Raw genomic sequence first — 57,355 nt, 5'->3', positions numbered from 1 at the left:
GTGCTTTCTCCAAGCGGTTCGCCTCCGAGGCGCTGAAGACCGCCGGCGGCGAAGGCGCCACCAACGGCGTCGTCCTCCACGTCGGTCGCACGAGCGGTCGGGAGTACGCCACCCCGGTCACGCCGTTCCCGACCCCCGACGGCTTCGTCATCAATCTTCCCTACACCTCGAAGGTCGACTGGGCCCAGAACGTCCTGGCCGCCAACTCGGCCACGATCGTCTACGACGGTGTCGACCACCGCGTCACCGACCCGCGGATCGTCCCCTACGCCGAGGTCGCACCCATGCTCCCCAAGGGGGCCGGCCTCTTCCGTGCCGTCTTCGACGTCCAGGAGTTCCTCCGCGTCACCAACGCGGACTGACGTCACCGTCGGGTTGGCGGGACTCGAACCCGCGATCGCCTGGACCCAACCCAGGAGGGATAGCCGCTTCCCCACAACCCGTGCGTGCGTTCACGGGCGCGGTCGCTGCTGCATGACATCAACCGTAGACATGCCCGGACCCCGGGCGCACACCATTTATCGGCGCACACCCGGGGTCCGGAGAGCGGGGACCTACGTCAGTTGCTGACCGGGAACGCGAGCAGCGAGCCCGGGTGGGTGAGGTCGGTGGTCGGGGCGTCACCCTCGCCGCGGACGAGGCCCGCGGTGTCGGTGATCGCGTAGATCGTCTTGCCGTCAGGGCTGACGATCGTGTCGCGGAACCGGTCCTGGTCGGTGTGGAGCGGCTCGACCGCGACCACGTCGGTCTCGATCGAGTTGAGTGCCAGGCGGTAGATCGTGCCGTCCTTGAGGCTGGTCATGATCACCGAGTTCTCCCAGCCCGGCATCGCCCGGCCGACGGCCGGCTTGTAGTAGGTCAGGCTGGACGGGGCGATGGTCGGGTAGCAGATGTAGTAGAGACCGGACTCGTCGCACGGGGCGCCGGTGAAGTCGTGGTCCCAGGTGACCGAGGTGCCGAAGGTGTCCAGCGGCTCGTGGGAGCGCGCCGTGAACTCCGACTCCTTCGACGTCGGGACGTCCTCGTGGATCTCGAAGTCGGAGTGCGTCAGCTCCGCGCACGGCGTCGGGGAGGAGGCGCTCCAGTCGCCGTAGACGTAGGCGGAGTCGTCGTCCTGGTAGCCGGCGACGTTCGGCCAGCCGTAGTTGCCGCCGGGGCGGAGCAGGTTGAGCTCGTCGTCGGTCTTCGGGCCGTGCTCGGCCTCGAGGAGCTGGCCGGAGGGGGTGAAGGCGAAGCCCTGCGGGTTGCGGTGTCCGTAGGTCCAGATGTGGCTGCGTACGCCGTCGATCGTCGGGTTGTCGGTCGGGATGGAGCCGTCGCGGTTCAGCCGCAGCGTCTTGCCCTGGTAGGCGAACCAGTCCTTCGCCGCGACCTCGGCCGCGGTCGGGAGGGTCTGGGCCTGGTTCTGGCGGCAGGCCAGGGAGTACTGGTTGGTGCCCTGGTCGCCGATCGCGTAGTAGAGCTTCCCGTCGGGTCCGATCAGCAGCCGGCCACCCTGGTGGTCGATGCTGCCCGGCAGCCCGGCGATGATCGTGGTCGGGTTGACCAGCTTCTTCCTGGCGTCGTCGTAGCTGTAGCGCACGATCTTGGTGCGGCGGGTCTCGCCCGTGGACTCCTCGGCCTTGCCGGAGTCATAGCTGAACGAGACGTACGCAGAACCTCTGCCCTTGTGGACGACCGACGGCTCCACGGCAAGTCCCAGCACCCCGTCCTGGCCGCTGGAGACGGCCTGGGCCGAGAGGTCCAGAAGCGTGCTCTTCGCGCCGGTCGCGGGGTCCACGCTGAGGACGGACTTGCCGCTCTTCTCGGTGAGCCACAGCCTGTCGTGGGCTCCCCAGGCGAGCGAGTAGGGGTTGGCGAGACCGTCGGCGACCACGTTCGGTGCGCCCAGTGCGGGCTCGGGCCCGCTCGCGGCCGCCGGGATCGCCGGGACGGTGGTGGCGGTCAGCGCTGCCAGAGCAGCGGATCCGGCGGCGAGACCCAGGCTTCGTTTGATGCTCATGAGACTTACTTCTCCTCCAGAGAAATGAGGGGGATCGAAGGAAAATGCAGCAGCGTCCTCCCCGAGATGTGGCCGGTGCCACGAGGACGCTGGCCGGAACTATGGCGGAAGCGAGTTGATCTGGCAACGACCCCGTTCCGGCGAAGAGCGGTAGGTTGCCGAGCGTGGGATATGAGCTGAGAGACCGGTTGGTCGTCGGGATCGCGTCGAGCGCGCTCTTCGACCTGACCGAGTCGGATGCGTACTTCCGCGAGCACGGCGAGGAGGCCTACCGCCGCTACCAGGACGAACGCATCGATGAGCCGCTTCGGCCCGGTGTCGCGTTTCCGTTCATCAAGCGACTGCTGAGCCTCAACGACCTGGCCGCCGACGCCGACGACGGTCTCGTCGAGGTGATCGTGGTCTCCCGCAACGACCCCAACACCGGGCTGCGGGTGATGCGCTCGATCGAGCACCACGACCTGCCGATGACCCGCGCGATCTTCACCCAGGGGCGCTCTCCCCACCGTTACATCGGCGCGCTCGACATGTCGCTGTTCCTCAGCGGCAACCAGTCGGATGTGATCGCCGCGATCCAGGAGGGCTTCCCGGCCGGTCAGGTGCTGCCGTCGGCCGCGACGTACGACGAGACCGACCGTTCCGTCGTCGTCGCCTTCGACTTCGACGGTGTGCTCGCCGACGACCGCTCCGAGCGGGTCTACCGCGAGGAGGGGATGGAGAGGTACCGGGCCCACGAGACGAGCCGCAAGGCCGAGCCGCTCGAGCCCGGACCGCTGCAGCCACTGCTGCGTGATCTCAACCGGATCCAGCAGATCGAGGAGCAGCGCCGCCTGGAGGATCCGGACTACGAGCCGCGGCTGCGGATCGCGCTGGTCACCGCCCGCGGCGCCCCGGCTCACGAGCGGGCGATCCGGTCGCTGCAGTCCTGGGACGTCTACGTCAACGAGGCCTTCTTCCTGGGTGGGGTGGAGAAAGTGCGTGTGCTCGAGGTGCTGCGCCCGCTGATCTTCTTCGACGACCAGACGACCCACCTGGACCCCGCGGTCGGGTCGATCGCCGGGGTGCACATCCCCTACGGCGTCGCCAACACGGACGATGTTTCTGCTGGTCAATAGCATCTTCACAGTTCAGACACAGGTCGTGCTCAACTGGGGGACGGGCCTGTGCCTGTGTCATTCTGGACGGCGTTGTACAGATTCTGTTCATCTAGAAGTGCGAGGAGTTCACTCGATGGCTTCGGCTATGTGTGCCATGTGCACCGAAGACGAGGAGATCCGGGTTCTCTCGCGTGCGGCGGGGGGCCGCCGGCAACTGATGTGCTGCAGGTGTGGGTTCGCGTGGGAAGGCGGGGGCTCCGGCTCCACCCGGGGTGCCGGCTTGGCCGGCATGTTCGGCGCCGCCACGGTGGGGATTCTCGTCCTCGTCGCGTGCAGCGTCCGACCGACGGCTGCGACCTGAGCCACCGGCGTACGTTTCACGCCGCTGTCGCCTGAGGTTCACCACGTGCAGGCGTGCAGGTATTGCGGACTGGCTTGGGTAGAGGGCTGAAACCTGTCTCGGGATCCCCTACCAAGCTCCGAGGAGTACCACCCATGTCCGCAACTCGACGCTCCCTGCTCACCGGAGGAGCCGCGGCCGGGGTCGGCCTGGCCGTCGCCGGTGCCGTTCCCGCTCTGGCCGAGGTGAAGCCCGCCAAGCCCGGCACCCTCGGTCGCAAGCGCGCCCGCGAGCCGTTCCCGCCGCTCGTGGACGACCCCAAGGGGATCCTCGCGCTGGCCGAGGGGTTCGCGTACGCCATCGTCACCTCGGCCGGGGAGACCACCCTGACGACGGGGGAGAAGACACCGTCCAACCACGACGGGATGATGGTGCTCGGAGGCAGGCGCGGGCGCTACACGCTGATCCAGAACCACGAGATCGAGCCCGGCGAGGGGATCCCGGTGCCCCTGGTCGAGGGGACGGTCTATGACCCGGGCGCACCGTCGGGTGGCTGCACCGTGATCACCACCGACGCGGGCGGCGCCAACTTCGGTGAGTTCGTCGCGATCTCCGGCACCTCCACCAACTGCGCCGGCGGCCCGACGCCGTGGGGGACCTGGCTGACGTGCGAGGAGACGGTCAACGACGCCGGCGAGGAGTGGGAGGGCGAGGACGGGACCAAGGGCGTCTACGAGAAGGACCACGGCTACGTCTTCGAGGTCTGGGCCGACGGCTCCGCCGACCCGCGCCCGATCAAGGCGTTCGGCCGCTACGACCACGAGGCGCTCGCGATCGACAAGACCCTGACCCGGGTCTACCTGTCCGAGGACGCCGACGAGCCGAACGGGCTCTTCTACCGCTGGACCGCTCCGGCGGGCGTGAAGCTCGGCCCGGGCGTACTCACCGAGCTGGCTGACGACGCCGGCACGCTCGCCGCGATGCAGATCATCCTCCCCGACGGCTCGGTGCTGCCGGACGTTGCCTACCTGACCTCCGCGCAGATGGGCCAGCCCTTCCCAGTGAAGTGGAAGACCGTCCCCGAGCGCGACGCCCAGCAGACTCCGTGCCGCGAGCAGTTCGCCGACGGCGAGGTCACCCGGGGCCGCAAGTTCGAGGGTGTGTGGGGCACCGACGAGGGTGTCTACGTGGTCAACTCCTACGCGTGGGAGGACGGCGACATGCCGGCCGATGCGTCGCCGCACGACGGCATGGTCTGGTTCTACGACTACAAGGCCGAGACGATCCAGCTGGTGACGTACTTCCCTCACCAGACCCAGTCCGAGGACGACGCCCCGGCCCCTCGATTCAGTGACCTCACCTTCGACGGCCCCGACAACGTCACCGTCACGCCGTGGGGCTCGCTGGTCCTCGCCGAGGACGGCAGCGGCGCCTCGCACGTGCTCGGCGCGTTCCCGGGCGGTCCGGCCTACGCCATCGCCCGCAACGACCTCAACGACTCCGAGTTCTGCGGCCCCTGCTTCTCGCCCGACGGCAAGGTCCTCTTCGTCAACATGCAGGACCCTGGCTACACCCTGGCCATCACCGGCCCGTGGGAGCGCTACCTCGGCTGAGGCGGATCAGGAAGAAGTACGCGGCGGCCGGCTCGAGCCGCCCGCCGCGTGCTTCGGGCAGCCGGAGCCGCCCTCGACTCAGCTCAGTGTGTGCTCGATCCCTCTCGAGAGGGCCGCGACGTGCTCCAGCCGCCGTCGATGTTCAGGTGAAGAGGATGGAGCGAAGGCGAGGCCGAGATACGCGCTCAGGTTCGCCTTGTCGCCGGGTCACCGTTCGAGGAGTTCGGTGGCCCGCACGGCGCCGATGAGGAGCGCGACGTCACGACCGAGCCAATGTGCGGCGGCAAGGTCCGAGTCGTACTCTTCGGCGGCCAAGACACTGTTGCCCTCTTCGCTTTGGTAGAGGGAATCGCTCACCTTTGAGGAGTCGAAGTACCAGGACAGCACGACGCCGATGTCTTGGGCGTCCTTGAACTCGCCGTAGGCGGAACGATCAAGCCAGGCGGCGAGCTTGGCCGCCGCGTACCCGGACGGGGAAGGCAGACGGATGGGTTCGGTGAGCCCCAAGTCGAGCGGCACCGCGGCGTCGTAGATCTCATCGAAAGCCCACACGCTGACGGCTTCCTTGCGAGGTGGTGGGGTGACGACGCCGGCAGGTTGCTCGACCCCGCCGAATGCGAGGAGGTCAACGTCGATACCTGCGATGCGGTACCGGATCTGGTTGCTGCCGGTCGGTGCGAAAGCGCTGGTGAGATCCCTGTACGAGTCCCAGGAGGCCAAGGCAACCGCGAGATCGATGTCATGGGTGGGTCTTGTGTTGGTCTCATGCCCGAGCGAGACGTGCCATAGATCGCGGGCGTGGGCGCCGACGAGCATGACGTCGTCAGGACGGAGGTTCGTAGCGGCACTCAGGGCTGCATCGACGACGGCTCTTAGCGGGTCGAGCGTTCCAGCCGGTACGCGGGCGAGATCAAGCTGCATGGTCACGCAGATCACGGGCGATGGCGCCTAGGCGCGGATCTCCGGTCGCCAGAAGGTCGGCGTAGACAAGTGGCCATGGACTGAGTCGAGGCGACCCCGCTGGGTGTTCGTCTTCACCGTCAGGATCGCGCCAGAACTTCCTTCGTACGAAGACGTTCATGGTGCCGTCGGTGCGCCAGCGGTTCAAGATCGGCAGGCTTGGTCCGTCGGGCTGCGCGAGCTCGTCGACGTAGAGGGTCAGCGTCGCAGGACGGATCGAGTCGCGTACGGCGCTCTCGCCGCTGATGTGGATCGACGTGCCGCGGAGCTTCTCGACGTCGATGTCTCCATGGAAGTCGGCAAGTCGAAGCCGAGGTGCGAGCCCGCCGGGGAACGCTGCTGCCCAGTGGTCGAGGAGGTCGCCGTTCCGGGTCCCGGATACCGGCAGATCGTAGCCCGACGCGCGGAGCAGCCGCAGCGTGTCGTTCACCAGTCCCACCGATACGCCTGAGGCTTGGGCGATCTCGCGTTGGGAGGCGCGCCAGAGCGCCGGCCAGGCGAGTAGTGCGAAGACAACCTGAGAACGGCTGGTGCTGAACAGGTTGGTGCCCGTGGTCGTCGGCGACTGTGGTGCGGGACCCCTCGGTCTGCGTCCGCGGACATCCACCAAGACATCGCCGAACTCGATATGGGCATTGCCTGCCCCATCTGCGTACTGGATGCCGGCACGACCAAGGGCGTCCGCGGTCTTGGGTGGGACGTGGTGAGCCCAGACGAGCAGCGGTAGGCCGCCGGCGAGGACCAGCGCGCCTCGAGCGTCGGCCAGCCGGACTCTCCGGGCGCCCATGAATGCGTACGATGTGGTCGTTCTGCCGCGGCTCAGTGTGGCCCTGCAGAAGACGTAACCGTTGTGGTCCGCGGGCGACTCCAGCTCGAGGGCCAGGCCGAGCTCGCTCAGGCGTTTCACCGCAGTGTCAGGGTCGAGGGTCATCGTTACGTCCGTTCAGTATTTCTCCTTGTTCAGGATAGTTGAACGACAAGAAATACTGAACACCATAGCCTGGTTGGGTAACGCCGTTTTCGGTGGTGGCGGTGAGGTCGTGAGCCCTGTGAGGCCGTGAGCGGAAGTTGACGGGCTCGCACGCGAGGATCGGCGGCCGTTGAAACCTGGGCTGGCGATCGTGGTCGGTATCTCGCTGACTGCCGCACCTGAGGAGCCCGCCATGAGCCGCCGCCACTGGATCGACGACTGGCGTCCGGAGGACGCCACCTTCTGGGAGGAGACCGGGGCGAAGACCGCCCGCCGCAACCTGATCTGGTCGATCTTCTCCGAGCACCTCGGATTCTCGGTCTGGCTGATCTGGTCGGTGTCCTCGGCCTTTTTGGTCGCCCAGGGATTCGACTTCACCCCGGGCCAGCTCTTCTTCCTGATCGCAATCCCGAACCTGGTCGGCTCGCTGCTGCGGGTGCCCTACACCCTTGCGGTGCCGAAGTTCGGCGGGCGCAACTGGACGATGATCTCGGCCGGCCTGCTGCTGGTGCCGACCCTCGGCTTCGCGTACGCCGTCACCCAGCCGTCCACGCCCTACTGGGTCTTCTGCGTGATCGCTGCCACCGCGGGCCTCGGCGGCGGAAACTTCGCCTCCTCGATGGCGAACATCAACTTCTTCTACCCCTCCGCCAAGAAGGGCGCGGCGCTCGGGCTCAACGCAGCCGGCGGCAACGTCGGCGTCGCGCTCATCCAGTTCCTGCTGCCGGTGATCGTCGGCGGTGCCGGAATCTTCGGGCTGGTGAAGGCCTCCGAGGGTGGCATCCACCTCGAGCGGGCCGCCCTCGTCTACGCCGGCCTGGCCATCCTGGGTGTGATCGCGGCGTACTTCTTCATGGACAACATCACTGACGCCAAGTCCTCCCCGAAGGAGCAGCTCTCGGTCGTGAAGTCGAAGCAGACCTGGATCATGGCGTTCCTCTACATCGGCACCTTCGGGTCCTTCATCGGCTACTCCGCCGCGATGCCGCTGCTGATCAAGCTCAACTTCTGGGTGCCCGAGCCCGCGCCGCTGGGCACCGGTATCTACTTCGCCTACTTCGCCTTCCTCGGTGCGCTGATCGGCTCCGCGACCCGGCCGCTGGGTGGCTGGCTGGCCGACCGCTGGGGCGGCGCGAAGGTCACGCTCGGTGCGTTCATCGGGATGGTCGTGTTCACCCTCGCGGTGCTGTGGACCCTGATGCAGCTCACCCCGAACCCGGACGCCACTCCCGCGATCGCGTTCGACAACCAGTCGTGGTTCCCGGCCTTCCTGGGCTTCTTCATGCTGGTCTTTGCCGCCACCGGCATCGGCAACGGGTCGACCTACAAGATGATCCCGTCGATCTTCCGCCGCGAGGCCGAGCTGGCCACCACGCCCGGCACCGCCGAGCGCGAGGCCGCGCTGGTCGGCGCCACCAAGAAGTCGTCGGCCGCGGTCGGGATCATCGGCGCGGTCGGCGCGATCGGCGGGTTCCTCATCCCGATCGCCTTCAACAGTCCCTGGGTCTCCAACCCCCTCGACGCCACCAAGTCGGCGTTCATCGTCTTCACGGTCTTCTATGCCGTCTGCGCGTTGGTCACCTTCACCGTCTATCTGCGCCCGCAGCGTGCGCGGGTCGGTGAGCTGGCCGAGGTGCGCATCTGAGCCGCCCCCCGCCGCTGTAACAGCGTGTTACAGCGGGCGCAGCTGTCCTCAGGCCAGGCCGATCGCCGCCTCCGCGGCGGCCAGGACCGGGGCGGTCACCTCTCGGCACCTGGCTGCTCCGGCGGCGTACACCTCGGTCACGTACGTCCGGTCGGCGGCGAGCTCGCGGTAGCGCTTCTGGATCGGCTCGAGCTCGGCGACGACCGCGTCGGTGACCGCGGCCTTCAGGTCGCCATAGGTCGACAACCCCGCAGCTGACCCGCCGCAGGCCTCGAGGATGTCGATCAGGTTGGTGACCCCCGGCCGCTCCTCGTCCCGGGAGACGTCCCCGGCCGAGTCGGTGACCGCACGGGCCACCTTGCGGCGTACGACATCGGGCTCGTCGAGCAGGAAGATCGAGCCGGGATGCGCGTCCCCGGCCGACTTCGACATCTTGCGAGTGGGATCGGCCAGGTCCATGACGCGGGCCCCGGCCTCCGGATGCACCGCCTGAGGGACCGAGAAGACCCGGCCGTACGTCGTGTTGAACCGCACCGCGATGTCGCGGGCGAGCTCGACGTGCTGGCGCTGGTCGTCACCGACCGGCACCTCGGTCGCGCCGTAGAGCAGGATGTCGGCCGCCATCAGCACCGGATAGGTGAACAGCGAGGCGCGCACCGATGCTCCGACTCGGCGCGACTTCTCCTTGAACTGGATCATCCGTCCCAGCTCACCGGTGTGCGCGACGCACTCCAGCAGATAGCTGAGCGACCGGTGTGCCGGGACGTGGGACTGGATGAACAACGCGGCCGGTTCGAGCCCTGATGCCATCAGGAGGAGGGCCATCTCCTCCGTCCGCGTACGCAGCACCGACGGTTCGTGCGGCAGCGTCAGTGCGTGCAGGTCGGAGAGCCCGTAGAAGGCGTCCGAGTCGGCCGAGGCCGCCATCGGCCGCAGCGCGCCGAGATGGTTGCCGAGCGTGAGCCGGCCGGAGGGAGTGATGAGGGAGAGTCGCCTGGTCATGGTGGACCTTTCGGGTGGTGAGGCCCACGGGTCAGCGACGATCACAATCAGAAAGGCCGCCCGCGGGCGGCCTGATGTGAGTGCTCAACAATCGGGTGGACCGCCTAGGAGGCGGACCACCACTGAGCTGAACGAATGCTGAACACCCCTCCAGTGTCGCACATCCCACGGATACCGTGTGGCCCATGACGACTTCGCCGACCACATGGCCGAACACCTGCCAGGGCCACTCGACGGTCGTCTTCGATGACAGCCTGGCCGACTACGACTTCGGCCCGACCCACCCGATGGCGCCGATCCGGGTCGACCTGACGATGCGACTGGCCGACGAGCTCGGCATCCTCGACCGTCTGAAGGTCGTCGAGGCGCCGATGGGCACTCCGGAGCAGCTGCTCACCATCCACGACGAGAGCTACATCGAGGCGGTGATCAAGGCGGGCCGCAGCGGTGACGCGGATATCGCTCACGGTCTCGGCACGGAGGACGACCCGGTCTTCCCGCACATCCACGACGCCAGCGCCCACATCGTCGGCGCGAGCATCGAGGCCTGTCGTCAGGTCTACTCCGGAGAGAGCCTGCACAGTGCCAACCTCATGGGTGGCCTGCACCATGCGATGCGCGGCCGCGCCGCCGGATTCTGCATCTACAACGACGTCGCCGCCGGCATCCAGTGGCTCCTCGACCAAGGCGTGAAGAAGGTCGCCTACGTAGACGTGGACGTGCACCACGGCGACGGCGTCGAGCGGGCCTTCTGGAACGACCCGCGCGTCCTGACGATCTCCCTCCACGAGACCGGCCAGCTGCTCTTCCCCGGCACCGGCTTCGCCGAGGAGGTCGGCGGGCCGGGCGCCGAGGGCAGCGCCGTCAACGTCGCGCTCCCGCCCGGCACCGCTGACCACGGCTGGCTGCGGGCTTTCCACGCCGTCGTGCCCGACCTGATCCGCGAGTTCCAGCCGGAGATCCTGGTGACCCAGCAGGGCTGCGACTCGCACACCGACGACCCCCTCGCCGACCTGGCCCTCAGCGTGGACGGGCAGCGTGCGACGTACGTCGCCCTTCACGACCTCGCCCACGAGGTGTCTGCTGGCAAGTGGGTCGCGTTCGGCGGCGGCGGTTATGCGGTGGTCGACGTCGTGCCCCGCGCGTGGACGCATCTTCTTGCGCTAGTGTCTGGTAATCCCTTGGAGCCGACGCTCGACGTGCCAGGTGGCTGGCGCGAGCACGTGCGGACGCGCCTCGGGAGGGTCGCACCGTTGCGCATGACGGACGGGCGTGAGCCGGCCTACCGCGACTGGGGGAGCGGATACGACCCCGGCACGTGGCTGGACCGGCAGGTCCACGCGACTCGCACAGCGGTGTTCCCGCTGCACGGGCTCGACCCGATGCCTTAGTCCCCCGTTTCTAGACGGCCTAGAAACGGTCGGCTCGTCGCGCCCAAAAGCAACTCGACACGCCGGTAGTATGTGAGATTGATAGGGGTGTCCTCTTCCCCACGAGTCACATCAGGCTCTATTCTCACTTTGGGATCGCGTTTTTGGACCAGAGGTGGGGAAGCCTCTGGCGTCGCGGTCACTCGAGAGAGAACGGTGGAAGCAGATGGTTACTCCTTCTGGAGACATCTCTGACAGCAAGTTCCTGACCGTTGCCGAGGTTGCGTCGATGATGCGCGTCTCCAAGATGACGGTCTACCGGTTGGTTCACTCGGGCGAGCTGCCTGCGGTGCGCGTCGGTCGCTCCTTCCGGGTTCGGGAGGACGACGCGAACGAGTACCTCAAGAGCTCGTTCTACAACGCGGGCTAGTTGTCGGACCCCGCGCCCAGGCATGATGGGCGCGGGGGCAACACCCCGTCCCATCAGGTCACCGATTCTCTCTGGGCGCCCTGGCTTCGTTAGTCTTACCCCCTAGGTCTGTTTGCCGCTCGCTGCGGCGAGTGGCCGCGTCGGCACCGGGCCGGCAATCTCTGCAACGATCGTGAAGGGTTCCCCGTGGGTTCTGTCATCAAGAAGCGTCGCAAGCGCATGGCGAAGAAGAAGCACCGCAAGCTGCTCAAGAAGACTCGCGTCCAGCGCCGCAAGCTCGGCAAGTGACGTACGTGGCGTAGGTGGCGGAACGCACCGGACCCGGCCGGGTCCTTCTGGTCACCGGGGTCTCGCGTGACCTCGGTCGCCGCTTTGCGCGCGCTGCCGCCCGCCACCCCAACGTCGAGCGAGTGATCGGCGTCGATGTCGCCCCGCCTCGCGGGGACATCGGCAAGGTCGGATTCGTCCGCGCCGACATCCGCAACCCGGTGATCGCCAAGGTGATCGCCAAGGAGGAGGTCGACACCGTCGTCCACCTCAGCGTCATCGCGACCCCCGGCACCACCGGGGGTCGTTCGACGATGAAGGAGCTCAACGTCATCGGGACGATGCAGCTCCTCGCGGCCTGCCAGACCGCGCCGTCCCTGCGCCAGGTCGTGGTCAAGTCGACGACGCAGGTCTACGGTGCGAGCAGCCGCGACCCGGCGATGTTCACCGAGTCGATGGAGCCGCGGCGCACCCCGTCCTCCGGCTATGCCCGCGACGTGGCCGACATCGAGTCCTACGTACGCGGCTTCGCCCGTCGACGCCCGGACGTGGCCGTCACGGTGCTGCGTTGTGCCAACCTCCTCGGGCCGAACGTGCACAGCCCGATCGCGTCCCACTTCCGGCGCGCCGTCGTGCCCAACGTGCTCGGCTACGACCCGCGCCTGCAGTTCCTGCACGAGCAGGATCTCTACGGCGTCCTCGAGCATGCCGTACGCACCGGAGTCCCAGGGACGTTCAACGTCGCCGGCGACGGCGTGCTGACCCATTCTCAGGTCGCCAGGCGGCTGCAACGGATGACCGTGCCGATCCCTGAGCCGGTCTTCGGCATGACGAGGTTCGGTGGTGGTGAGTACCCCGCCGAGCTGAGAGCGCTGCTGACCTATGGCCGAGGCGTCGACACGACGAGGATGCGCTCCCTGTTGGGCTTCGAACCGCGGTTCACCACCGCGGACACGGTCCGGGACTTCGCCGACAGCGTGAGGCCGACCGTCAGTCGTACCGACCGTGCCCTCGCTTCGTTGGAGAGCCGACTGACAGGAGTGCCTCGGTGACCGAGTCCGCCGCCCAAGGTTTCACCGGCACCACGACACGCGATCGCCACCCGCTGCGGGCGATCCCGGCGTCCGACTGGGCCGCGGCCCTGGAGAGCGCCGCCAAAGAGGTCTTCGGCCCCGAGTGGGAAGCGCAGCTCGCTCGGTTCATCGTGTTCCTGCGGCGCCGGATCTCGGGCCAGTACTCGGTCGACGAATACGGGTTCGACCGTGAGCTCACTCAACGCTTCATGCTTGCCGTGCTGCGCCCGATCAAGGAGAAGTGGTTCCGGGTCGAGGTGCGCGGGATCGAGAACATCCCGACCGACGGTGGCGCGCTGATCGTCTCCAACCACTCGGGCACGATCCCGATGGATGGCCTGATGACGATGGTCTCGATCAATGACGAGCTCGGCCGTGACCTGCGCCCGCTCGGAGCCGATCTGGTCTTCCGGATGCCGATCATCGGCAACATCGCCCGCAAGGCGGGGGCGACCCTGGCCTGCAGCGAGGACGCCGAGCGCATGCTGCGCGGCGGCGAGCTCGTCGGCGTATGGCCCGAGGGCTTCAAGGGCATCGGCAAGCCTTACAGCGAGCGCTACAAGCTACAGCGCTTCGGGCGTGGCGGGTTCGTCTCCTCCGCGCTGCGCACCGGCGTCCCGATCGTGCCGCTCTCCGTCGTCGGTGCCGAGGAGATCTACCCGCTGGTCGGCAACATCCCGGCCCTAGCCAAGGTCCTCGGCGTCCCCTACCTGCCGATCACGCCCTTCTTCCCGCTTCTCGGGCCGCTCGGTCTCATCCCGCTCCCGTCGAAGTGGCTCATCGAGTTCGGCGAGCCGATCCGCACCGATGCCTACGACGCGGCAGAGGCCGACGACCCGATGCTGGTCTTCAACGTCACCGACCAAGCGCGCGAGACTATCCAGCAGACCCTCTACCGCCTCCTGGGCGAGCGGGCTTCCGTCTTCGGCTGACCCAACTCGCCGAAACGTCAGAAACTGACCTCTCGGCGGGCGGTTGGTCAGGGGAGGAGCAGACCGGTGGCGCCGGCGAGAACGTCGCCCACCAGTCCGGTGACGCCGGTGACCAGGCCGGTGACGGGGCCCGTCACGGTGCCGGTGTCGGGCTGAGGCGTCGGGTCCTCGATGGGACCGTCCTCGGAGGGGTTCGGGGTCGGCAGGATGCTGCCGGCGTCGTCGGGGGCCTCGGAGGGTTGCTCCGGGTCCTTCTTCTCACCCTTAGGGTCGGTCACCGATCCGGGACCGATCTTGTCGGGGTCGATGGAGGGAAGGTCGAGGGCGTTCTTGTCCTGGGTGAGCGGCGGCAGCGCCTCGGCCTCGACGACGGTGTCGGCCGGAAGCAGGCCGTCGATGTCGGAGGTGAGACTGGAGACCAGCGTCGCCGGGAGCTCGGTGATGCCGCCACCACAGGTGGGGCAGAGCTGCGCTGCGGCCTGGTCGATCAGCACGAGCGTCTGGGCGGCGTCGGAGACCGCGGGCTCTGCCCGCTCCGGAACGTTCGGACCCAGGGCGGCAAGCTTCTCGACGCCATCGGCTGCGAACGTACGCAGCTGGGCGAGCGATTCGTTGTCCTGGGACTGCTCGAAGTCGCTGATCAGCAGGTCGGAGCCGCGGGCGGCCTGGCGCGAGAAAGTCTCGAGCGTCGAGGTCACCTGCTCGGTGTCGGTCATCGGTGCGTCGGCGACCAACGACTCGGCCTCACGAAGGCGGGTGCCGGCGTCCTCGAGGATCCGGATGCCACGGGCCTGGGTGCTGACGGTGAAGCCGGCCGAGACGTTCTCAACGGCGCGCTTCACCGGGTAGAGCGAGTCGCCCGGAAGGGCGGTCTGGGACGCGGCTGCGGCGCCTGCGGTGCCACCGACGATCGCCATCGCGGCGAAGGCGACGGCCAGCTTGCGCTGGCGGCGGGGCCTCACCGGGCTGACGGTGAGCTTGCGCTCGACGGTCTTCTCGGTCCGCGGCGCCGGCACGAGCTCGGTGTCGGCGGCCTCCATCAGGCGCTCTCGCAGCGAGACGGAGAAGTCGCGACTGGGCACAGTCGAGTCGCTGAGAGTCGAGAGCGACGAAGCGAAGACTGCCAGATCGCGAAGCTCATCGGCAGACTGCGAGGCACGCCGATCCGTCGCGGCACAGGCCGCGACCATTCGGTCGAACTCGTCGGCACGCTTTCGCGCCGGGAATGCCGGGCTCATCGAAGGGTTCCTACTCGGTATCGGCAGTGAGGGATTCGTCGAAACAGCTGCGCGCAAGGTGCAGCCATGTCAGACAACGAGTCGCCCCGGCCGCGGGTTACGGCAACCGGTCGAGCATTCAAGGTGGTGCGGAACACAGTCATCAGCGGATCCCGTCAGGCATCTGCTTGGCGAGGTTGCGGATCCCGCGCAGCTGGAGCTGTTTCACGGCTCCGTCGCTGCGTCCGAGGATAGCGGCTGTCTCGGCGATGGACAGCCCCTGGAGGAAACGCATGATGATGCAGTCGCGTTGTTCGTCGGGAAGCTTGGAGAGGGCGCCGAGCAGCATCTCGTTGGTGACGCCCGCCATCACGATCTTCTCCGGGCCATCGGCCGAGGAGTCGTGCAGACCCATGTCCTCGGTGGTCATCTCCAGGCGCGTACGCCCCGCCTTGAAGTGGTCGGTGGCCAGGTTGCGGGCGATGGTCATCAGCCAGGCGCCGAAGTCCTTGCCCTGCCAGCGGAAGCCGGTCATCGAGCGCAGCGCCCGGAAGAACGTCTCCGAGGTGAGGTCCTCGGCGACCTGGGTCGAGCGGGTCCGGTAGAAGAGGAACCGGTAGACCGCGCCGTGGTAGTGGTCGTAGAGGAGGCCGAAGGCATCCTTGTCGCCCTTGCGAGCCAGCTCGACCAGCGCGATCAGGCGGGTGCGGTCGGCCTCGCTCTCCTCCGAGGACGTGGCGAGCTCGGTGTCGTCGTCGGGCTCGTTGTCGGATTGGGGCTTGATCTCCTGCGTGCCACCTGAGCCGTGCGGCTCGGGCTCGGAGAACGGGCCCGTGGCACCGGCGACCCCGGCGTAGGCCGGTTCATAGCCCTCGTTCATCAAGAGCTCGACCGCAGCGCGCAGCGCATCCAAGCGACGACGGACGTCATTGGTGCGGCGCGACATGTGGGTCCCTCCCGAAGACTCCCCCTGAGCGAGAGCCACCTTACGGGTTAGCGGCTCCGGATGTCAGGTCCAGAGCCGAACTTCTGTCGGCGTGTGGTGGCAATTTCGTTAACGACCGGGTGGATCACTGCCGTTTGCCCCTCAGAGCGATCGCCACCGCGATCGCCCCGGTGGCCGCGCCGCCCAGCGCAGCCGTCATCACGCCGGCCCGAGCGGCCTTGCGACCGGTGCGGTAATCGCGGATCGGCCAGCCCTTCGCGCGCGCGTGGGCGCGCAGGCGCGTGTCCGGGTTGATCGCACACGGATGCCCGACCAAGGAGAGCATGGGCAGGTCGTTGTAGGAGTCCGAGTAGGCCGCACAGCGCGACAGGTCGAGGCTCTCCCGGGCGGCGATCGCCTTGACGGCCTCGGCCTTGGCCGGCCCGTGGAGCATCTCGCCGACGAGCGCGCCGGTGTAGACGCCGTCCTCGGTGGCTGCCACCGTCCCGAGCGCGCCGGTCAGCCCGAGCCGGCGGGCGATGACCCGAGCCGCCTCGACAGGTGCCGCGGTCACCAGCCACACGCGCTGGCCCTGGTCGATGTGGGTCTGCGCGAGAGCCCTGGTGCCGGGCCAGATCCGGTGGGCCATGCCCTCGTCGAAGATCTCCTCCATCAGGCTCTCGACCTCGTCGGCGCGGTGGCCGCGGATGAACGACAGGGCAGAGGAGCGCGCCGACTCCATGTGAGCGGGATCCTCGACCCCGGCCACGCGGAAGTACGCCTGCTTGTACGCAGCCGAGGCGATGTCCCGCGTACGGAAGAACTTGCGCCGATGCATGCCACGGGCCAGATGGAAGATGGTCGCGCCCTGCATGATCGTGTTGTCCACGTCGAAGAACGCTGCCGCCGACGGGTCTCCACCCGTCGGATAGAGCCAGGCCTCGATCTCCGCGGCTGCGGCCGAGGCCTCGCCGGCGAGAGCCGAGCGGCGTTTGAGGTCTTTTCGCCGCAGCTCGGCGCGGCGGCGGTCGCTGGCGCTGCTCATTTCGCCAACAGTAATGGTCATGGCACCTCAATGGGGGTCAGGTGCCAAGATGGTCGGGTGGAACCGCGTGTGACCTTCTACTCCCGTCAGGGCTGCCATCTGTGCGACGAGGCTCGGCTCGTGGTCGAGCGGGTGGTCGGCGACGGCTACACCGAGGTCGACATCGACACCGACGAGGAGCTGCGCGAGCGCTTCACGAACGAGGTCCCGGTGACGTACGTCGATGGGAGGCAGCACGACTTCTGGCGTGTCTCCGAGGAGCGGCTGAGGTCAGCGCTGGCGCGCTCACCAGAATAACTGTCGATCGGCCCATTACCCCGAACAACCCCCCTCTGCCAACTCCCCAAGCACGTGTGCTAGCCAACGGCCTGCGAGTTTGTTCTCGCGGTCACAAACTCCGTATGGTGGCGGAGCCGCACGGCGATCCCGGGCTAAAAAGCCCCCGCCTGTGGCGCCGGCATTGAAAGAGCAGAGCGTGACGGCACGGAGCACGAACACGGGCGAGGGCAGCGGTGCTCACGACCCCCACCGGGACATCCCCGAGGCGACTGTCGCCCGGCTCCCGGTCTACCTCCGGGCCCTGACCTCGCTCGCCGAGCGCAGCATCGCCTCCTGCTCCTCCGAGGAGCTCGCGACGGCCGCCGGCGTCAACTCCGCCAAGCTGCGCAAGGACCTCTCCTACCTGGGCTCCTACGGCACTCGTGGGGTCGGCTACGACGTCGACTACCTGAGCTACCAGATCGCCCGCGAGATCGGCGTGACCCACGACTGGCCGGTCATCATCGTCGGTATCGGAAACCTCGGCCAGGCGCTGGCCAACTTCTCCGGCTTCAGCAGCCGTGGCTTCCGCACCGTCGCGCTCTTGGACGCGGCCACGCAGATGCAGGGCCAGGAGGTCGCCGGGCTCGAGGTCCGTCCGTTCGCAGACCTGGCCCGGATCGTCGCGGCCGAGCAGGTCTCGATCGGGGTCATCTCGGTGCCGGCGACCGCCGCCCAGGACGTCGCCGACGCGATCGTCGCGGCCGGCATCACCAGCATCCTCAACTTCGCGCCCGCCGTGCTGAGCGTGCCGCCGGGTGTCGACGTACGCAAGGTCGACCTCTCCATCGAGCTGCAGATCCTCGCCTATCACGAGTCGCGCAAGGCTGCGGAGTCTGCCGAGGCAGCCGCGACGGTGGACAATGGTTCCGGGGAAGGGATCACGGCATGAGCGTTCTTGTAGTCGGAATCTCGCACAACTCTGCGCCGGTCTCGATGCTCGAGGCGGCCTCGGTGGACACCGAAGGGCTGCAGAAGCTCCTCACTGACGTGGCTGGTTGTGAACACGTCAGCGAGGCAGCGGTGATCGCGACCTGCAACCGTCTCGAGATCTACACCGAGGTCGAGCGGTTCCACGGCTCCGTCGAGGAGCTCTCGCGGCGCATCATCGAGGGCGCCGGCCAGACGCTCGAGACGATGCTGCCGCACCTCTACGTCCACTACGACGACGGTGCCGTCTCCCACCTGTTCAAGGTGGCCGCCGGGCTCGACTCGATGGCCGTGGGCGAGGGGCAGATCCTCGGCCAGGCACGTGCCGCCCTGCAGCTCGGCCAGGAGATGGGCACCGTCGGACCGGCGCTCAACAGCCTGTTCCAGCAGGCGTTGCGGGTCGGCAAGCGCTCGCGTGCGGAGACCGACATCGATCGGGCCGCACCGTCACTGGTCACCGCATCGCTGGGCCGTGCCGCACGAGCCGTGGGCGACGTACGCGGAAAGCGGGTCGCCGTCGTCGGAGCCGGTGCGATGGCCGGGCTGGCCACCGCGACGGTGTCGCGGATGGAGGCGGCCGACGTGGTCGTGGTCAACCGCACCACGGCCAACGCCGAGCGCCTCGCCAGCGAGTACGCCGCGCGCTCGGCCTCCCTCGAGGAGCTGGCCGACGAGATCGCGGCCGCCGACATCGTCATCACCTGTGCGGGCGCCAACGGGCTGCTCGTGCCGGCCGACATGGTCGGTGACCGCAGCAGCCACCCAGTCGCGCTGATCGACCTGGCGCTGCCCCACGACATCGACCCCGGCGCGGGCTCGCTCCCGGGCGTGACCCTGATCGACCTGGCCGCCCTCGCCGACGAGCTGCACGCCTCGCCCGCCGGCAAGGAGGTGCTCGCGGTCCGCGACATCGTCACCCAGGAGGTCGCGGCCTTCCTGAGCGCTCGGCGCCAGTCGGCGGTCACGCCGACGGTGGTCGCCCTGCGAAGCATGGCCACCGGCGTCGTCGACACCGAGATGGAACGTCTCGACAACAAGCTGCCCGACCTCGACGAGGCGACTCGTGCCGAGGTCCTCCGGACCGTACGCCGCGTGGCCGACAAGCTCCTCCACGAGCCGACCGTCCGGGTCAAGGAGCTCGCCAACGAGTCCGGCGTGGTGTCCTACGCCGCGGCGCTCGCCGAGCTCTTCGCGCTCGACCCCGAGGCCGTCTCCGCGGTGACCCGGGCCGACGTCCCAGGAGACCCCTCATGAGAACCCTTCGTCTCGGCACCCGCCGTTCCCGGCTCGCCGTCACCCAGTCGACCCTCGTCGCGGAGATGCTCCGCGCCCAGGGCCACACCGTCGAGCTGGTCGAGATCGTCTCCGACGGCGACCGCACCCAGGCGGCGAACACCCCGCTGACGAGCGCGAGCTCGACCGGCGTCTTCGTCAGCGCGCTGCGCGACGCGCTCCACGCCAAGGAGATCGACCTCGCGGTCCACTCGCTCAAGGATCTGCCGACCTACCCCGAAGAGGGCATCGAGCTGGTCGCGGTCCCGTCGCGCGAGGACCCGCGCGACGTGATCGTCGCCCGCGACGGCCTGACCCTCGGTGAGCTCCCGCCGGGCTCGCGGGTCGGCACCGGTTCGCCCCGGCGGGTCGCCCAGATCAAGGCCCTCGGCCTCGGCCTGGAGCTGGCCGGCATCCGCGGCAACGTGGACACCCGCATCGGCAAGGTCCGCTCGGGCGAGTTCGACGCGGTCGTCCTCGCGCGCGCCGGCCTGGCCCGTATCGGCCGGCTCGACGAGGTCACCGAGGTCCTCGACCCGATCCAGGTGCTGCCCGCTCCCGGTCAGGGGGCTCTGGCGATCGAGTGCCGTGCAGGTGACGCCGACGCCGACGTACGCAAGATTCTGACCTCACTCGACGACTCGCCCACCCGAGCGGCCGTCGAGGCGGAACGCGCGGTGCTCGCCACCCTCGAAGGTGGCTGTGCTGCGCCCATCGGGACCCTCGCCGACGTGGTTGAGGGTGAGGAAGGACCAGAGCTGTGGGTGCGGGCAGTCGCGCTCTCACTCGACGGCTCGCTCTCGGTTCGACTCTCCGCATCCGGTCCGGTCGACGACGCCGCAGGCGTCGGGCGCCGGCTCGCCGAGGAGATGCTCGCCGAGGGTGCAGCAGACCTGACCGACGATCCCGCGGACCCAGGCCAGGCTGTCATGGACACGGGCGGTTCCCCCCAGACCGCTCCCGAGCAGGACAAGGTGCGCAACGCATGACCCGAGCAAAGACCACCGAGCAGACGGCCGAGCACAGCTCGACCACCCCACTGGGCTGGGTGTCCTTCGTCGGCAGCGGTCCCGGTGACCCTGAGCTGCTGACGGTACGGGCGATCGACCTGTTGAAGCAGGCCGATGTCGTCGTGACCGAGGCCCCCGAGCACGCATCACTGGTGCGCGGCGTACTCGGCATCCCCGAGCCGGTCGAGCCGGCCGAGGGTGAGGAGAGCCCAGAACCGGTCGGACCCGAGTTCATCGACGGCGGGTTCGGCGTGGACGGCCAGCCCCTGGCCAACGCCGCCCGTGCCAAGGCCGTCGTCAAGCAGGCCAAGCTGGGCAAGCGCGTCGTGCGCCTGATGACCGGCGACCCCTTCCTCTACGCCTCGGGCCCCGAGGAGGCGCAGTCCTGCGCCAAGGCGGGCATCGGCTTCGAGATCGTCCCTGGCGTCTCGTCGGTGTCGGCGGTCCCCGCCTACGCCGGCATCCCGCTGACGACCAAGGACCACCACGAGGTCGCCGTCGTGACCTGCAACGAGAAGATCGACTGGAGCCAGTACGCGGACAACCGCACGCTCGTGCTCCTCTCCGGTGTCGGCATGATCGGCGACATCGCCAAGGAGCTCGTCGCGTCGGGCCGCTCGGCCAAGACGCCAGTCGCGATCACCCGCGTCGGCACCACGACCGAGCAGTCGACGATAGAGTCGACCCTGGAGAACATCGCCGTCGACGCTCGTGCCGCACGGATGGCGCCGCCGGCGATCGTGGTGATCGGCAAGGTGGTCAATCTGCGTGAGACGCTCTCGTGGTTCGAGACGAAGCCGCTCTTCGGGTGGCGCGTCCTCGTGCCGCGCACCAAGGAGCAGGCGCCGGCGCTGTCGCTGAAGCTGAAGGGCTATGGCGCCGTGCCCGAGGAGGTCCCGACGATCTCCGTGGAGCCGCCGCGCAACCCGCAGCAGATGGACAAGGCCGTACGCGGTCTGGTCGAGGGCCGCTACAACTGGATCGCCTTCACCTCGATCAACGCGGTGCGCGCAGTGCGCGAGAAGTTCGACGAGTACGGCCTGGACTGCCGTGCCTTCTCCGGTCTCAAGATCGCCGCGGTCGGCGAGAAGACCGGGCAGGCGCTCGAGGCCTGGGGTCTGCGCCCCGACCTGGTGCCGAACACCGACAACCAGTCGGCCGCCGGTCTGCTCGAGGTGTGGCCGGAGTACGACGCGGACCTCGACCCGATCAACCGGGTCTTCCTCCCGCGTGCCGACATCGCCACCGAGAACCTCATCGCCGGCCTGGTCGACCTCGGCTGGGAGTGCGACGACGTGACCGCCTACCGCACGGTCCGGGCGGCCCCGCCGCCCGCGCCGACCCGCGACGCGATCAAGACGGGCAAGTTCGACGCGGTGGTCTTCACCTCCTCGTCCACGGTCCGCAACCTGGTCGGCATCGCGGGCAAGCCGCACACCTCCACGGTGATCGCGGCGATCGGTCCGGCCACCGCCAAGACCGCCGAGGAGCACGGCCTGCGGGTCGACGTGATGTCGCCCGAGCCGTCGATCGAGGCGCTCACCGAGGCGCTCGCCGACTTCGGCGCAGCGCGTCGCGCCGCGCTGGTCGAGCAGGGCCTCCCGGTCACCAAGCCGTCCGACCGGCGTCCCGCCTCGCGCCGTCGTTCGCGCACGAGCTGACACCACGCTGGTCGATCAGCACCCGTTGGTCGAGCCCGCGAGCGCCAGCGAGCGGTGTCGAGACCAACACAGTCCCTAAGCGCGTAGGGGAATGTGTTGGTCTCGACACGCCTTCGCCTAGCGGCTCCGGCGGCTCGACCAGCGGTGGGCTCGACCAGCGGCGTACTCTGGAGATCTGATGAACATCGAGAAGCCCGTGATCCGTCCCCGTCGGCTGCGCCGCACGCCGATCATGCGCCGGATGGTCGCTGAGACGGCCGTACGCCCGGCCAACCTGATCCTGCCCGCGTTCGTGCGCGAGGGGATCGACGAGCCCGTCCCGATCTCGACCATGCCCGGGGTCGTCCAGCACAGCCGGGAGTCGCTGCGGAAGGCCGCGGCCGAGGCCGCCTCCGCCGGTATCGGCGGAATCATGCTCTTCGGTGTCCCGGAGACGAAGGACGCCGTGGGCTCGGGCGCGCTGGACCCGGACGGCATCCTCAACGTGGCGATCGCCGACGTGGTCTCCGAGGTCGGCGACGCGCTCACGGTGATGAGCGACCTGTGCCTGGACGAGTTCACCGACCACGGCCACTGTGGCGTGCTGGCCGAGGACGGCTCCGTCGACAACGACGCCACCCTGGAGCTCTACGCCCAGATGGCGATCGCCCACGCCGAGGCCGGCGTCCACATGGTCGGGCCGTCCGGGATGATGGACGGTCAGGTCGCGGTGACCCGTGCTGCTCTCGACGGCGCCGGCTACACCGACGTCTCGATCCTCGCCTACTCGGCGAAGTACGCCTCGGCCTTCTACGGCCCGTTCCGAGAGGCGGTCGACTCCGCGCTCAAGGGCGACCGGCGCACCTATCAGCAGGATCCGGCCAATGCGCTCGAGGGCGTCCGCGAGGCGCTCCTTGACGTGGCCGAGGGCGCCGATATCGTGATGGTCAAGCCCGGACTTCCGTATCTCGACGTGCTCCAGCGAGTGCGTGAGTCTGTCGATGTTCCCGTGGCGGCGTACAACATCTCGGGGGAGTACGCGATGTTGGAGGCTGCTGCTGCGAACGGCTGGATCGACCGCGAACCGGCGATCCTGGAGACACTCACCGCCTTCAAGAGGGCGGGCGCGGACGCCATCCTGACCTACTGGGCCACCGAGGCAGCCGGCTGGTTGCGAGGCTGATTTCTTCGCCCGATCAGCCCGAGCAGCTCTGTGACGTGGAACACCTCCTGAGAGTAGACTCGAGATCGTGACCAATCGAGAGTTGGGCAGCCCGAAGCGCACCGGACGGCCGCGCAACAGCGGGCGTGATTCGGCGAATCCCCGGGAAGAGATCCTCAAAGAGGCGTCCCGGCTTTTCACTGCCCAAGGGGTCGCGGCGACGACGATCAGCCAGATCGCGGAGAGCGTAGGGCTGCGGCAGTCCTCGATGTACTACTACTACAAGTCCAAGGAGGGGATCCTCTCCGCCTTGATGGAGAAGAACCGCGAGTCGCTCACGCTCGCGGAGAAGCTTCTCGAGGAGGACGGCCCGGTCGCGCCCAGGCTCTACGCGTTCCTCTACACCGATGTCCGCCAGCTGTGCACCGCCCCGCTCGACTTCTACGAGCTGGAGATCGCCGCCCTGGCGCAGCCCGCTGTCTTCGAGGGTTTCGAGGAGGACGGCGACAAGCTGTGCGCCGCGGCGGCCCGGCTCCTCGAGCTCGGCGTCGACAGTGGTGAGCTGCGCCGGACCGACCCCGCAGCGACCGCGCTGATGCTGCTCTCGCTCAACGAGGGCGCCCAGCACCGGCTGTGGCACGGCCGCCGTGAGGACGAGAAGCCGACGACCAGCAGCCACGCCATCGCGGAGTCGGTCGCCGACTACCACCTCAACTCTCTGCTGACCGACGTGTCCGCCCTGGCCGCGGTCCGCGAGGCCGGCCGCGACTTCGTCACCGAGTACGCGGGCGACGAACCAGCCGCCTGATCGGCCGTCCGACCCGCTGCTCGATGGGGCTGTCTCGCGCCGCCGAGCAGCTGTAACACGTCGTTCGTAGGACTACTCGCCTTTTATAACGACCGGATAGTCCTACGAACAGCGTGTTACACGTCGGCTGAGCGGCCCCGGACATGCGAAGGGCCCCGCCAGATGGCGGGGCCCTTCGTGGTTCAGGATCAGTTCGGCTTGATGCCGACGAGGCTGCCGAGGATCTGGGTGATCACGGTGAGGAGGCCGCCGATGACGCCACCGACGGCGCCGAGGGCCTCGGGGACGGTCTTTCCGGCGAGCTGGCTGACGCAGGTCTGGATCGGCCCGCCGAGCTTCCCGAGAAGACCCGGGTACTTCTTGGCGAAGGCGTCGGTGCAGATCTTGAGCAGCTCGTCGGTGGAAGCGGTGAGGTCCTCGACCGGCTTGGTCACCGGCGCCAGGGGCTTCGCGGGGTCGACGGTGCCGCCGTCACCGCCGGTGCCGCCTCCGGTGCCGCCGCCGCTACCGCCGCCCGGTGTCTGACCGGCCGGTGTCTCCGTGGAGGGGCTGGAAGGACCCTGTGAGGAGCCGCCGCGCGGCCCGGCCTGCTGCTTGCCGCGGGCCCGGAACTCGCGGTCCTTCTGCTTCGAAGGCTTGGGAGCATCCATCCGCGGGATCGCGTAGTCGACCGGGACCGTGCTGTTCGGGATCGAGGTGAAGTCGCCGGAACGGTAGGCCTCGGCGACACCGAGCACCGTCGTGACGTACGACTGGCTGTGGTTGTAGCGGAAGACCGCTGCCCGCGCGCCCTGGTCGGTGGAGAGATCGTCGTTGCCGGAGCAGAGGTAGACGGCAGAGGCGAGCGCGGAGTCGTTGATGTCCTGGGGGTTGCGCTTGCCGTCGCCGTCGGCATCCACGCCGACCATCGCCCAGGTGGAGGGGATGAACTGCATCGGGCCGACCGCACGGTCGTAGGTGGTGTCGCCGTCGTACTGCCCACCGTCGGTGTCGGTGATCTGGGAGACGTTGCCCTTGCCGTTGAGTGGCACCCCGAAGATGCCGGGGGTGGAGACACCCTCGGCGGTGAGACGGTTGTCGTTGGCGCGCCCGTGGTTGGACTCGACCCGCCCGATCGCGGCGATCAACGGCCAGTCGATCTTGCAGGCCGGGTCCGCGGCGTTGATGACCGTGGCTGCGCGCTGATACGCGGCGAGCGCGGCCGAGGGGATGCCGGCTGTGCTCGCCGTCCCGGGCAGCGACTTGTCGCCCTTGTTGGTCGAGGCGGACACGCTGGCCGGCGCCTCGATCGCCTCGGACGGAACCGAGGTGCCGTCAGGCAGGCTGAAGGCGTCGTCATAGCTGGCCGGACCAGAAGCTGTGGCACTCGACTGCGTCAGACCGGTGACGTTGACCGTCCAGGCCGCGCTCAGCAGCGCGAGCGGAACGAGCGCGGTCGCCTTCTGAAGGCGGCTGTAGCGCGTAGCGGACATCGAATCTCCCTTTCAATCCCCGGACCTGAAAGGCCCGGGTCTTGCTCCCCATTCGCAACGTTCTAAACGAACCGTCTCACGTCAAAGTTACGCACGTCACGTTTTAGTGGAACATTGCGTTCCAGTTAACGAGACGCTGATGAGACGCGGGGGCATGCGGTTCATGACGTTGAACCGTGGCGTCCGCTCCAAGCCGCGCCTCCATACCGGCCAGGGTAAGCGGAAATCCACAGTTACGGAACGACCGACCCATTGCGGAGATCGAGGGTCTTCGTGGTGGCAGGGTGACGGCTGCCGCTCCGACTCGGGTCCCGGATCGTGCTTCCTCGGTCTTCTCGTGTCTGGAGTCTTGTATGGCTTATGTGTCGTCGCGCCTTGTCGCCGGTATGGGTGTGGCGCTCGCCGCAGCCTCCCTCTCGTTCGTGCCGCAGCCTGCCGGGGCAGCCCCGCCGACTGCTGTTCGACCGATCAGCGCGAACGTTGACGCCGCGCCGCTCGCACCGGCCGTATCGAGTACGTCTTTCCCGGAGTGTTCGACCGTGTGCCCGCACAACGGAACGCGGGTCGGCGTCGAGGGCACCTTCGAGGTGGAAGCGGCCAAGGGCGACACCGACGTCGACGCGTACCGCTGGTCGATCATCGGTCCCGCGGAGGGAGAGCCATCGGGACTGAGCGAGCCGATCCTCACGAAGGCGGGGCGGGCGCGGTCCTTCTCGTTCACGTCGCAGAAGACAGGCCTCCGCAAGGTGCAGGTGCAGGCGCGCGACAAGGCGGGCGTGTGGGGCTCCACCGCGTCCTACAGCTTCTACGTCCCTGCGAACGAGGTGGTGACCGAGTGGTCGTTCACCGATCCTTCCAACCCTGGAGCGAACTCCGGAGCCGACCCGGCCGCGGGCACGCTCGACCTCGGTGGCGCGGTGACGTCTTCGGTGGGCCGTAGCGGCACGGGCCTCCAGTTCCGCGGAGGCGCACCCGCGACCGCCACGAACACCGGGGTCTCGACCGGTCAGGACTTCTCCGTCGCCCTGTGGGCGCACGTCGACACAGCCGAATCTGCGACCCTGGTCTCGGTTCCTGCAGACGAGGGCAACGCGTTCGAGATCGGGTACGACGCGACCGACGGCACCTGGCTCGCCGGCCGACGATCCGCTACGAGTGCGGAGCTGGCCTCGGCGCCGGGGATCCGCGGGGTCTGGGCGCACCTGGCAGCGACGTACTCCTCATCGGCCAACGAGCTCACCTTGTGGGTCAACGGCAAGGCCGAAAGCACCATCGTCTACAGCGGCGAGGTTTCGGACGGAGCCACCTGGCAGCTCGGGTGCGGCAACCCGGCGTTGCCGGATCCCGGCTGTGGCGTTGCGACGGTCGACGAGGTCGGCCTCTGGGACAACCGCGCCACCGCTCCCGACATCGCCAAACGCGTGAGCCTGGCCGACGAGACCGGGTACGCGACCAGCATGGCTGCGGAGTGGAACCTCGGCGTCAGCACCGACACCGTCGAGTCCGGGGTGCTGACCGATCGCTCCTTCGGTGCCCAGCTGCAGGTCGCGGGCGCGGGCGACCAGTACCTTCCGGGCGGTTCTCTGGCGTTGCCGGGCACGGCCGGTCAGAGCATCACCCTGGACCATCCGGTGACGGATTCGGCCGCGTCGTTCTCGGTGGCTGCGTCGCTCCGTCTGACCGACCCGACGCAGGGAGGGGTGATCGTTCAACAGTCCGGTGAGAACGCGGCGGCCTGGACGCTCGGCTACCGCGTCAAGAGCGATGGCTCCGGCGGGCAGGTGTACTTCCAGATGGCCGGCGGCGACAGCGCCGATGCCACGGTCGCGGAGGTGCGCGCGGACGTCTGGACACCCGAGGATGTCAACGTCGTGGTCGGCGTCTACGACGCTGAGCTCCGCCGGATCGAGATCTATCTCAACGGCTTCTCTCCCGAGCTCGGAGACGGCAGTTCCGAAGGCCAGATGCCGGAGGCATCGTTCGCCACGCCGTGGACCGCTCGGGGCGGGTTCGAGGTCGGGAACGGGACGACGACGCTCGATCTCGCGGGCCCTGAGGCGTCGCTTGCCGCTGACGTGAAGGGCGTGTGGCAGTACGCCGGTGCGCTCAGCGCGAACGACATCTACAACGCCGACGCCGGGCTGCCACCTGGGGCTGCGACTCCCGTCGGCTGAGGCCGAAATGGGGTTTCGGGGCGACCTCAGAGAGAATGCGTGAGTGCCTCACGACATCTCACCTCTGTCCGCAGCGGCATCCGAAGCGCTCTTCGCCCGCGCGAAGGCGGTGACGCCGGGTGGTGTGAACTCGCCCGTGCGCGCCTTCAACGCGGTGGGCGGGACACCGCGGTTCATCCGGGAGGCGAAGGGAGCGTGGCTGACCGACGTCGACGGGAACGAGTACGTCGACCTGATCTGCTCCTGGGGCCCGATGCTGCTGGGCCACGCCCATCCGGAGGTCCAGGCGGCGGTCCTGGAGGCGGTCACGCGGGGCACGTCCTACGGGACGCCGACGACCCCTGAGGTCGAGCTCGCGGAGGAGATCGTGCGCAGGGCGCCGGTCGAGAAGGTGCGGTTCGTCAGCAGCGGCACCGAGGCGACGATGTCGGCCATTCGCCTGGCGAGAGGGTTCACCGGCCGCGACGTGATCCTGAAGTTCGCCGGCAACTACCACGGCCACGTGGACTCGCTGCTGGCCAGCGCCGGCTCCGGGCTGGTCACCCACGCGATCCCCGGCACCCCCGGCGTACCCGAGAGCAGCACCGAGCTCACCGTCGTGCTGCCCTACAACGACCGTGCCGCGGTCACGGCGGCCTTCGAGGAGTACGCCGGCCGGGTGGCCTGCCTGATCACCGAGGCCGCTCCCGGCAACATGGGCGTCGTCCCGCCGGAGCCCGGCTTCAACCAGTTCCTGAGCGAGACCTGCACACGCAACGGCGCCCTGTTCATCTCCGACGAGGTGATGACCGGGTTCCGGGCGAGCAACCAGGGCCAGTGGGGCCTGGACGGCAAGCGCGAGGGCTGGACGCCCGACCTGGTCACCTTCGGCAAGGTGATGGGCGGTGGCTTCCCGGCAGCGGCGTTCGGCGGCCGCGCCGACGTGATGGCCTCGCTGAGCCCCGACGGGCCGGTCTACCAGGCCGGGACGCTCTCGGGGAACCCGGTCGCGACCACCGCCGGCCTGACCACGCTGCGGCTGGCCACCGACGAGGTCTACGACCACATCACCAAGGCCGCTGACATCGTGAAGGCCGCGATCGAGGAGAGCTTCACCAAGGCCGGTCTCCCGCACGTCATCCAGTCCACCGGCACGATGTTCTCGGTCTTCTTCACCGACAGGCCGGTGCGCAACTTCGACGAGGCCAAGACCACCGACGAGGCGGCGTACAAGGCCTTCTTCCACGCGATGCTCGACCAGGGCATCTACCTGCCGCCGAGCGCGTACGAGGCCTGGTTCCTCTCATCTGCGCACGACGAGCGAGCCGTCTCCCAGATCGTCGAGGCGCTTCCGTACGCTGCTGATGTCGCTGCAAAGGCGGTCATCTCGACAGGCACGCCCACCGGAGGGGAATGAGTATGGAGACCACGGTCCACCTGTTGCGCCATGGTGAGGTGCACAACCCGGAGGGCATCCTCTACGGGCGCCGAGCCGGCTACAACCTCTCCGAGCTCGGCCTGCAGATGGCGGAACGGGTCGCCGACCGGATCGCCGGGCAGGACATCACCCACGTCATCTCCAGCCCGCTCGAGCGGGCGCAGCAGACCGCCGGCCCGCTGGCGAAGGCGCTCGGCGTCGACATCTCGCTCGACGAGCGGGTGCTCGAGTCGGAGAACCTCTTCGTCGGCAAGAGCTTCAAGGACGGCCTGGGTCCGCTGAAGGATCCCAAGGTCTGGCCGAAGCTGATCAACCCGTTCAAGCCGTCGTGGGGTGAGCCCTACCTGGAGATCGTGGCCAGGATGATGGCCGCGATCCACGACGCGCGGGACCTGGCCCGTGGCCACGAGGTGGTCATCGTCTCCCACCAGCTGCCGATCTGGACCACCCGGCTGCACGTCGAGGGCCGCAGCTTCCTGCACGACCCGCGCCGCCGCCAGTGCGCGCTGTGCTCGCTGACCTCGCTCCACTTCGTCGACGACGAGTTCGTCGCGCTCTCCTACAGCGAGCCGGCCGGCGACATGCTGCCCGCCAAGGACAAATACGCGCCGTTCTCGGCCGGCGACGCGGAAGACGCGGAAGATTAACGAGGCTCTCAGGTTTGTCAGGAACGATCCTGCGTGTGCGCAAGAAGTTGGGTGGCCTCCTCCTCACGGTGATGATGGTGGGGCTGCTGGCCGCGTGCGGACAGACGGGCACCAACGAGGCCGGCTACATCTCAGGTGACGGCCGCACCCAGGAGATCCCGGTCGCCGAACGAAGCGAGCCGATCGAGCTGGTCGGTGAGACCCTCGACGGCAAGCCCTTCGACCTCGCCGTCACGCGTGGCAAGGTCACCGTGCTCAACGTGTGGTGGACCGGCTGCGCGCCGTGCCGCAAGGAGATGCCGATGCTCCAGGCCGCCTACGAGGAGCTGGGCGACGAGGTCGCCTTCGTCGGGATCAACACCCGCGACGCCTCGGCCGCGCAAGGGCAGGCCTTCGAGCGGCATTACGGCGTGGAGTACCCGTCGGTCTACTCGCCCGACGGCGCCGCCGTCCTCGCGCTGAAGGGTTCCCTGGCGCCCCGCGCCATCCCGGCGACCGCGATCCTCGACCCCGAGGGGCGCGTGGCCGCGCTGATCCGCGGCGAGATCCCCTCCGCACGTACGCTCGACGAGCTGATCACCTCGGCGGGCAAAGAATGACTGACTGGTTCGCGAGCACCGCCGGGAGCGGGTCGCTGATGCTGGCGGTGCCGATCGCGCTGCTGGCCGGGTTCCTCTCGTTCATCTCGCCCTGCACGCTGCCGATGCTCCCGGGTTACCTCTCCTACGCCACCGGCCTGTCCGGCACCGACCTCGCCTCCGGCGACGTACGCCGCGGCCGCATGCTCGCGGGAGCTCTCCTCTTCGTCGCCGGCTTCTCGGTGGTCTTCGTGCTGTTGGGCGTCACCGTGGGCGGGATCGCCTACAAGCTGCTCGCGTTCCAGGAGACCGGCACCAAGATCCTCGGGGTGCTCTCGATCATCATGGGGATCGCGTTCATGGGCTTCATCCCGCTGCTCCAGCGGGACCTCAAGTTCCACAAGGTGCCGGCTGTCGGGCTGGCCGCGGCGCCGCTGCTCGGCTTCCTCTTCGGGCTCGCCTGGACCCCGTGCACCGGGCCGACGCTCGGCGTCATCGCCGGGCTCGCCTGGGACCAGGGCACCGCCGCGCGCGGCGGTCTCCTGCTCGCGGTCTACGCGCTCGGGCTCGGCATCCCGTTCGTGCTGGTCGCGGTGATGTGGCGCCAGGCCACCGTCGCGCTGGGCTGGTTCCGCCGCCACACCCGCGCGATCACGATCATCGGCGGCGTCGTGATGATCCTGATCGGGATCGCCATGCTCACCGGCTGGTGGGACAACGGCATGCAATGGCTCCAGGTCCAGGTCGTGCAACGCTGGGAGGGCATTGCGCTGTGAGCACCCCGACGACCGACAAAGGCCCCTCCGGCCAGGAGAAGCAGGACGTACGCCGCCCGGGCGAGCTGAACGTCCGCGAGCTGGCACGGTGGGGCTGGCGCCAGCTGACCTCGATGCGTACGGCGCTGATCCTGCTCCTGCTGCTCGCGCTGGCCGCCGTCCCGGGCTCGCTGGTCCCGCAGGACGGGGTCGACTCGCTCAAGGCCGACCAGTGGCGCGCCGCGCACACGACGCTCACCCCGATCTACGAGAGGCTCGGCCTCTTCAACGTCTACTCCGCGCCCTGGTTCGCGGCCATCTATCTGCTGCTGATGGTCTCGTTGGTGGGCTGCATCATCCCACGGTGCCTGGTCTACGCGCGCGCCATGCGGGCTCAGCCGCCGGCGACGCCGGCGAAGCTGACGAGGCTGCCTGACTCCGCGACGTACGTCACCGACGAGGAGCCCGAGGAGGTGCTCGCCGCGGCGCGGAAGGAGCTGCGCGGCTACCGGATCCGGAAGGACGGGGGGTCAGACGACTCCGTCTCGGCGGAGAAGGGCTACCTGCGCGAGGCCGGAAACCTGGTCTTCCACATGTCGCTGATCATCGTCCTGGTCGCGTTCGCGTTCGGGAGCCTGTTCGGCTACAAGGGCGGCGTGATCGTGCTGGTGGGGGAGGAGTACGGCTTCGCCAACGAGCTGTCGCAGTACGACGACTTCAAGCCCGGCTCGCTCTTCACCCCCGAGGACCTCGACGACTTCTCCTTCAAGATCGACGACTTCAAGGCCGAGTGGCTGACCACGGGACCGGGCGCCGGGACCGCGCGCGGGTTCGAGTCGAACCTCCGCTACACCGCGGGTGCGAGCGACGAGAAGAAGTACGACCTCAAGGTCAACCACCCGCTGACCGTCGGCGGCACCGACATCTTCCTGCTCGCCCACGGCTACGCGCCGGTGATCACGGTGCGCGACGGCGAGGGCAACGTGGCCTACTCCGGCCCGACGATCTTCCTCCCGCAGAGCCAGAACCTGCTCTCCTTCGGCGTCGTGAAGGCGCCGTACGCCTCGCCCGAGCAGATCGGCTTCCAGGGGCTGCTCTACCCGTTCCAGGGCACCGTCGACGGCGAGCCGGTCAACCTGATGGGCGACATCGGCGACGGCTCGAACGCGATGCTCTCGCTGCAGGGCTTCCGCGGCGACCTCAACCTCGACGCCGGTCCGCAGTCTGTCTACGCGCTCGACACCTCCAAGGCCCACATGATGTCGCCCGACGAGACCGGCAAGGCGTTCAACCTGCGCCTCGGCGAGACGGCCGAGCTGCCCGACGGGCTGGGCTCGGTCTCCTTCGACGACGTCCAGCAGTGGAACCGGGTGCAGATCTCGAAGTCGCCCGGCAAGGAGTGGGCGCTTCTCGGCGTCTCCCTCGCTCTGGTGGGGCTGCTCGGGTCCCTCTTCATCCGTCCGCGACGGGTGTGGGTTCGCGCCCGCCGAGTCGATGGGCGCACACTGGTCGAGGTCGCCGCCCTCGACCGCTCCGGCGGTGGAGACACCGCATCCGTTGTCACCGGCCTGGTCGAGAACCTACGAGGCGCGCGAACACAGGAGGAAAAGGATGTCTGACCACACCTGGGGCGTTCTCAGCAACCAGGCCATCACGGCTGCTGGGGTCGTCTACTTCCTGGCGCTGCTCTGCGCGCTGGTCGAATGGTCGGCCTGGCTCTCGCGTGCCAAGGCCGCGGTCGCGGCGAAGGAGCTCGTTCCCGCTGGTCGGGGCCACTCCGTTCAGACCCCGAGGGAGAGCGAGCGTGTCGAGACCAACACGGTCGAATCGAGCGCCGATGGGGACCGTGTTGATCTCGACACGCCTCCGCCTAGCGGCTCCGGCGGCTCGATCAGCGAGGTGACCGAGTATCGGGCCGCCCTCTTCGGGCGCCTCAGCCTGATGCTGACCGCGATCGCGGTGGTCTGCCACCTCGCTGCTCTGATCGCCCGCGGGATGGCCGCAGATCCCAACCGGGTGCCGTGGGGCAACATGTACGAGTTCACGATCTCTGGCTCGTTCGTGGTGGCCGCTGCGTACGTCGTCCTCTACCGTCGCCTGAAGCTGGCCTGGATGGCGCCGTGGGTGCTCGGGTTCACCGTCGTGGTGCTGATGCTGGCTGTCGTCGCGCTCTACGAGCCGGTCGCACCGCTGACCGAGGCGCTCAACTCCTACTGGCTCGTCATCCACGTCATCGCCGCGATCATCGCCACGGGTGGGTTCACGCTCGGCGGCATCGCCTCGTTGGCGTACCTTCTCAAGAACCGCTTCCCCGACGCTGCGCTGCTGGCGCGGGTGCCCGAGCTGGCGGCGCTCGACCGGGTCTCCTACCGGATCCACGCGTTCGCGTTCCCGGTGTGGACCTTCGGCGTGCTGATCTCCGGTCCGATCTGGGCGCACGAGGCCTGGGGCTCCTACTGGAACTGGGACCCCAAGGAGGTCTGGGCGTTCATCACCTGGGTCGTCTACGCCGGCTACCTGCACGCCCGCGCGACCGCCGGGTGGAAGGGCAAGAAGGCGGCGATCGTGGCGCTGATCGGGTTGGCCACGCTGTGGTTCAACTTCATCGGCATCAACTACTTCTCCTCGACCTCGCAGCATTCGTACGCTGCCCCCGCTGCTCCGGCGGTCGTCGAGCTCACCATCTCCGAGGGAGCCTCACGATGAAAGAGTTCTTGATCTACACCGGCCTGCGGCTGCTGTCGCTGGTCGCCACCTTCGGCATCGTGGCGGGCGTCTGGTCGCTGGTCGCCGGCGAGGTCGACATCTTCCTCTCGGTGATCGTGGCCTTCGTGATCAGCGGGATCCTCTCCTTCTTCGTGCTCGACCCGCAGCGGCGGGCGTTCGCCGAGAAGGTCGAGGCCCGGGCGGCGAGGGCGGTCGAGGCTGCCCGTGCCAAGGAGGACTCGGAGATCGACACCGAGACCGACGCCGACACCGACGCCGACACCGGCAAGACCTCCAACGGAGAAGGCGATAGCCACAAGGTGTCCTGACCTGTTAGACAACGGTCATGTCGATCGTTCACAAGGCCACTCTCACCCCGAACAAGCAGGAGATCTTCGGCGCCTGGCTCGCCACCCAGCCGTGGTGCGAGGGTGACCTGACCCGCACGATCGGCTCCTACCGGTTCGACGACCCGGCCGGACGCGTCGGGATCGAGTGCGTGCTCCTCGAGGTCGGCGAGACCGTCGTCCATCTGCCGGTCTCCTACCGCGAGGCCCCCCTCGACGGCGCCGCCGACTTCCTGATGGCGACCACCGACCACTCCGCGCTGGGGAAGCGCTACGTCTACGACGCCTGCGCCGACCCGGTCGCCGTCCGGGCGCTGCTGGCGGCCGCCCTCACCGGCGCGGCCCAGGAGCCGATGGACATCTACGACCAGGGCCGCCTGGTGGAGCGCCGCGACACCGTCGTCACCGCCGCCGGCACCGGCTCCTGGGAGCCCGACGCGGTGCCGCACCTCGACGGCGTCACGATCCGGTCCCACGGCGCCGACCCCCACCTCGAGGCGGGCGGCTTCGTGGTCGTGGTGAAGCGCGTCGTCGACGGCACCCAGGCCGACGGTGCCGAGTCGATCGAGGTCGCCTGGCCGGGCGGGGCCGGGTCGTTGGTCGGCGTACGTCACCTGTGAACCGGCGATCGCGCTCACGTGGCGCGATCTCGACAGCTGCTGGCTGGGCTTGTCTGTGAGCCCCCTGTGCGAGTGCAGATGATCAACGGGGTCTCCCGTAAGTCACGAGTCGGAAACATCCTCGTCCTGCACTTGACGCATTCGGACTTCAAGAGGCAACCTGTGTCGATGTGAGCGTTCACATCTGTGATGTGGCCCACCTGGAACCCGGCCCATGCGCCGGTCTCCGGCACCCCCCGACAGCGGCGCGTGGATCTACCGACGTGGCCGTAGATGAAATGGAGCAGGTCAGTGCGCAAGGTACTCACCACGATCACCGCGGCGGCGCTTGCGCTCGGCCTGGCGGCATGCGGCGGCGACGGCGGCGGCGAGGGCGGCGACAAGGGCACCGTCGGTGTGGCCATGCCGACCAAGTCCTCGGAGCGCTGGATCGCCGACGGCAACAACATCAAGAAGCAGCTCGAGGCCGAGGGTTACAAGGTCGACCTGCAGTACGCCGAGGACGACATCCCGACCCAGGTCTCGCAGGTCGAGAACATGGTCACCAAGGGCGTAGACGTCCTGGTGGTCGCCGCCATCGACGGCACGGCGCTCGGCGAGGTCCTCGAGACCGCCGAGTCGCAGGACATCCCGATCATCAGCTACGACCGCCTCATCCGCGACACCGAGGCCGTGGACTACTACTCGACCTTCGACAACTTCGAGGTCGGTGTGCAGCAGGCGACCTCGCTCGTCGACGGCCTGAAGGCCAAGGGCGAGGGCCCCTACAACGTCGAGGTCTTCGGTGGATCGCCTGACGACAACAACGCCACCTTCTTCTGGGAGGGCGCCATGTCGGTGCTCGAGCCGCTGATCAAGTCGGGCGAGATCGTCATCCCCTCCGGCCAGACCGACTTCAAGCAGGCCGCGATCCTGCGCTGGGACCCCGCCACGGCGCAGAAGCGCATGGAGGACATCCTCACCAAGACGTACGCCTCCAAGAAGGTCCAGGGCGTGCTCTCGCCCTACGACGGCCTCTCGCTCGGCATCATCGCCGCCCTCAAGGGCAACGGCTACGCCACCGCCGACCTGCCGGTCGTGACCGGTCAGGACGCCGAGGTGCAGTCGGTCAAGTCGATCAACGCCGGTGAGCAGTACTCCACGATCTTCAAGGACACCCGCGAGCTCGCCGAGGTGACCGTCGACATGATCGTCGCCGTCGGCGCGGGCGAGGAGCCCGAGGTCAACGACACCGAGACCTACGACAACGGCAAGAAGGTCGTTCCGTCCTACCTCCTGGAGCCGGTCGTGGTCACCAAGGAGGACGTCACCAAGGTGCTCGTCGACTCCGACTACTACACCGCCGACGAGATCAAGTAGCGTCCGCGCGGCTGGGCCCGGCGACTGCGCCGGGCTCAGCCTGTCGGGCCCTCCCGCGAGCGCCAGGTCAGCCTCACGGGCCGAAAGTCAGGAACGACATGACCCTTCGACAGGCTCAGGACATCGCCTCACCGATCCTGGAGATGCGCGGCATCACCAAGGAGTTCCCGGGCGTCAAGGCGCTCGCCGACGTCAACCTCGTCGTCAACCGCGGTGACATCCACGCGATCTGCGGTGAGAACGGCGCCGGCAAGAGCACCCTGATGAAGGTGCTCAGCGGGGTCTACCCGCACGGCACCTACAGCGGCGACATCGTCTTCGAGGGCGAGACCGCGAAGTTCGGCAACATCCGGCAGAGCGAATCCGCCGGCATCGTGATCATCCATCAGGAGCTCGCACTCATCCCCGAGCTCTCGATCGCCGAGAACATATTCCTCGGCAACGAGACCGCCAAGCGCGGCGTCATCGACTGGGGTCGCGCCAACCGTGAGGCGATCGACCTGCTCGCGCGGGTCGGCCTGCGGGAGAACCCGCTGACGCCGGTGAAGAACCTCGGCATCGGCAAGCAGCAGCTGGTCGAGATCGCCAAGGCGCTGAGCAAGGAGGTCAAGCTCCTCATCCTCGACGAGCCGACCGCCGCCCTGAACGACGACGACTCCCAGCACCTCCTCGCGCTCCTGAAGGGGCTGAAGGAGAAGGGGATCACCTCGATCATGATCAGCCACAAGCTGAACGAGATCGAGCAGATCGCCGACGAGATCACGATCATCCGCGATGGCCAGAGCATCGAGACCCTATCCGTCGCCAACGGTGGCGTGGACGAGGACCGGATCATCCGGGGGATGGTCGGCCGCGACCTCGAGAACCGGTTCCCCGACCACACACCCTCCATCGGCGACATCCTCTTCCAGGTGCGCGACTGGACCGTCATGCATCCGCAGGACAGTCACCGTGAGGTCATCCGCCAGGCCAACCTGTCCGTGCGAGCCGGCGAGATCGTCGGCGTCGCCGGGATGATGGGTGCGGGACGTACGGAGCTGGCTCGATCGATCTTCGGCCGCTCCTACGGCTCGCGGACCTCGGGCACGCTGGTGCTGGACGGCGAGGAGCTGCACCTAAGCACGGTCACCCAGGCGATCGATGCCGGCATCGCGTACGTCAGTGAGGACCGCAAGGGCCTCGGGCTCAACCTCATCGACGACATCAAGACCTCGGTCACCGCGGCCGCGCTGAAGAAGCTGCGCTCCGGGCTCGTCGTCGACGAGCACAAGGAGGTCGTGGTCGCCGAGGGCTACCGCAAGAACCTCAACATCAAGGCGCCCTCGATCACCGCCGGCGTCGGCAAGCTCTCCGGCGGCAACCAGCAGAAGGTGGTGCTGTCCAAGTGGATGTACACCGACCCGAAGCTGCTGATCCTCGACGAGCCGACCCGAGGCATCGACGTCGGCGCCAAGTACGAGATCTACGGGATCATCCAGGAGCTCGCCCGCAGCGGTCGCGGCGTACTGGTGATCTCCTCCGAGCTGCCCGAGCTGCTCGGTCTGTGTGATCGCATCTACACGCTCGCCGAGGGCGTGATCACCCATGAGTTCGACCGCTCAGAGGCCACCCAGGAGTCCCTGATGCGCTATATGACCGCGGACGCGAGGAAGTAGCACCCGATGAATGCCCTGCTCAACACGCTGCGCGGGAACGTCCGCCAGTACGGGATGATCATCGCTCTGGCGGCGATCGTCATCCTCTTCCAGATCACCACCGACGGCGTGCTGCTCAAGCCGCTCAACGTGTCGAACCTTGTCGTCCAGAACGCCCAGATCCTGATCCTGGCCATCGGCATGGTGATCGTGATCGTGGCGCGCCACATCGACCTCTCGGTCGGCTCCGTGGCCGCTTTCGTCGGCGCTGCCTCGGCGATCATGATGACCCAGTACGACTTCCCGTGGTGGCTGGCCGTCTTCCTCGGCCTGCTGATCGGTGCCGCCATCGGCGCCTGGCACGGGTTCTGGGTGGCGTACGTCGGGATCCCGGCGTTCATCGTCACGCTGGCCTCGATGCTGCTCTTCCGCGGTCTGACCCTGGTCGTGCTCAAGGGCGCGACCGTCGGTGGTCTGCCCGAGGAGTTCAAGGCGATCGGCAACGGCTTCCTGCCCGAGATCGGGCCGGACACCGGGTTCCACAACCTGACGCTTCTCATCGCGGTGGCCGCCGTCGGTGTGCTGATCTTCCTCGAGGTCCGTCGTCGCAACGCCCAGACGGCCTACAACTTCGAGGTCCTGTCCTTCCCGCTCTTCGTGGTGAAGCTGGCGCTGCTGTCGATCGTGATCATGTACTTCGCCTACCTGCTCGCCGATGCGCGCGGCCTGCCGATCGTCGGCCTGATCCTGGCGGGGCTGATCGTGATCTACACGTTCATCATGAACAAGACCGTCTTCGGTCGGCACGTCTACGCTATCGGCGGCAACGTCGACGCGGCCACGATGTCCGGTGTCAACACCAAGCGTGTCGACTTCCTGGTCATGACGAACATGGGTCTGCTCGCCGGTCTGGCCGGTCTGGTCACGACTGCCCGCCTGACCGCCGCGAACCCCAAGGCCGGCGTCAACTTCGAGCTCGACGCGATCGCCGCCGCCTTCATCGGTGGCGCTGCCGTCACCGGCGGTGTCGGCACCGTCATCGGCGCGATCATCGGTGGTCTCGTCATGGGTATCCTCAACAACGGCATGTCGCTGCTCGGTGTCTCCATCGACTGGCAGCAGGCGATCAAGGGCCTGGTGCTCCTGCTCGCCGTCGCGTTCGACGTGTGGAACAAGCGTCGCACCGCCGGGTCCGGTGGGGCCGGTGCCGAGGCCGCCGAGCCCAGCGCTCCGCCGCCGGACAAGCTGGCCGAGGAGATCGAGGCCATGGAGGCGGAGCTGAGCGTCGACTCCGACGATCCGCCGAAGACCTGATCCATCCCTTACCCCCACCCCGCGACCCCTGCCACCCCCCGGGCAGGGGTCGCTGGGTTCTCGGGGCGGGCGTGGGCTCGTGTAACACGCTGTTCGTAGGTCTATCCGGTCGTTATAACGGGCGAGTAGTCCTACGAACGACGTGTTACATCCCCGCGACACCCGCCATGAGCCGCCGGTGTTGAATAGCGGGGTGGCAACTTCCGCTCAGTGGCTCCAGGGAGCCCGTCCCCGCACACTCCCCGCGGCACTCGCGCCGGTCATCGCCGGGACAGGGGTGGCTGCGTACGCCGGTGGGTTGGTCTGGTGGAAGGCGCTGCTCGCCCTCGTCGTGGCCCTCGCGCTGCAGGTCGCGGTCAACTACGCCAACGACTACTCCGACGGGATCCGCGGCACCGACGACGAGCGCGTGGGTCCGCTCCGGCTGACCGGCTCCGGTCTCGCGACTCCCTCATCGGTCAAGCGTGCGGCTTTCATCGCGTTCGGGATCGCCGCGGTGGCCGGGCTCGTGCTTGCGGTGACCTCCGCGTGGTGGCTGGTCGTGGTGGGCCTGGTCTGCATGGTCGCGGCCTGGTACTACACCGGCGGCTCACGCCCCTACGGCTACGCCGGCCTCGGCGAGGTCATGGTCTTCGTCTTCTTCGGGCTCGTCGCCGTCATCGGCACCACCTTCGTGCAGACGCAGACCTGGGAGTGGGGCGCGCTGTGGGCCGGCGTCGGCATCGGCGCCATCACCTCCGCGCTCCTAGTCGCCAACAACCTCCGCGACATCCCCGGCGACACCGAGTCCGGGAAGATCACCCTCGCCGTCCGCCTCGGTGACGCGCGGACCCGTTGGCTCTACGTCGCGCTCGTGGCCCTCGCCGCCGTCTCCGTCGTGCTCGTGGCTCTGGCGACGTCCTGGTGGGCGCTGCTCGGTCTCGGCTTCCTCGTCGTCGCCGCTCAGGGCGTCCGTACCGTCCTCGACCGCGCCAACCTCGGCCCGCGTCTGATCCCCGTCCTCCAACAGACGGGACTGGCCACCTTGGTGTGGGGGCTGCTCGTCGGCGTACCTTTGCTGTTCGTCTGAGGTCGGCCGACAGGGGATGTAACACGCTGTTCGTAGGTCTATCCGGTCGTTATAACGGGCGAGTAGTCCTACGAACGACGTGTTACATGGTCGGTGCACGGCATCAAGCCGCCTGCGAGCGTCGGACGCGGAACCGTTTGAGATCTGAGATGTCGGTGCCGAAGGCGCGGCACGTCGTCCGGTACTCGCGGTCCAGGCGATCCTTGAGATAGATGCGGTTGCGGCCGAACAGATCCGTCCACTCCACCCGTGACATGCCGAGATGGAAGCCGTGCGCCCAGTCCTGCCGCGTCTTCTCGTCGGCGAGGATGTCGTCGACCGAGCGGAGCGCGAGACCGCCGTCCGCGGCAGGCAAGTACTTGCCGCGGCCGTCGAACTCGAAGACGTGACGGCCCACTCTGAGGTCGAACCGAGCGGTGCGCACACCGTCTGTGATCTCGAACTGGGTCTCGATGCCTGTCAGCCCCATCTCTTCGAGTACGTCGCGGGTGAGGGACTCGCCGACCGACTCGGCTCCCGCGTCGGAGAGTTCGATGGCCGCCTGCACCTGTCGACGGTTCGGCCAGTGCTGCATGTTCTCGAGGACCTCGTGGAGCTCGCTGACCGAGGCTCCCATCTGTCGAGCGGAGTCCATCGCGACCACGCCGTAGGGGCGGCCGTGCTCGCGGGCGATGTCGACGGCCGTACGGGCTGGCCCGAGGACCTCGAATCCGTTCGCCTCCGTCAGCTGGCTATCGAGGTAGGGCGCCAGGTGATGCTTCACGCCCCACTTGTTGTGGGCGCCGACGACGGGATGGCGAGTGACGTGAGTCTGAGGCTTCCGTGGCAGGAGGATGCCCATGTCGAGCTCGAGCGCAGTGGTGTCGTGACTTCGCACGAACGGGACGGTGATCGCGGCGCACGCGGCCCGGTCACGAAGCCGCTGTCTGTCGGTGGGCAGGGTGATGCTCTCGACATATGCACGTTCGGCATACACGCCGCGGCGTATGACCCGCCATCTCCCACTCCTGAGATAGCGGTAGATGGTGTCGGCGTCGAGGCCGCAGAGAATTGCCTGTTGGCGGGTGATGAGGCCGTGGTTCGACGCCATGGTCGCCTGAATGCGTGGGTTCATGGGGCCAGCCTGCGAGAGCCCACCGACATCGCGTCGAGGCGTGATGCTGCCTTGTGGATAACCCCGGCCCGGATGAGCACTGTGGATGGCAGTTGGCCCGTGGTGGCTGTGATCTGCGGGGCTCACGGGGGTGTAACACGTCGTTCGTAGGTCTGTCCGGTCGTTATAACGGGCGAGTAGTCCTACGAACGACGTGTTACACCGGAACGGGCCCGCCCGGAGCGACAGGCTGCGCCCGCCTCGCGAGGTAGCGCTCGGCGGCGCGGGCGGAGGGGTGGACGCCGATCGCGGCGATGACGATGATGCCCGCGATGATGGCCCAGCCGAGGTGGCCGAGCTCCATCGCCAGGAACGTGTACGCGGCGGGGGCCCATACGGTGCCGAGGGTGTGGCCGACCTGGGCGGCGCCCTGGTAGTCGCCGCGGTGCTCGGGGTCGGAGAGGTCGGCGATCAGACCCCATTCGCCGGCGGACTGGAAGAGCTCCGCACCCGTGACGGTCACGTGGCCGACCCAGACCAGGGCGATCGTGATCAGGCCGACGGTGTCGTGGGTGACCGCGATGATGGCGCAGGAGACGAGGAAGCAGAGCGCGCCTCGGCGCTGGGCCTTCAGCGACGTCGTCACGTCGGTCACCCCGCGGGCGGCGATCACCTGAAGCCCGACGGCCATGACGGTGTTCGTGCCGAACAGCCAGGCCAGCAGGACGCGCGGCGCGTCGGTCTCTTGCACCAGCCACAGCGGGATGACGACGTTGAGCAGGATCTGGTGGCTGCCGAGGACCCCGTTGAAGAACGTCGTGGCGAGGAACGCCCGGTTGCGCAGGGCGCCGAGGCGGTCGCGTACGTCCCTCTTCAGGTCGCCGGGCGAGGCAGCGGTGGCGAGGCGGGGGAGCCGGGAGATCCAGTAGGCGTTGACCAGGAGCACCACCGCGGTCATCAGCGGCACGGCCTTGATCAGGGTGTTGGAGTCGGCCGCCAGGGCGAGGCCGCTGGCCAGTGCGCCGAGTGTGTATCCGACGTTGCGGGCGGCGCGCATGTAGGCGAACCCGCGCACCCGGGTCGCCGCGGGGAAGACCGAGATCCGGTAGGCGTCGCGTCCTGACTTCTGCCAGGAGGAGGCGAGAGCGAGAAGCACCTCGACGGCGACGTACGCGGCGAAGTTGCCGACCAGCACCCAGGCGCCGAACAACAGCGCCTGGAGGATGGCACCCGCGATCCAGCTGAACCGGGTGCCCAGACGATCCGCGAGTCGGCCCAGGGGGACGGCGAACAAGAAGGTTGCGACGCCCGCGATCGTGAGACCGAGGCCGACCTGTGCGGCGGAGAGGCCGACGATCTGAGTGAAGAAGACCGCCGAACCGGTGAGAAAGGTGCCTTCGGCGAAGGCCGAGAGCACCGACTGGTACGACATCGCCCGGATGAGCGGGTCGTCTGAGAGGACCTTGTCCCTCAACCGGATGATGCCAGCGGACAAGGCGACTCCAAACTATCTTGACATCGAGACAAGCGAAGTCTGGTCATCGCTTGGTCCGACGTCAAACAGTTATCCCTGCCGATCGGTCCCCAAACCGGCGGCTAGGAAAAAGGAGTCCATCGCGCCGACGCCCGCGCGTCGGCGTAGGTCGCGGCCCAGGTCAGCGAGTAGAGCCCTCGATGGTGCCGATCACGCCGCCGAAGACGTCGGTGGTGACGCCCCAGATGCCGCTGGCGATAGCCGAGATCGTGCTGGTCAGCCCTTGCGGATCGGTGAACAGCCAGAATCCGACGAACAGAACGCCGATGACGATGAAGATCTTCTTCTTGTCCATGTGAGCTCGTCCTCCCGAGAAATCCGATTGAAATTGATGTGAATTCGCGAACCCGGACGCAAGCGCGCGAAATTCGCGAGGATGCACCGGGATATAGATTCCCCGAAGTAGGCCTCCCCCCGCAAGAATACGGTCAAGGAGACCACTGAGCGGGACGGCGTGTCGCTCAGTGGTCCGGTGGGTGGCATGAACCGAGCAAAGCCCGGGGAGCCGCAGGCCGGCTGCAAGCGCCGTGGGCACGTGTCGTCAGGTGGAACGAGGTGCGCGGAGGCGGTCTGGCGACTACGCTCTGTCTCACATGGCGGTGGCGTTTGTCCAGAATGCCGATGCCCGGGAGTTTGCGTCAGTGCGCGGGAGGGGCAGGGGCGCCTCCACCCACCGGTGCCGCATGGGGCTGCGCCGGACGGGACAACCGAATACTTCCGGACGTGTCCGGCAACCACACCTCACCTCGGGAAAGGGAGCAGAACAATGGCACCGCACCAGCTGATTCAAAGTACGACGCAAGCCGCCGAGTATGGCACCGGCGGCCTGGCCGAGTGGATCACCGACAACATCATCACGCTTGTCGTCCTGATCCTCGGCGTCACGGTCCTGTGGGCTGCCCGCAGTGGCAACATCTCCAAGGCCGTCACGATCGTCGGCGGCCTGATCATCGGCCTCGGCGTCCTCGGCCTTGCCGTGGGCAACAACGCCACGGACCTCGGTCAGTGGATGGCTGGTCTCTTCAAGGGGTGAACCCGGTCCCGTTAGCTAACCCAGGGAGGGATCTCGGGGATGAGGCTGCCTGACGACGACGAGCTGTACGAGGTCGACCAGACCTATCTCGGTCCTCCTCGTCGCTACATCGGGGAGATGCGTTATCGAACCATCTTCCTCTTCCTGGTGATCGCACCATTGACGCTTGTGCTGCTCCGCAAGCTCGGCATGCCGGTGACGCTGCTCAGCATGGGTCTGTGGCTGCTCGGCGCGTCCTACCTCTCGATGAAGGCCTCCGACTACATCAGCGCGGAGAGCTCCGCCGGCGCCTGGCTGATGACCTTCTGGCACGAGCTGACCACGCCACGCCTGGAGACAGGCGCACAGTACGCAGGAGGCGCAGCGGTCGCCTTCAGGCACGTCACGAGCCCGCGGGGCGGCTGGGCGAAGGCCATGCGCCGACCCGGCCGCCGGTTCGCGCAGCAGCCCGGCGCCCCCGCCTCGCCTCGACTGCTGCAGGCGACGGTCGTCGCCTCGGCACCGGGTGCCCCGTCGCGACCGGTGCGTGGCAAGGCCGCACCGGTGCGACCGGTGATCGAGGCGAAGATCGTCGAGGAGCCGCTTCCGGCCAAGCTCAGGGTCCAGCCCGAGGCCCAGTCCTCGACGCGGCAGCAGGTGACCGGCGTACGTCCGGCGAAGGGCGGCTGGTCGAGCCGACCGTCCTCGTCGCCGCGAGAGCCCCGCGACGTGCCGTGGAAGGGTGGCGCGCCGTGGCAGGCCCGGCAGGAGCAGGAGCAGCCCGCCACGCCTACGCAGCAGCCCCAGGCCCCCGAGCCAGAGACCGAAGCGCCGATCACGCCTGCCGCTCCTTCAGCGCAACAGGCGCCGGCAGCGGAGCCTCCCGCCCCCGCTGCGCCGCCGGCGCCGCCAGTGACCCCGCCGGCCACCCCTCAGCCCGCCCCGCCGCAGCCCGCCCCGCCGCAGCCCGCCGCGCCGGCCCCGCGATCTGGCCCGGCTTCACCGCCACCGCCACCGCCACCGCCACCGGCCCAGAGGTCGAAGGAGTCCAAGGAGTCTGCCCCGAACCCCGTGCAGAAGCCCGCCCGACTGTCGCTGTCGCACGCGATCAGGCCGGCCGTGGTGATCGCGCCGGAGCCAGGGTTCGACGAGTTCGACGATGAACCCGCGGGCCGCACCCGACCCAGAGACACTCAGGACGAGCAGGCCTCGCCCGACGAGCACCCGCAGAGCACGGACGACTACCGCAAGCGCCTCGACGGCGACGCACCCAACGACGGAGGAACCGCATGAGGCGGCCGCGAACGGAGCGGGCCTACGGGCCTGGCTTCGAGAAGCCCAAGCCGGGACGCAGAGGCGTCTTCGGCCGGGGCGGCGACGACTCGAAGGGCGTCCATCCGCCCCGAGGGGACAAATGGGCGCTGGAGGAGGTGCGTGGTCACCTGACCTTCACCGCCGACCGCATCATCGCCTGGTATCTCGCCGAGCCACAGACCTGGTCGTTCCGTGCCCACGCCGACCTCGAGGCGCTGATCACCGACCAGGCCAGCCAGCTGGCAGACCTGGTCGGCAACACCGTCCACGGCCGAGTCACCACCCGCCCCTACCCCGTACGTCACTGGGCGCATGCCGCGTTCGCGAACGCTCCCGACCCGCAGCCAGGGTTCGAGGAGATGATGGCGCGCAACCAGGCCCACATGGCCGCCCACAGCCAGGCCGACAAGCTGGTCTACTACGGCGTCGACCTCGGCCGTCGCGACGCGACGGTGCGGACGTTGGCGAAGTTCTCCGCCGGGGCCGCCGAGCGTGAGATGGCCGCGATCAGCGAGCGCCTCGACACCGTCAACCGGGTGATGTCGCGACCGGGTTTCTCGGCACGTCCGGCGGTCGGCCACGACATGGAGTGGATGATCGCCCGTTCGCTCTCACTGGGTGCCAAGATCCCCGTGCCGGAGCCGGGCGAGGCCCAGCAGAACTTTCTCGACACCGACGACATGGCCGAGTGGTTCGAGTCGGTGGCGTGGTCGGCCGAGCCGTTGGCGCCGACGGTGCAGGTCACCAGCAGCATCGGGGGCCGCCAGGAGACCAGCCACGTCTGCGTGCTGACGGTCTCGCGGATCGGCGACATCGAGGTTCCGGAGACCCACGCGCCGTGGATGGCGAAGACCGATGCGCTCGGCTTCCCCGTGGAGTGGTCCTTCCGGGTCGAGCCTCGCTCGCCGGAGGACGTCTCCCGCGAGATGGCCTCCCTGACCCGTCGCATCGACGGCCAGGTCAGCCACTGGTCCGACGACCACGGCAAGCGGCCTCCCAAGCAGCTCACCCGCCAGGCGGGGCGCGCCGCAGACGTCGAGGACGAGATGCGCTCGGAGTTCACGGGCCTGTCCACCCGGACCAGGGGCTGGTACCGGATCGCCGTCACCGGCCGCACGGAGTCCGAGGCGCTCGACAAGGCCCAGAAGGTGGTCGACCTCTACCGGCCGCAGATCAAGATCACGCGCCAGCTGGGGCAGTACCACCTGGCTCGCGAGTTCGTCCCGGGCGAGCCGCTCGCCTCGACCGCCCATGCCCGGAAGTTCCCGGTGCTCAAGGTCGCAGCCGGGCTCCCAGCGGTGACCGCGGAGGTCGGCGACAAGCGTGGTTTCTATCTCGGCGAGACCTCGGCGATGGCGTCGCGAGCGGTGCTGATGGACCCGTGGTACCTGACCGAGGTGATGGAGCAGGCCGGCCTGATCCCGCTCATCGGCACGCCCGGTTCGGGCAAGTCGACCCTGATGGGTGTCGTCATCTACATGTCGATCCTGTCCGGCATCCACGGCGTCGCGATGGACCCGGCGGGCCGGCTGCAGCGGCTGATGACGCTGCCCGAGATCGGCGGCGGCCTGTTCAACGGCCAGCAGCTGCGATCGCGCGCCCGCAGCGTGGACGTCCTGGGCGGACGCCCGGGGTCGCTCTCGCCGTACGCGGTCGTGCCCGACCCCAACCCGGAGCTGATCCGGGCCGAGGCGATGTCGGACCACGAGTTCGCCGAGCGGCTCCACCGGGAGCGCTCGGCCGCCGTGCAGCAGCGCCGCGACCTGACCGTCTCCGTGCTCCGCTCCTGCCTCCCGGTCGGGCTGTCCAACAACGAAGAGGTGCTCAAGCGCATCCGCGCCCGCGTCATGGAGGCGCAGGCCGACCGCGGCGCCGACACCTCGACGATCGTGAAGATGCTCTTCGAGGGCGACAACGGCGACCACGAGATCGCTCGCGAGCTCGCTGCCGCCCGCGAGCGCGAGCTCGGCCGCCTCTTCTTCGGCAACGACTTCCTCCAGTCCGACGAGGAGCTGAAGGGCACGCCGTTCACCTTCTACAACCTCAAGGGCCTCAACACCCCGCCCGAGCACGTCTCTCGCGAGGAGTGGAGCGCAGAAGAGCAGATGGCGCGCCCGATCATGACCCTCGCGGCCTGGTCCGCGCTGCACCTGATCTACCGCAGCGACCCCAACGATCGGAAGCTGTTCGCGCTGGACGAGGCCCACGAGGTCACCCAGGCCTCGGGAGGAACGGGTCGCGCCCTCGTACACAAGCTCTCCAGCGACTCCCGCAAGAACAACTGTGCCGCGCTGGTCTCCACCCAGAACGCCTCCGCGATCCTGGGCTCCGACATCAACAACTTCGTCGGGGCAGCCTTCGTGGGACGTACGCAGGACGAGACCGCCCAGCGTGACGCGCTCAAGCTCCTCGGCAAGCCCGAGGGCCTGGGGTACGAGTCGATCCTGGCACGGCTCTCGCCGCGCACCAGGCGCGGCGACGAGCAGCTGGGCTACCGGGAGTTCATCTACCGCGACGGTCTCGGTGGCGACACGGGCCACGGCGGTATGGAGATCATCAAGGTCACCCTCAACCACCACCCGGGTCTGCAGGAGGCGCTCAACACCACCGCCGACCCCACGCGCCGCGTCAGCCGGGCCATCAGCGGCGGGCCGGCCGATCACGCCGACACCGATCTTTCCGGGGACGGGATCGGCTGATGCCACCGCGCCCCCGTCAACGCTGGTCGAGCCGGATTCGTGAGGAACGAGCGAATCCGGTTCGAGACCAACACGGTCTCGTCGAGCGCCGGGAGGACTGTGTTGGTTTCGACACGCTCGCTGGCGCTCGCGGCTCAACCAACGGAGGCGGGTGGCGCCGTAGGGCGGCTGCTCTGGTCGTACTCGTGGTCGCTCTTCTGTCCGTCGCCGGGCCGGCGGCTGCAGGGCCGAAGGGGATCGACATCCCGATCCCGTTCGACCCGACGGGTGGGCTCTCGGGTGTGAGCGATGCGTGCAACAACCTGGATGCGCCGATGCCGGCCTCTCCTTACGGCGACGGCAGTTTCATCGTCCGGATGACGGCGCTGGGGGCGGCGTCGAGGGCTGGCACGGAGCTGAACGACCCGAAGAAGATCGACGACGAGCTGGACCCGTTCCGCAACAAGGACGAGGTCTCCTTGGAGTCGGCGTACGGGACCTCGCCGCAGTGGTGGACCTATGACAACGGGTGCACCGGGCAGTTCATCGCCGGGGCCGGCACCTCGCTGGGCAACATCCTGCTGGAGATCTCCGGGATCCTGCCGAACTGGTCCCACGCGCTGTTGAACGCGGTGATCGGGGAGAACTCCTTCCTCAAGACTCTCGACGGTCCGATCGTGGCGGCGTCCAAGGCGGTCACCGACGGGGTGTGGGCGCCTTGGGTGAGCGTCGTGCTGCTGCTGGTGGCGGCGACGGTGATGATCCGTGCGCGTGATGGCCGGTTCTCGCGGGCGGTGACCGCTGCGGGCTGGGCTCTTGGCGTGCTGGTGGTGACCTCGTGGTTGATCCAGTATCCGGTGGAGTCGACCCGGCTGGTCGACGACGGCGTGCGGTCGGCGACGGGGATGATCGCGACCGGGTTCAACGACGGCCGTACGGTGCCGGGGGTCAACGACGACAAGTTCGGCGAGACCGACGCGGTCAAGGCCATCGACAGCCAGATGGACGACGTGGTGCGCTCGACGCAGTACCGCACCTGGCTGGCGGGCGCGTTCGGCGACCCGGACTCGGCCACGGCGAAGCAGTACGGGCCGCGGGTGTTCCGGTCCACGCACTTCTCCTGGCAGGAGTACGACACCTACCGCAAGGACCCCAACGGGGACGGCAAGAAGGTCCTGGAGGCCAAGCAGGACGCGTTCAAGAAGCATGCCGAGGCGGTCAAGGAGTCCGACCCGGTGGCGTATGAGTACTTCAAGGGCGAGCACTGGTCCCAGCGGGCGACGACGGCGTTGGTGAACCTCGCGGTGGTCGTGGTCGTGTGCGGGTTCCTGCTGGTCGCGGGGTTGGCGATCCTGCTCTCGTTCGCGCTGATCAGGTTGATCGTGCCGTTCGCGCCGGCAGCCGGGGTGCTGTTCATGCTCGACCACACCCGAGACGCCGCGGTGGCGATGCTCAAACGGGTGGTGGGTCCGCTGGTGATGGGCCCGATCTACTTCCTGGTCGCGCTGCTCCTGCTGCGGTTCGACTCGGCGATCTTGACCACCGACATGTGGTTCGTGCTCAAGCTGGGGCTGATCGCGGTGCTGACCATGCTGGCCTGGCGACTCACCCGCCCTGCTGCGTACGGGATCCCGATCCCGGGCATGGGCCGACTGAGCTCGATGCTGTCCTCGTACGTCGGCGCCCGGACGGGCACCGAGGCCGGGGTCCGCGACGCGACCTCCGACCCGCAGCCCGCCGGCGGCGGGACCGGGTCCGTCACGAGCCCGGGCGGGGTCTACATGCCCGGGCATGAGCTGACCGGCAGCCGGCCGACGATGGTCGCCCAGCAGGTGCCGGGCCAGGCACCGGTGACGGCCGCCGGAGCGCTGGGCGCCGGGTCGAGCGCGAGCGTCCCCGCGGCGTACGCCCTGGGGTCCTCGGCGGGCGACAGGGACGGTGAGCAGGTGGCCACCCAGTGGATGGACTCGCGCTCCGCCGAGCGCGACGAGCCGCACTCCCGCGACGAGGCGCCCCGTGGCCGCGCCGGGCAGGTCTACACCCAGGACCGCCCCGAGGCGCCGAGCCCCGTCGACTACACCTCCGCTTCCTACGCCGACCGCGAGCCGGAGCCGCCACGACAGTCTCCCGTGGCGGAGGCCAACGTGGACTACGACTCGGACGGCAACCCGGTCTTCGTCATCTACTCGCCGAACGGGAACCGCTCGGTGCCCGTCGACAACGGTTCGAGCTGGCGGCCAAGTGAAGGAGGGTCCCGGTAGTGCGGTCGACAACGACGCGGGGTGTGCTGTGGGAGGTCATCGCCCCGCTGCTGAGGTGGCCCATGAGGTCGCCGTTCCGGTTCTTCTCGGTGGCTGTCGGCATCGTTTTCGTCATCTGGGTCATCGCCCAGTGGAGCGACGCTCCCGAGGCGGATCCGGCCGCGCAGCCGGGACGCGGGGCCTCCGCCTCGGCCTCGGCGGGCGCCAGCGGATCCGCCGGTGCGTCCGTCGCGCCGGTGCCGGACCCGGGTGCCGCCGCGACCAAGTTCGTCACCGCCTGGGCGCGCCCCGACCTGACCAGCGAACAGTGGTGGGCCGGGATCAACGCTGCCAACCCTGACGAGTCGCTGGCCCAGGCGCTGGGCCCCACCGATCCCGCCACGGTGCCGGCCACGAAGGTCGTCGGCCCGCCGAAGGTGCTGGAGCAGAACGACTCCGAGGCTCGCGTCGAGGTCGCCACCGACGGCCCGAAGGTCATCGTCTATCTGACCCTGATCGGCAACGTCTGGTACGTCGCCAACATCCTCCCGGGAGGTTAGACCGTGCCTGCCATGCTGATCGCCAAAGCGCGTCTCATCTGGGGGCTCGTGGCCGCCGCGGTCACGTTGGTCCTGGTGGTCACGGGTGCCTTGGTGATCCTGATTGGGGGCTTGGCGAGCACTGAGCAGAGCAACCAGGACCAGGCCGAGTCGGGCTGCATCGGCGGGACCAACGCGATCCCCACCGGCGGCGGGGTCGGTGTCGACGGTGAGGAGGCGGAGGGCAGCGTCTCCGGGTTCACCACCGAGCAGGTCCAGAACGCCCGCACGATCGTGGCGGTCGGCAAGCAGGCCGGCGTCCCGGCGTACGGATGGGTGATCGCGCTCGCGACCGCGATGCAGGAGAGCACCCTGCGCAACATCAACTACGGCGACCGCGACTCGGTGGGCCTCTTCCAGCAGCGTCCGATCTCCGGCTGGGGGTCGATCGCCGACATCATGAACCCGGTCAAGTCCGCCCAGGCGTTCTACGGCGTGGCCGCCCACACGGGCAACACCGGTCTCCTGGACATCGCGGGCTGGCGCAAGATGCAGGTCACCGCGGCCGCCCAGGCGGTGCAGCGATCCGCCTTCCCGCTCGCGTACGCCCAGCACGAGGACGAGGCGCGTGCCCTCGTCGCCGCGCTCGCCGACGGGGTCTCGGCCGCCGACCTGACGGCCACCGCGACCGACGTGTCCTGCACGATCGGCATGGCCGGGATCAGCACCTCCGTCGTACGTCCCATCCAGGCCGGCCTCGCGCTCGACAACAACAACTACGGCAACGGCGGCTCCAACTGGGCCAACATGCACACCGGCAACGACTACTCCTCGCCGTGCGGCACGCCCGTGCAGGCCGCCCACGGCGGCACCATCGTGATCGAGTCCGGCGGCGGCTGGGGCTGGTCGGGTCGCTGGCTGGTGAAGGTGCAGACGGCGCCGGGCAACCTGACCACCTGGTACGGCCACATGCAGTCGCTCTCGGTCAGCCCGGGCCAGCGCGTGAAGGCCGGACAGGTCATCGGACAGGTCGGCAGCGAGGGCAACTCGACCGGCTGCCACCTCCACTTCGAGGTGCACCCGCACGGTGGCGGCTATCTGCAGGACCAGGTCGACCCCGCGGCGTGGCTGAAGAAGAACATCGGCAAGACCCTCGAGGCGACCAAGCAGGTCGCGGGGCTGCCCGGCGTGGGACCGCGCGCGGGCCAGCCTGCCGCCGCCCCGGCCGCCGTCTCCGGCCCGCAGGTGCGCATCGCGCAGGCCAACATCAAGGTCTCGCTGTCCCGCTCGCGATACCGCTCCGACCTGGCGAGGGTCTTGAAGCACGGGCCCGACTTCGTCTCCTTGAACGAGGCCCAGTCGCGCTCGGTCTCGGACATCTCGGTGCGGGGCTACGGCTCCTACCGAGCCTCGGCGGACGAGTACGGCGCTCGCAGCCAGGCCCTCAGCCCTGTGGTCATGTGGCGGACCGACCGTTGGGTGGCGGTCGACAAGGGCGTCGTCCAGCTCACCAAGCCGGTCACGGGGGTCAAGAACGACAGCCGGTACGCCACCTGGGTGGTCCTGGCGAGCAGCGACGGCTCCGGCCGTATCTCGGTCATCTCGACCCATGCGATGACCTCGCCCGCCAAGAGCCCCCAGGCGCGTAGGGACGAGGCCCAGCGCGGCTTCGCGAAGCTCGCCGGGCTGGCGCAGGGGCTGCAGAAGTACGGCCCTGTGCTCGTCGCCGGTGACCTCAACTCTCCCTACCCCCGCAGCGGTGGCGACGGGGATCCGTGGGGGCCGAAACCGCTGATGACCAAGGCCGGGATGACCTCCTCCTTCGAGACCCTCGGCGCGCCCCCGCAGGGCTGGGCGACCCACGACGGCGGTGGCACCATCGACTGGCTCCTCGGATCGAGGGCGACCGCCGCCGCCACTCGCCATGCCACGTTCAGGCTGGAGTCCGACCACCACGGCCTGGTGGCGGACTACAAGATCCGCGGCCAGTAGCGGCGCCTGATCCACGTGTAACACGTCGTTCGTAGGACTACTCGCCCGTTATAACGACCGGATAGACCTACGAACAGCGTGTTACAGCCCGCGGGCCCCACCGGCCCACCGCGAACCCCCACCCGGCAGGGGATAGCGTTTGCCTCATGAACGACGCGGTGGAACGGGCTCAGAGCACCGTCGCTGCGATGGCTGAATGGCTCCGGGGAGGCGGCCCGGAGCACTGGGTCGTGGAGACCTCGGGGTCGACGGGCAGGCCCAAGCGGGTGATGTTGTCGCGGGAAGCCGTGAAGGCGTCCGCAGCGGCGTCGGCGCGCCGCGTCGGGGCGAGCGGGCAGTGGCTGCTGACGCTCCCTGAATCGTACGTCGCCGGGGCCAACGTGATCGCCAGGTCGCTGTTGGCCGGCCACGAGCCGGTGATCGCCGCGGCCCACAGGTCGTTCGCCGACGCCGCGGCGGCGATGGCGGCCGGGCCGCGCTTCGTCTCGATGGTCCCGACCCAGCTGCACCGGATCCTCGAGTCGGGCGGTGACGACCTCGCCGCGCTGGCCGGCTTCCACACTCTGCTGCTCGGCGGCGGCCCGATCGACCCGTCGTTGCGCGCCCGCGCCGAAGAGGCCGGGGTCGACGTCGTCGCCACCTACGGATCTGCCGAGACCTGCGGTGGCTGCGTCTACGACGCGATGCCGCTGGACGGGGTCGGGATCGCGATCGGCACCGACGGACGGGTCCGGATCAGCGGGCCGACGCTCTTCGACGGCTACCAGGACGACCCCGAGCAGACCGCGAACGCCCTGGTGGACGGCTGGTTCCTCACCTCCGACGCCGGCACCTTGGACGAGGACGGTCGGCTCCGGATCCTCGGTCGGGTCGACGACATGGTGATCACCGGTGGGGTGAAGGTGCCGGCGGCGCTCGTCGCCAGGCGGCTCCGCGAGCACCCGGCGGTCACGGCCGCGGAGGCGCTCGGCACTCCCGACGAGGAGTGGGGCCAGCGGCTGGTCGCCTTCGTGGTCGGCGACATCGACGCCAGCGCCGCCCGGGACTGGGTCGCCGCGGAGCACCCTCGCTCCTGGGCCCCGCGGGAGGTCGTCATGCTCGACGAGATCCCGCTGCTCGACAACGGAAAACCCGACCGGCAGGCCCTGCTCGCACTGGCCGCGAACAACGAGGCGGCCCGATGAACGACCAGCTGCACGTCTTCTCCCTTCCGATGACCACCCGGTTCCGCGGGATCACCGAGCGCGAGGGCCTCGTCTTCGAAGGCGCCGGGGGATGGGCCGAGTGGTCGCCGTTCCTCGACTACGACACCCCCGAGATCGAGCCCTGGCTGCGCTGCGCCGAGGAGGCGGCCGCGGGGGACTGGCCCGCGCCGGTCCGTGACACCGTGCCGGTCAACGCGACCGTTCCGGCCGTCGGACCGGAGCGCGCCCACGAGATCGTGACCCGCTCCGGGTGCGCGACCGCCAAGGTGAAGGTCGCCGATCCGGGGCAGAGCCTGTCCGACGACATCGCCCGCGTCGAGGCGGTCCGGGACGCGCTTGGCCCTGCCGGCAAGGTGCGGATCGACGTCAACGGGCTCTGGGCGGTCGACGAGGCGATCGCCGGGATCAGGGTGCTGGAGAGTGCCGCCGGTGGCCTGGAGTACGTCGAGCAGCCCTGTCTCACGGTCGAGGAGCTGGCCGAGGTACGCCGCAAGGTGGACGTCCCGATCGCCGCCGACGAGTCGATCCGCCGAGCCGCGGACCCCTATCGCGTACGCGACCTCGAGGCCGCCGACGTGGCCGTGCTGAAGGTGCAGCCGCTGGGCGGCGTACGTGCCTGCCTGCGGATCGCCGAGGACATCGGGCTGCCGTGCGTGGTCTCCTCGGCGCTGGAGACCTCGGTCGGCATGGCGGCGGGGATCGCGCTCGCGGCGGCGCTGCCGGAGCTTCCCTACGCCTGCGGGCTCGGCACGGTCTCGATGTTCACCGAGGAGATCGCGGCCACCCCGCTCCTTCCGTCCGGCGGGGTGCTGCCCGTGCTCCCGGTCTCGCCCGTGCCCGAGCGCCTGCTCGCTGACCCGGGGCTGCGGGCTTCTCCGGAGCGTACGGAGTTCTGGCGCCGGCGCCTGGCCGATGTCCTCGCCTACCGGGAGAGCCTGCGATGAGCGCGACACCTTCCCGCTATGGCGGGGAACTGAGCCATGTCTGCCGCCCCGCCTGGCCCGATGAACGGAGCACGCATGGCCACTGCAACTGAGCTTGCCCGGACGGTCGTCACCACGCTCCTCGAGGCGCGGGTCACCGACATCGTGATCGCCCCGGGATCACGCAACGCGCCGCTGTCGTTCGCCGTCTTCGACGCGGCGCGAGCGGGGCTGGTGCGCCTGCACACCCGGATCGACGAGCGGTCCGCCGGCTTCTTCGCGCTCGGCCTGACCAAGGTCGGCTCGCGCGCGGCAGTGATGTGCACCTCCGGCACCGCGGTCGCCAACCTGCACCCGTCGGTGCTCGAGGCCGCTCACGCGGGCGTGCCCCTGGTCGTCGTCACGGCCGATCGCCCGGCGCGGCTCCGCGAGACCGGCGCCAACCAGGTCACCGACCACGTCGGCATCTTCGGCCGACTCGTGGAGACGCTCGACCTGGCCGAGGCGCCCGCCGAGGCCGACCTGGCCGCGCTCGACGCCGCACGCGGCCCCGTCCACTGGAACGTTCAGCTCGACGTCCCGCTGACCCCGACCGACCGGTGGGAGCCGCCGGAGGTCGAGGTGCGTCCGGAGCCGGTACGTCCGGAGCTGATGATCCACGAGTCGATCCCGACCGGCGCCGGCACGCCACGCACGGTCGTCGTGGCCGGTGACGACGCCGGTCCGCCGTCTCGCATCCTCGCCCAGGACGGCGGCTGGCCGCTGCTCGCCGAGCCCTCCTCGGGTGCCCGCACGGGCGACAACGCCCTGCGCTCCTACCGGCTGCTGCTGGAGTCACCGCTCGCCGAACGGGTCGAGCGCGTCGTCGTCTACGGCCACCCGACCCTCTCCCGGCCCGTCACCGACCTGCTCGCACGTGGCGACGTCGAGATCATCGCGGCCCCGGTCGATGGGGTCTGGCCCGCGCGCCCGTTCCGGGTCGACCGCACGATCCGCAACAGGCTCCATGTCGAGGGTGAGCCTGATCCGGCGTGGCTGGAGGAGTGGCAGGAGGCCGACCGCACCATCAGCCGCCAGGTGGACAGGCTGCTCCACGAGCAGCCGGAGATGACGGCGTACGACGTCTCTGCCTGCGTCGCCCGCGCCCTTCCCGACGGTGGCCTGCTGATGCTGGGCCCCTCCAATCCCGTACGCGACCTGGATCTGATGATGCGACCCAACCGGGTCGGCGGGCGACGGAAGGTGCTGGCCAACCGTGGCCTGGCCGGCATCGACGGCATCGTCTCCACGGCGATCGGCGCTGCTGCCGGGCGTTCCTCGACGCGTGCGCTCGCGCTGATGGGTGACGTGACCTTCCTGCACGACTCCGGAGGCCTCCTGCTCGGCCCCGACGAGGTCCGCCCCGACCTCACCATCGTGGTCGCCAACGACGACGGCGGCTCGATCTTCGCCTCGCTCGAACAGGGCGCCGACGATTACGCGGACAGCTTCGAGCGGCTCTTCGGCACCCCGCACGGGACCTCGCTGGAGTCCCTCTGCGCCGCCCATCGGATCCCGCACCTCGCGGTGACATCCGTTCCCGAGCTCGAGGCCGCCCTCGCCTCGCCCAACGGCGGCATCGAGGTCGTCGAGGCCGTGGTCTCCCGGGCCGGCCGTCGGGACCTCGACCTCGCGATCCGCGGCCTGGCTCGTTCCTGAGCCGCAGCCCGGGCAAGGAATGGCACAGTGTGTCCGTGACCGATGAGCAGCAGTGGCCGAGCGTGGTGCCGTACGTCGACGTCCATCAAGGCCCGAAACGCCTGCTGACGCTGTTCATGAGCAGCACTGCGAAGACCGAGTACCTCTCCAAGATGCCGCCGATCGTCTCCATCGACGGGCGTGACTACTGGGTCTACTGGGGCCAGGTGAGCTTCGAGATCCCGGCCGACCGTCCCTGCCATGTGGCTGCGCGTTGTGAAGGCGGGCAGTCTGGCGGGCAGCTGTCGCAGGATCTTGGCTCGCGGGCGGCCTCGATCCTGCTTCCGCCCGGCGAAGAAGCGATCGTGCTCAACTATCAGTGCCGATTCGCCGACGGTGTTGGCTACCTGACCCTCTCCTGACTCAGCTTTCCTCGATCTGGAGGAGGTCGCCGAGGCATGTCCGCGCCCCGTTGTGCCGAGTCGGCGCATCCTGACCGAATCAGAGCGCGAGTCGGCTCGTCATGACGAGCCGACTCGGCAGGAGTCACGGGGTCCAGCCCGGGTCCCGGCCGATGAAGCCGAGGAGCTGCTCCTGGGGAGGGGCGTCCCCGGGGACCTCGAACCTCGGGCCGAACTGGCCGGAGGCGCGCATCGCGTCTTCCATGGCAGCCGCGCCGGCGAGCATCCCGGCGGCGCGCTCGGTGCCGAGGTCGAAGTCGCGGCCGAGGGCGCGGGAGAGGTCCCAGGAGTGCATCCAGATGTCGGGGGTGTAGATCTCCGAGAGCGCCACGTCGAGCGGCTTGTCGCCCATGTGCGGGTTGGAGACGATGCGGCCCGCGGGGTCGTCGAAGAGGGCCTGTACGTCGGCCGTGTGGGTCTTCCAGGCGGCGGCCGGGTCATCCGCGACGTCGAGCGGCGCCAGCTCCACGCCGGCCGAACCCTGGATGAAGCCGCGTGACCACTCGACCAGGTGCGAGACCACGTCCAGCGCCGTCCATGCTGCGACAGGGCTGGGGCGGGCCCAGT

At 68.7% G+C, this 57,355-nt stretch carries 51 protein-coding genes and 1 tRNA gene (2 of these 52 cut by a window edge); 39 read left to right on the top strand and 13 right to left on the bottom strand.

Annotated features, from left to right (window positions below):
- A protein-coding gene (locus tag H5T77_RS02705; RefSeq protein WP_292644704.1) for a PNPOx family protein crosses the window boundary here: on the top strand, nucleotides 1-362 show its 3' portion. It extends 112 nt beyond the left edge of the window; 362 of the gene's 474 nt are visible here — the last part of the coding sequence; its start codon lies off the left edge, out of view; its stop codon occupies nucleotides 360-362.
- 8 nt (nucleotides 363-370) lie between these two features.
- On the opposite strand, the gene H5T77_RS02700 is transcribed toward H5T77_RS02705, so the two are convergent.
- Together H5T77_RS02700 and H5T77_RS02695 are read right to left on the bottom strand one after the other, a co-directional pair.
- A tRNA-Pro gene (locus H5T77_RS02700) sits at nucleotides 371-443 on the bottom strand.
- Nucleotides 444-559: 116 nt separating this feature from the next.
- Nucleotides 560-2,002: a glucose/sorbosone family PQQ-dependent dehydrogenase gene (locus tag H5T77_RS02695; protein WP_292644701.1), complete on the bottom strand. Its 1,443-nt coding sequence runs from the start codon at nucleotides 2,000-2,002 to the stop codon at nucleotides 560-562.
- 164 nt (nucleotides 2,003-2,166) lie between these two features.
- Here H5T77_RS02695 and H5T77_RS02690 point away from each other — a divergent pair, with 164 nt between their 5' ends.
- Nucleotides 2,167-3,117 carry a 5'-nucleotidase gene (locus H5T77_RS02690; RefSeq protein ID WP_292644698.1) on the top strand — a complete coding sequence of 317 codons (951 nt, stop codon included), beginning with the start codon at nucleotides 2,167-2,169 and terminating at the stop codon, nucleotides 3,115-3,117.
- A gap of 477 nt (nucleotides 3,118-3,594) precedes the next feature.
- On the top strand, nucleotides 3,595-5,052 hold the full coding sequence (locus H5T77_RS02685) for an alkaline phosphatase PhoX (RefSeq protein ID WP_292644697.1): 1,458 nt from the start codon (nucleotides 3,595-3,597) through the stop codon (nucleotides 5,050-5,052).
- Nucleotides 5,053-5,259: 207 nt separating this feature from the next.
- On the opposite strand, the gene H5T77_RS02680 is transcribed toward H5T77_RS02685, so the two are convergent.
- A complete protein-coding gene (locus H5T77_RS02680; RefSeq protein ID WP_292644695.1) occupies nucleotides 5,260-5,979 on the bottom strand; it encodes a hypothetical protein in 720 nt (239 codons plus the stop codon).
- Nucleotides 5,963-6,943: a type IV toxin-antitoxin system AbiEi family antitoxin gene (locus tag H5T77_RS02675; RefSeq protein WP_292644693.1), complete on the bottom strand. Its 981-nt coding sequence runs from the start codon at nucleotides 6,941-6,943 to the stop codon at nucleotides 5,963-5,965. Before H5T77_RS02675 ends, H5T77_RS02680 begins: the two co-directional genes overlap by 17 nt.
- Before the next feature lie 232 nt (nucleotides 6,944-7,175).
- On the opposite strand from H5T77_RS02675, the gene H5T77_RS02670 reads away from it, so the two are divergent.
- The gene (locus tag H5T77_RS02670) at nucleotides 7,176-8,627 is read left to right on the top strand and encodes an MFS transporter (RefSeq protein WP_292644690.1); all 1,452 of its coding nucleotides are present in this window, start codon (nucleotides 7,176-7,178) and stop codon (nucleotides 8,625-8,627) included.
- A 48-nt stretch (nucleotides 8,628-8,675) separates the two neighbouring features.
- On the opposite strand, the gene trpS is transcribed toward H5T77_RS02670, so the two are convergent.
- Complete coding sequence (gene trpS / locus H5T77_RS02665) at nucleotides 8,676-9,629, bottom strand: tryptophan--tRNA ligase (RefSeq protein WP_292644689.1); 954 nt, start codon at nucleotides 9,627-9,629, stop codon at nucleotides 8,676-8,678.
- Between the two features lie 185 nt (nucleotides 9,630-9,814).
- Between trpS and H5T77_RS02660 the strand changes: the two genes are divergently transcribed.
- The 5 genes from H5T77_RS02660 to H5T77_RS02640 all read left to right on the top strand — a co-directional run bounded on the left by H5T77_RS02660 (nucleotide 9,815) and on the right by H5T77_RS02640 (nucleotide 13,701).
- Nucleotides 9,815-11,020 carry an acetoin utilization protein AcuC gene (locus tag H5T77_RS02660; RefSeq protein ID WP_292644686.1) on the top strand — a complete coding sequence of 402 codons (1,206 nt, stop codon included), beginning with the start codon at nucleotides 9,815-9,817 and terminating at the stop codon, nucleotides 11,018-11,020.
- A gap of 205 nt (nucleotides 11,021-11,225) precedes the next feature.
- The gene (locus tag H5T77_RS02655) at nucleotides 11,226-11,429 is read left to right on the top strand and encodes a helix-turn-helix domain-containing protein (protein ID WP_008356311.1); all 204 of its coding nucleotides are present in this window, start codon (nucleotides 11,226-11,228) and stop codon (nucleotides 11,427-11,429) included.
- Nucleotides 11,430-11,615: 186 nt separating this feature from the next.
- Nucleotides 11,616-11,717: a 30S ribosomal protein bS22 gene (locus H5T77_RS02650; protein WP_008356322.1), complete on the top strand. Its 102-nt coding sequence runs from the start codon at nucleotides 11,616-11,618 to the stop codon at nucleotides 11,715-11,717.
- A 14-nt stretch (nucleotides 11,718-11,731) separates the two neighbouring features.
- Nucleotides 11,732-12,748 (top strand): NAD-dependent epimerase/dehydratase family protein, encoded by a 1,017-nt coding sequence (locus H5T77_RS02645; protein ID WP_292644680.1) that lies wholly within the window; start codon nucleotides 11,732-11,734, stop codon nucleotides 12,746-12,748.
- Nucleotides 12,745-13,701 (top strand): lysophospholipid acyltransferase family protein, encoded by a 957-nt coding sequence (locus tag H5T77_RS02640; RefSeq protein WP_292644677.1) that lies wholly within the window; start codon nucleotides 12,745-12,747, stop codon nucleotides 13,699-13,701. The genes H5T77_RS02645 and H5T77_RS02640 overlap by 4 nt, the downstream gene beginning before the upstream one ends.
- Before the next feature lie 47 nt (nucleotides 13,702-13,748).
- Here H5T77_RS02640 and H5T77_RS02635 read toward each other — a convergent pair whose 3' ends face one another.
- The 3 genes from H5T77_RS02635 to H5T77_RS02625 form a co-directional block, all read right to left on the bottom strand.
- Entirely contained in the window at nucleotides 13,749-14,939 is a 1,191-nt protein-coding gene (locus H5T77_RS02635; RefSeq protein ID WP_292644676.1) for a DUF5667 domain-containing protein, read from the bottom strand.
- A 142-nt stretch (nucleotides 14,940-15,081) separates the two neighbouring features.
- Nucleotides 15,082-15,864, bottom strand: coding sequence for a sigma-70 family RNA polymerase sigma factor (locus H5T77_RS02630; RefSeq protein ID WP_292644675.1), 783 nt, complete (start codon nucleotides 15,862-15,864; stop codon nucleotides 15,082-15,084).
- 124 nt (nucleotides 15,865-15,988) lie between these two features.
- Complete coding sequence (locus tag H5T77_RS02625) at nucleotides 15,989-16,888, bottom strand: HAD family hydrolase (protein WP_292644673.1); 900 nt, start codon at nucleotides 16,886-16,888, stop codon at nucleotides 15,989-15,991.
- Between the two features lie 57 nt (nucleotides 16,889-16,945).
- On the opposite strand from H5T77_RS02625, the gene H5T77_RS02620 reads away from it, so the two are divergent.
- The 7 genes from H5T77_RS02620 to H5T77_RS02590 all read left to right on the top strand — a co-directional run bounded on the left by H5T77_RS02620 (nucleotide 16,946) and on the right by H5T77_RS02590 (nucleotide 24,028).
- Nucleotides 16,946-17,185 carry a glutaredoxin family protein gene (locus H5T77_RS02620; protein WP_292644672.1) on the top strand — a complete coding sequence of 80 codons (240 nt, stop codon included), beginning with the start codon at nucleotides 16,946-16,948 and terminating at the stop codon, nucleotides 17,183-17,185.
- 178 nt (nucleotides 17,186-17,363) lie between these two features.
- Entirely contained in the window at nucleotides 17,364-18,098 is a 735-nt protein-coding gene (locus tag H5T77_RS02615; protein ID WP_292644671.1) for a redox-sensing transcriptional repressor Rex, read from the top strand.
- A complete protein-coding gene (locus H5T77_RS02610) occupies nucleotides 18,095-19,390 on the top strand; it encodes a glutamyl-tRNA reductase (RefSeq protein ID WP_292644670.1) in 1,296 nt (431 codons plus the stop codon). Before H5T77_RS02615 ends, H5T77_RS02610 begins: the two co-directional genes overlap by 4 nt.
- Nucleotides 19,387-20,397 carry a hydroxymethylbilane synthase gene (gene hemC / locus H5T77_RS02605; protein WP_292644669.1) on the top strand — a complete coding sequence of 337 codons (1,011 nt, stop codon included), beginning with the start codon at nucleotides 19,387-19,389 and terminating at the stop codon, nucleotides 20,395-20,397. The genes H5T77_RS02610 and hemC overlap by 4 nt, the downstream gene beginning before the upstream one ends.
- Complete coding sequence (locus H5T77_RS02600) at nucleotides 20,394-22,079, top strand: bifunctional uroporphyrinogen-III C-methyltransferase/uroporphyrinogen-III synthase (RefSeq protein WP_292644667.1); 1,686 nt, start codon at nucleotides 20,394-20,396, stop codon at nucleotides 22,077-22,079. The genes hemC and H5T77_RS02600 overlap by 4 nt, the downstream gene beginning before the upstream one ends.
- A 178-nt stretch (nucleotides 22,080-22,257) precedes the next feature.
- Complete coding sequence (hemB, locus tag H5T77_RS02595; RefSeq protein ID WP_292644665.1) at nucleotides 22,258-23,241, top strand: porphobilinogen synthase; 984 nt, start codon at nucleotides 22,258-22,260, stop codon at nucleotides 23,239-23,241.
- 67 nt (nucleotides 23,242-23,308) lie between these two features.
- Nucleotides 23,309-24,028, top strand: coding sequence for a TetR/AcrR family transcriptional regulator (locus H5T77_RS02590; RefSeq protein WP_292644663.1), 720 nt, complete (start codon nucleotides 23,309-23,311; stop codon nucleotides 24,026-24,028).
- 188 nt (nucleotides 24,029-24,216) lie between these two features.
- Here H5T77_RS02590 and H5T77_RS02585 read toward each other — a convergent pair whose 3' ends face one another.
- On the bottom strand, nucleotides 24,217-25,500 hold the full coding sequence (locus H5T77_RS02585) for a lytic transglycosylase domain-containing protein (protein WP_292644661.1): 1,284 nt from the start codon (nucleotides 25,498-25,500) through the stop codon (nucleotides 24,217-24,219).
- Between the two features lie 539 nt (nucleotides 25,501-26,039).
- On the opposite strand from H5T77_RS02585, the gene H5T77_RS02580 reads away from it, so the two are divergent.
- From H5T77_RS02580 to H5T77_RS02520, 13 genes are all read left to right on the top strand, one after another.
- Nucleotides 26,040-27,674 carry a LamG-like jellyroll fold domain-containing protein gene (locus tag H5T77_RS02580; RefSeq protein ID WP_292644659.1) on the top strand — a complete coding sequence of 545 codons (1,635 nt, stop codon included), beginning with the start codon at nucleotides 26,040-26,042 and terminating at the stop codon, nucleotides 27,672-27,674.
- Between the two features lie 43 nt (nucleotides 27,675-27,717).
- Entirely contained in the window at nucleotides 27,718-29,070 is a 1,353-nt protein-coding gene (gene hemL / locus H5T77_RS02575; RefSeq protein ID WP_292644657.1) for a glutamate-1-semialdehyde 2,1-aminomutase, read from the top strand.
- Nucleotides 29,067-29,738 (top strand): histidine phosphatase family protein, encoded by a 672-nt coding sequence (locus tag H5T77_RS02570; protein WP_292644655.1) that lies wholly within the window; start codon nucleotides 29,067-29,069, stop codon nucleotides 29,736-29,738. Before hemL ends, H5T77_RS02570 begins: the two co-directional genes overlap by 4 nt.
- Nucleotides 29,739-29,773: 35 nt before the next feature.
- A complete protein-coding gene (locus tag H5T77_RS02565) occupies nucleotides 29,774-30,337 on the top strand; it encodes a TlpA disulfide reductase family protein (protein ID WP_292644653.1) in 564 nt (187 codons plus the stop codon).
- On the top strand, nucleotides 30,334-31,092 hold the full coding sequence (locus tag H5T77_RS02560; RefSeq protein WP_292644652.1) for a cytochrome c biogenesis CcdA family protein: 759 nt from the start codon (nucleotides 30,334-30,336) through the stop codon (nucleotides 31,090-31,092). The genes H5T77_RS02565 and H5T77_RS02560 overlap by 4 nt, the downstream gene beginning before the upstream one ends.
- The gene (gene resB / locus H5T77_RS02555; RefSeq protein WP_292644651.1) at nucleotides 31,089-32,690 is read left to right on the top strand and encodes a cytochrome c biogenesis protein ResB; all 1,602 of its coding nucleotides are present in this window, start codon (nucleotides 31,089-31,091) and stop codon (nucleotides 32,688-32,690) included. The genes H5T77_RS02560 and resB overlap by 4 nt, the downstream gene beginning before the upstream one ends.
- Nucleotides 32,683-33,777 (top strand): c-type cytochrome biogenesis protein CcsB, encoded by a 1,095-nt coding sequence (ccsB, locus tag H5T77_RS02550; RefSeq protein WP_292644650.1) that lies wholly within the window; start codon nucleotides 32,683-32,685, stop codon nucleotides 33,775-33,777. The genes resB and ccsB overlap by 8 nt, the downstream gene beginning before the upstream one ends.
- Nucleotides 33,774-34,106, top strand: a complete 333-nt coding sequence (locus tag H5T77_RS02545; protein ID WP_292644649.1) for a DUF4229 domain-containing protein — start codon at nucleotides 33,774-33,776, stop codon at nucleotides 34,104-34,106. Before ccsB ends, H5T77_RS02545 begins: the two co-directional genes overlap by 4 nt.
- Before the next feature lie 17 nt (nucleotides 34,107-34,123).
- Entirely contained in the window at nucleotides 34,124-34,744 is a 621-nt protein-coding gene (locus H5T77_RS02540; protein WP_292644648.1) for a maltokinase N-terminal cap-like domain-containing protein, read from the top strand.
- Between the two features lie 291 nt (nucleotides 34,745-35,035).
- Complete coding sequence (gene chvE / locus H5T77_RS02535; RefSeq protein ID WP_292644647.1) at nucleotides 35,036-36,103, top strand: multiple monosaccharide ABC transporter substrate-binding protein; 1,068 nt, start codon at nucleotides 35,036-35,038, stop codon at nucleotides 36,101-36,103.
- A gap of 98 nt (nucleotides 36,104-36,201) precedes the next feature.
- Nucleotides 36,202-37,758, top strand: coding sequence for a multiple monosaccharide ABC transporter ATP-binding protein (gene mmsA / locus H5T77_RS02530; RefSeq protein ID WP_292644646.1), 1,557 nt, complete (start codon nucleotides 36,202-36,204; stop codon nucleotides 37,756-37,758).
- Between the two features lie 6 nt (nucleotides 37,759-37,764).
- The gene (gene mmsB, locus H5T77_RS02525) at nucleotides 37,765-39,051 is read left to right on the top strand and encodes a multiple monosaccharide ABC transporter permease (RefSeq protein ID WP_292644645.1); all 1,287 of its coding nucleotides are present in this window, start codon (nucleotides 37,765-37,767) and stop codon (nucleotides 39,049-39,051) included.
- Nucleotides 39,052-39,244: 193 nt separating this feature from the next.
- Complete coding sequence (locus tag H5T77_RS02520) at nucleotides 39,245-40,120, top strand: 1,4-dihydroxy-2-naphthoate polyprenyltransferase (protein WP_292644644.1); 876 nt, start codon at nucleotides 39,245-39,247, stop codon at nucleotides 40,118-40,120.
- 103 nt (nucleotides 40,121-40,223) lie between these two features.
- Here H5T77_RS02520 and H5T77_RS02515 read toward each other — a convergent pair whose 3' ends face one another.
- From H5T77_RS02515 to H5T77_RS02505, 3 genes are all read right to left on the bottom strand, one after another.
- The gene (locus tag H5T77_RS02515; protein WP_292644643.1) at nucleotides 40,224-41,234 is read right to left on the bottom strand and encodes a type IV toxin-antitoxin system AbiEi family antitoxin domain-containing protein; all 1,011 of its coding nucleotides are present in this window, start codon (nucleotides 41,232-41,234) and stop codon (nucleotides 40,224-40,226) included.
- 196 nt (nucleotides 41,235-41,430) lie between these two features.
- A complete protein-coding gene (locus tag H5T77_RS02510) occupies nucleotides 41,431-42,708 on the bottom strand; it encodes an MFS transporter (protein ID WP_292644642.1) in 1,278 nt (425 codons plus the stop codon).
- Nucleotides 42,709-42,868: 160 nt separating this feature from the next.
- A complete protein-coding gene (locus tag H5T77_RS02505; RefSeq protein ID WP_292644641.1) occupies nucleotides 42,869-43,042 on the bottom strand; it encodes a hypothetical protein in 174 nt (57 codons plus the stop codon).
- Nucleotides 43,043-43,513: 471 nt separating this feature from the next.
- Here H5T77_RS02505 and H5T77_RS02500 point away from each other — a divergent pair, with 471 nt between their 5' ends.
- The 10 genes from H5T77_RS02500 to H5T77_RS02455 all read left to right on the top strand — a co-directional run bounded on the left by H5T77_RS02500 (nucleotide 43,514) and on the right by H5T77_RS02455 (nucleotide 56,749).
- On the top strand, nucleotides 43,514-43,780 hold the full coding sequence (locus H5T77_RS02500; protein WP_091043078.1) for a hypothetical protein: 267 nt from the start codon (nucleotides 43,514-43,516) through the stop codon (nucleotides 43,778-43,780).
- Between the two features lie 39 nt (nucleotides 43,781-43,819).
- Nucleotides 43,820-45,052 carry a hypothetical protein gene (locus H5T77_RS02495; protein ID WP_292644636.1) on the top strand — a complete coding sequence of 411 codons (1,233 nt, stop codon included), beginning with the start codon at nucleotides 43,820-43,822 and terminating at the stop codon, nucleotides 45,050-45,052.
- Nucleotides 45,049-47,772, top strand: coding sequence for an ATP-binding protein (locus tag H5T77_RS02490; RefSeq protein WP_292644634.1), 2,724 nt, complete (start codon nucleotides 45,049-45,051; stop codon nucleotides 47,770-47,772). The genes H5T77_RS02495 and H5T77_RS02490 overlap by 4 nt, the downstream gene beginning before the upstream one ends.
- A gap of 185 nt (nucleotides 47,773-47,957) precedes the next feature.
- Entirely contained in the window at nucleotides 47,958-50,012 is a 2,055-nt protein-coding gene (locus H5T77_RS02485) for a hypothetical protein (RefSeq protein WP_292644632.1), read from the top strand.
- A gap of 62 nt (nucleotides 50,013-50,074) precedes the next feature.
- A complete protein-coding gene (locus H5T77_RS02480) occupies nucleotides 50,075-50,551 on the top strand; it encodes a hypothetical protein (RefSeq protein ID WP_292644630.1) in 477 nt (158 codons plus the stop codon).
- 12 nt (nucleotides 50,552-50,563) lie between these two features.
- Nucleotides 50,564-52,522 carry a peptidoglycan DD-metalloendopeptidase family protein gene (locus H5T77_RS02475; RefSeq protein WP_292644732.1) on the top strand — a complete coding sequence of 653 codons (1,959 nt, stop codon included), beginning with the start codon at nucleotides 50,564-50,566 and terminating at the stop codon, nucleotides 52,520-52,522.
- A gap of 146 nt (nucleotides 52,523-52,668) precedes the next feature.
- Nucleotides 52,669-53,706 carry an AMP-binding protein gene (locus H5T77_RS02470; RefSeq protein WP_292644628.1) on the top strand — a complete coding sequence of 346 codons (1,038 nt, stop codon included), beginning with the start codon at nucleotides 52,669-52,671 and terminating at the stop codon, nucleotides 53,704-53,706.
- Nucleotides 53,703-54,671, top strand: a complete 969-nt coding sequence (locus tag H5T77_RS02465; protein WP_292644626.1) for an o-succinylbenzoate synthase — start codon at nucleotides 53,703-53,705, stop codon at nucleotides 54,669-54,671. Before H5T77_RS02470 ends, H5T77_RS02465 begins: the two co-directional genes overlap by 4 nt.
- A gap of 75 nt (nucleotides 54,672-54,746) precedes the next feature.
- Nucleotides 54,747-56,348, top strand: coding sequence for a 2-succinyl-5-enolpyruvyl-6-hydroxy-3-cyclohexene-1-carboxylic-acid synthase (menD, locus tag H5T77_RS02460; protein ID WP_292644624.1), 1,602 nt, complete (start codon nucleotides 54,747-54,749; stop codon nucleotides 56,346-56,348).
- Between the two features lie 35 nt (nucleotides 56,349-56,383).
- Nucleotides 56,384-56,749, top strand: a complete 366-nt coding sequence (locus H5T77_RS02455; RefSeq protein WP_292644622.1) for a hypothetical protein — start codon at nucleotides 56,384-56,386, stop codon at nucleotides 56,747-56,749.
- Between the two features lie 124 nt (nucleotides 56,750-56,873).
- Here the strand turns inward: H5T77_RS02455 and H5T77_RS02450 are convergent, their stop codons facing one another.
- A protein-coding gene (locus tag H5T77_RS02450; protein WP_292644620.1) for a TIGR03086 family metal-binding protein crosses the window boundary here: on the bottom strand, nucleotides 56,874-57,355 show its 3' portion. The gene runs 91 nt beyond the window's last position; 482 of the gene's 573 nt are visible here — the last part of the coding sequence; its start codon lies off the right edge, out of view; its stop codon occupies nucleotides 56,874-56,876.

The organism is Nocardioides sp. (genome assembly GCF_014360585.1).
Lineage (GTDB): Bacteria > Actinomycetota > Actinomycetes > Propionibacteriales > Nocardioidaceae > Nocardioides.
Note: the sequence above shows the minus strand (reverse complement) of the source record. Positions and strands in the feature narration are given on the sequence as shown.

Bases quoted from the DNA above. Each gene is read 5' to 3' on its own strand.
- H5T77_RS02515 (WP_292644643.1), bottom strand. From the start codon at position 41,234: ATGAACCCACGCATTCAGGCGACCATGGCGTCGAACCACGGCCTCATC.
- H5T77_RS02625 (WP_292644673.1), bottom strand. From the start codon at position 16,888: ATGAGCAGCGCCAGCGACCGCCGCCGCGCCGAGCTGCGGCGAAAAGAC.
- H5T77_RS02600 (WP_292644667.1), top strand. From the start codon at position 20,394: ATGACCCGAGCAAAGACCACCGAGCAGACGGCCGAGCACAGCTCGACC.
- H5T77_RS02610 (WP_292644670.1), top strand. From the start codon at position 18,095: ATGAGCGTTCTTGTAGTCGGAATCTCGCACAACTCTGCGCCGGTCTCG.
- H5T77_RS02560 (WP_292644652.1), top strand. From the start codon at position 30,334: ATGACTGACTGGTTCGCGAGCACCGCCGGGAGCGGGTCGCTGATGCTG.
- mmsA (WP_292644646.1), top strand. From the start codon at position 36,202: ATGACCCTTCGACAGGCTCAGGACATCGCCTCACCGATCCTGGAGATG.
- H5T77_RS02630 (WP_292644675.1), bottom strand. From the start codon at position 15,864: ATGTCGCGCCGCACCAATGACGTCCGTCGTCGCTTGGATGCGCTGCGC.
- H5T77_RS02655 (WP_008356311.1), top strand. From the start codon at position 11,226: ATGGTTACTCCTTCTGGAGACATCTCTGACAGCAAGTTCCTGACCGTT.
- ccsB (WP_292644650.1), top strand. From the start codon at position 32,683: ATGTCTGACCACACCTGGGGCGTTCTCAGCAACCAGGCCATCACGGCT.
- trpS (WP_292644689.1), bottom strand. From the start codon at position 9,629: ATGACCAGGCGACTCTCCCTCATCACTCCCTCCGGCCGGCTCACGCTC.
- H5T77_RS02480 (WP_292644630.1), top strand. From the start codon at position 50,075: ATGAGGTCGCCGTTCCGGTTCTTCTCGGTGGCTGTCGGCATCGTTTTC.
- H5T77_RS02470 (WP_292644628.1), top strand. From the start codon at position 52,669: ATGAACGACGCGGTGGAACGGGCTCAGAGCACCGTCGCTGCGATGGCT.
- H5T77_RS02495 (WP_292644636.1), top strand. From the start codon at position 43,820: ATGAGGCTGCCTGACGACGACGAGCTGTACGAGGTCGACCAGACCTAT.
- H5T77_RS02635 (WP_292644676.1), bottom strand. From the start codon at position 14,939: ATGAGCCCGGCATTCCCGGCGCGAAAGCGTGCCGACGAGTTCGACCGA.
- H5T77_RS02545 (WP_292644649.1), top strand. From the start codon at position 33,774: ATGAAAGAGTTCTTGATCTACACCGGCCTGCGGCTGCTGTCGCTGGTC.
- hemC (WP_292644669.1), top strand. From the start codon at position 19,387: ATGAGAACCCTTCGTCTCGGCACCCGCCGTTCCCGGCTCGCCGTCACC.
- mmsB (WP_292644645.1), top strand. From the start codon at position 37,765: ATGAATGCCCTGCTCAACACGCTGCGCGGGAACGTCCGCCAGTACGGG.
- H5T77_RS02675 (WP_292644693.1), bottom strand. From the start codon at position 6,943: ATGACCCTCGACCCTGACACTGCGGTGAAACGCCTGAGCGAGCTCGGC.
- hemB (WP_292644665.1), top strand. From the start codon at position 22,258: ATGAACATCGAGAAGCCCGTGATCCGTCCCCGTCGGCTGCGCCGCACG.
- H5T77_RS02505 (WP_292644641.1), bottom strand. From the start codon at position 43,042: ATGGACAAGAAGAAGATCTTCATCGTCATCGGCGTTCTGTTCGTCGGA.
- H5T77_RS02465 (WP_292644626.1), top strand. From the start codon at position 53,703: ATGAACGACCAGCTGCACGTCTTCTCCCTTCCGATGACCACCCGGTTC.
- H5T77_RS02585 (WP_292644661.1), bottom strand. From the start codon at position 25,500: ATGTCCGCTACGCGCTACAGCCGCCTTCAGAAGGCGACCGCGCTCGTT.
- menD (WP_292644624.1), top strand. From the start codon at position 54,747: ATGGCCACTGCAACTGAGCTTGCCCGGACGGTCGTCACCACGCTCCTC.
- H5T77_RS02695 (WP_292644701.1), bottom strand. From the start codon at position 2,002: ATGAGCATCAAACGAAGCCTGGGTCTCGCCGCCGGATCCGCTGCTCTG.
- H5T77_RS02685 (WP_292644697.1), top strand. From the start codon at position 3,595: ATGTCCGCAACTCGACGCTCCCTGCTCACCGGAGGAGCCGCGGCCGGG.
- H5T77_RS02540 (WP_292644648.1), top strand. From the start codon at position 34,124: ATGTCGATCGTTCACAAGGCCACTCTCACCCCGAACAAGCAGGAGATC.
- H5T77_RS02490 (WP_292644634.1), top strand. From the start codon at position 45,049: ATGAGGCGGCCGCGAACGGAGCGGGCCTACGGGCCTGGCTTCGAGAAG.
- H5T77_RS02570 (WP_292644655.1), top strand. From the start codon at position 29,067: ATGAGTATGGAGACCACGGTCCACCTGTTGCGCCATGGTGAGGTGCAC.
- H5T77_RS02500 (WP_091043078.1), top strand. From the start codon at position 43,514: ATGGCACCGCACCAGCTGATTCAAAGTACGACGCAAGCCGCCGAGTAT.
- H5T77_RS02660 (WP_292644686.1), top strand. From the start codon at position 9,815: ATGACGACTTCGCCGACCACATGGCCGAACACCTGCCAGGGCCACTCG.
- H5T77_RS02475 (WP_292644732.1), top strand. From the start codon at position 50,564: ATGCTGATCGCCAAAGCGCGTCTCATCTGGGGGCTCGTGGCCGCCGCG.
- H5T77_RS02670 (WP_292644690.1), top strand. From the start codon at position 7,176: ATGAGCCGCCGCCACTGGATCGACGACTGGCGTCCGGAGGACGCCACC.